Consider the following 50,732-nt stretch of genomic DNA (forward strand, 5'->3'; position numbering starts at 1 on the left):
ACAGGGCCGAGCCCACCAGCGCGCGGACGCGGCCGCTCTGGAACGTCGTGCGGCCCGGGGCGCGCTCGCCGCGGAAAAACGCGGGCAGCCGGTCGGCCACCGCCGACTTCGCCGCCTCGACCACCGAGCGCACAGGCGGCGCGGCCGGGACCGGGGCGGCCGGGGTGGCGCCGGTCGACGGAGCGGCGGGTGCCTGCGCAGGACGCGCACCGGTCGACGGAGCGGCGGGAGCCGGGGCGGACGCCGCGGGGTACACACCGCGCTGCACGCCGTCGTCCAACTGCTCCGGCGGCACCGTCCCCCCGAACTCCGTGCCCCCGGTCGGCGCGGGGCGCGGGGCGGGCTGGGGCGCGGGGGTGGGCCGGGGCGCGAGCCCGGTCGCCCCGCCCGCCCGGTACCCCACCGGGCCCGGGGTGAGGTCGACCGTCGAACCCGGCGCGGACAGCGGGTCGTCCGCGGGCAGGGCCTTGGTCGCCGGGCGGGGGATCGGGGCGAGCATGCGCGTGCGGTGCTCCTCGACGAACTCGCGCACCGGCTCGGGCAGCCACTCGGCGTGCTCGGGGTGGCCGAACTCCTCCAGCAGGTCGACCGGGGTCGGGCGCAGCTCGGGGCGCGGGTTGAGGCAGCGCGCGGCGATCACCCGCACCCGCTGCGGCACGCCGTCGAGGTCGGGCTGGCCGTGGACGATGCGGTAGAGGCTGTTGGCCAGGCTGGTGTCGCCGAACGGGACCCGGGCGGTGGCCGCGTGCACCAGCACCGAGCCGAGGGCGAACACGTCGCTGGGCGGGCCGACCTCGGTGCCCTCGATCTGCTCCGGGGACAGGTAGCCGGGGGTGCCCACGACCATGCCGGTGCCGGTGACCCCGCCGCGGTCGTGCACGGCCTTGGCGATGCCGAAGTCGATGACCCGGGGGCCGTCGGCGGCGAGCAGCACGTTCGACGGCTTGAGGTCGCGGTGCAGCAGCCCGGCGGCGTGGATGGCGGCCAGGGCCTCGGCCAGGCCCGCGGCCAGCCGCAGCAGCGCGGCCTCGGGCAGCGGCCCGTGCCGCTCGACGGCGTCGGCCAGGGTGGGGCCGGGGACGTACTCGGTGGCCAGCCAGGGCAGCGGGGCGTCGGGGTCGGCGTCGACCACGGCCGCGGTCCAGAACCCGCCGACCGCGCGGACGCTGGCGATCTCGTGCCGGAAGCGCTCGCGGAAGCCGGGGTCGCGGGCCAGCTCCGGGTGCACGACCTTGATCGCCACCCGCCGCCCGCCCGGGGACGTGGCCAGGAACACCGCGCCCATCGCGCCCTCGCCCAGCCGGGCGCGCACGGCGTAGCCGCCGATCCGCTCCGGGCCCCCGACCTCGCTCGTCCGCACTCGCGTCCCCTCCCGACCTCCCCCGCAGGTTACCCAGTCGCCGCGGCGCCGGGCCGCGGCCGTCCCGGACAAACTCGGACATACAGGGCAAATATTGCCACGATTCCACATCGGGACTGGACACCACAAGTGAGCCTTACCTAAATTCCTGGTGCTCGGCGTTCGCCGGGCCGCGGACGAGGACGGGTGGCGACGGCGGCATGGAGTACGTGTTCAGCAACGCGCTGATCGGGCTGCGCGAGGGGCTGGAGGCGGCCCTGGTCGTCAGCATCCTGGTCGCCTACCTGGTCAAGACCGACCGCCGGTCGGCGCTGCGCTGGGTGTGGCTGGGCGTGGCGAGCGCCGTGCTGCTGTCGGTGGCCTTCGGCGCCGTGGTGACCTACTCCAGCGCGCAGATGTCCTTCGAGCAGCAGGAGCTCTTCGGCGGCACGATGTCGCTGGTCGCGGTCGCGTTCGTGACCGGGATGGTGTTCTGGATGCGCAGCACCGCGCGCCGCATCTCCGGCGAGCTGCGCGGCAAGCTCGACCAGGCCATCGCCGTCGGCCCGCTGGCGATCGCGCTCGTGGCGTTCCTGTCGGTGGGCCGCGAGGGCCTGGAGACCGCGGTGTTCTTCTACGCCGCCACCGAGTCGGCCAGGGAGAACACCGGGCCGCTGGTCGGGTTCGTCATCGGCATCGCCGTGGCGGTCGTGCTCGGCTGGGCGATCTACCGCGGCGCGGTGCGCATCGACCTCACCCGGTTCTTCACCGTCACCGGGGTGCTGCTGGTGTTCGTCGCCGCGGGCGTGCTCGGCTACGGGCTGCACGACCTGCAGGAGGCCGCGTTCATCCCCGGCCTGGACACCCTGGCGTTCGACCTGTCCGGGCCGGTCCCCGAGGACTCCTGGTACGGCGCCCTGCTCAAGGGCGTCTTCAACTACTCGGCCCGCACCACCGTCGTGCAGGCCGTCGCGTGGCTGGCCTACGTCGCCATCACCCTCACCGCCTTCCTCTGGCCCGCCAAGCAGGCGCGGGCCGCCGTCCCCGCAGCGCAAGGAGCCGAGCAGTGACCCCCAGCACCACCCTCAGAGCCGCCCTGGTGGGCGCGGCCGCCCTCACCCTGGCGGCGTGCGGCAGCGGCGGCGGGGACACCGCCGCGGCGGGCGGGCCGATCGCCGTCGAGGCCAAGGACGACGCCTGCGGCGTGGCGCGCTCGGAGGCCGACGCGGGGCAGATCACCTTTGAGGTGTCGAACAAGGGCTCGCGGGTCACCGAGTTCTACCTCTACGCCGAGGGCGACCGGATCATGGGCGAGGTGGAGAACATCTCCCCCGGGCTCACCCGGCGGCTCATCGTCGAGGTGCCCGACGGCGGCACCTACCAGACCTCCTGCCGCCCGGGGATGACCGGCGACGGCATCCGCGCGGCCTTCACCGTCAAGGGCGGGGCGGCGCGGCAGGTCGACAACGACGCCAAGCTCGCCGAGGCGGTGTCGTCCTACAAGACCTACGTCGCCAACCAGGCCGACGCCCTCGACGCCAAGACCGGGGAGTTCGTCGCGGCGGTCAAGGCGGGCAAGGTCGACGAGGCCAAGGCCCTGTTCCCGGTCGCGCGCACCTACTGGGAGCGCATCGAGCCGGTCGCGGAGAGCTTCGGCGACCTCGACCCGCGCACCGACGCCCGCGAGGCCGACCTGGAGCCCGGGCAGCGGTGGACGGGGTTCCACCGCCTGGAGAAGGACCTGTGGGTCAGCGGCCTCCAGGCGGACTCCGGGCAGATCGCGGACACCCTGCGGGCGGACGTGTCGGAGATCGTCGCCAAGGCCAAGGCGGTCGAGTTCACCCCGCTCGACCTGGCCAACGGCGCCAAGGGCCTGCTCGACGAGGTGGCCACCGGCAAGATCACCGGCGAGGAGGACGCGTTCTCGCACACCGACCTGTGGGACTTCCAGGCCAACGTGGAGGGTTCGCAGGCCGCGATCGCCTCGCTGCGCCCGGTCATCACCGAGCGGGACCCGGCGCTGGCCACCACCCTGGACGAGAAGTTCGCCGCGGTCACCGACCTGCTCGCCGCCCAGCGCCAGGGCGAGGGCTTCAAGCTCTACACCGACCTGACCGACGCCGAGAAGAAGGCCTTCGCCGAGGCGGTCGACGCGCTCAGCGAGCCGATCTCCCGCGTGGCCGAGGTGGTGGCGCAGAAGTGAGCATCTCCCGGCGGCGGTTGTTCGGCATGGCGGGTGCGGGCGTGGTCGCCGCGGGCGTCGGCGCCGCCGCCGGGGTGGCCACGGCGGGCGGTGGCACCGACCCGGCGCCCACCCCGGCCCCGGTGGCCTTCCGCGGCGAGCACCAGGCGGGCATCACCACGCCCGCGCAGGACCGCATGCACTTCGTGGCCTTCGACGTGACCACCCGCAGCCGCGCGGAACTGGTGGCGCTGCTGCGCGACTGGACGGCGATGGCCGAGCGGATGACCCGCGGCGAGGAGGCGTTCCCCGACGGCGCGGTGGGCGGCATCGCCGACGCGGCTCCCAAGGACACCGGCGAGGCCCTGGACCTGCCCGCCGCCGGGCTCACCCTGACGATCGGCTTCGGCCCCGGCCTGTTCGACGACCGCTTCGGCCTGGCCGACCGGCGCCCCGAGGCCCTCATCGACCTGCCCCGCTTCCCCGGCGACGACCTCGACCCCCGCCGCACCGGCGGCGACCTGTGCGTCCAGGCCTGCGCCGACGACCCCCAGGTCGCCGTGCACGCCATCCGCAACCTGGCCAGGGCGGGCTTCGGCAAGGTGGCGGTGCGCTGGTCGCAGCTGGGCTTCGGCCGCACCTCCTCCACCTCCACCACCCAGGCCACCCCGCGCAACCTCTTCGGCTTCAAGGACGGCACCAACAACCTCAAGGCCGAGGACCCCGCCGGCCTGGCCGACCACGTCTGGGTCAGCGCCGCCGACGGTCCGCAGTGGATGGTCGGCGGCACCTACCTGGTGGCCCGCCGCATCCGCATGCACATCGAGACCTGGGACCGCGCCCCGCTGCGCGAGCAGGAGCAGATCATCGGCCGCACCAAGGGCACCGGCGCCCCCCTCGGCCAGCAGCAGGAGTTCGACCCGGTCGACCTGCACGTCAAGGGCGCGGGCGGCGTCCCCCTCATCGCCCAGGACGCCCACGTCCGCCTCGCCGCCGCCGAATCCCTGCGCGGCGCCAAGCTCCTGCGCCGCGGCTACAACTTCACCGACGGCACCGACGGCCTCGGCCACCTCGACGCGGGCCTGTTCTTCCTCTGCTTCAACCGGGACACCCGCACCGCCTTCGTCCCCATGCAACAGGCCCTGTCCTCCCGCGACGCCATGATGGAGTACATCGTCCACAACGGCTCCGCCCACTTCGCCGTCCCCCCGGGCGTCCAGGACGGCGAGCACTGGGGCCAGTCCCTCTTCGCCTAACCCGCGCACCCGATCACCCGCAGGTCCGTGCACCGCGTCTGCACGGTCCGCTGCGCACCGAGCAGCAAGGTGTCGAGCAGAGCCAAGTTGGCGCTGTCCTTGGTCACCTTGCCCGCATCGACGGCAGCCCGCGCCGCGTCGTGAACGCTCTCCCTGAGGTGCGGCTGGACGATGAGCACGTAGGTCTCATCCGAACGCACGCGCGTGGCGAGCCGGTCGATGAACTCGGCCGCCGTCGAGGCCGCCCCGTCGTGCCACGCGCGCGGCGGCCGCTTGCGGCTCGTCAGCTCCTCGATGAGCCGGTCGTCGTCGACGAACCCCAGGTTCTTCAGCGCCTGGCTGATGACCTGCTCGTAACGCGCCGCCGCCACCCCGCGCCCGGTCGACCTGGTGTGGGCTGGCTTCACGTGGATCACCCGGAGCGTGCCCTTGTCGTCCAAGTGCAGGAAGTCCGCCACCTCCCCGGCCCCGTCGTCGCACAGCAGCCAGCCCTGCCGGAAGTTCTCCACCACCCAGGCGAACAGCGAGCGGTCCCCGTCCTCCCCGATCGAGGCCTGGAGCCCGCCCCTGGTGATCTTGGGCTTCTCCGTCGCGACGTCGAACACGCCGAAGTCACGCCAGTCGAAGTTCCGGAACGGCACCGTCACCAGGGACTCGCGGTACACGGTGCCGTTGCGGTAAACGTGCCCGCTCTCGTAGTGGACCTCGAACAAGTCCCCGTCACCGAGGGCGGAGCGGATCTCGCGCAGGTCGGCGGGGTGGGTCTCCGCCACGATCCCCACGTCCAGCGCCAGCCCCCCTGGCCCGGGCCGGGGGGTGAGCAGCAGCGTCCCGCAGCACGCGCCGCCGAACCCCACGTCGACCTCGACCGCCGCCCCCTGCCGGGGCCGCACGTCGAGCACGACGTCCAGCAGCCGCTCCACCCGCTCGACCAGGGAGTCGTCGGTCCCCGGCTCCGTCTCCAGGACACCCGAGGCGGGCAGCAGCACCGCGTAGGCGTCGCGCACGCGGGTGAGGTCGCGCTCCCGCGTGGCCAGCATCGGGAACGGCTGACCGGGCTCTGACCCCGCCAGCGCCTTGCGCAGCAGGTCGAACACCTCGGCCACGATGCCGATGAGATCGACCATCGACGCCGCCCGGCGCCAGCTGATGCGCGACTCGTCGGGGGTCACGATGACGTTGTCGCGCAACCGCGCGTCCTCGTCCTCCGGCTGGAAGTCGAGCCGGGCCGAGCTGAGCGCCATCGAGCCGTCGTCGAGCGGGTTGAGCACCTGCTTGACGTCCTGCCCACCCAGCACCTTGCTGTCCGGCTTGGTCACGCGACGGGCCTGCACCCCCCGCATCCACACCATCCGCCCCCTGCCGTCGAACGTCGACAGCAGCACGTCGGGATCGACGAAGCGGAAGGGGGCCAACCCCTTGTCGATCCAGCGGCGCAACTGCGCGTCGGTGGGCACCTTGCCCACCAGCGCCACCAGGTCGTCCGCGGCCAGCGCCACGAGGAGCTGGTTCTCGACGTTCTGCCGGGGGCTGTCCGCGCCCGCCCACGGCGGGTCGCGGAACACTCCGCGGGCGGCGCAAAGGACCCACTCGACGCCGTGGGCGCGCAGCACCTCGGTCAGGGTTTCGTCACGACTCCCGTCCTCCTCGAAGAGGATCACCGCGTCGTTGGCGCCGCCGCAGTCGCGCAGGCACTCTCCCAAGAAGCTGTGCAGCCGCGCCAGCGCCACGTCGCGGTCTGGTCCGGTGATGCGCAGCAGGGTGCAGGTGACTTGGGGCATCAGCTCCAGCAGGGAGAACCCGGCTGACGCGCTGTCGGGGGAAGCGGTGGCCGTCATGCCGCCAAGCTAGGTTCGGGGACCTGTCAACCGCCAGATGTCGCAACGGACTGTCCAGCTATTGGCTTGCCGTTGACCGGTACTTGGCCAGTCGGGGGCCACTCCGGGGCTGGAGCACTGCCTGAGGCGTGACCAGCGGCCGCGGGGGCGGGGGGCCGGTTGATCAAACAGCCTAGGTGGTGCGGAAGGGGCTGGTGGTGATGTGGTCGACGAGGTCTTCCACGGAGGAGTAGATGGCCTGGGCGCCTGCCTCCTTCAGCTCCGCCTCCCCGAACCCGCCCGTCAGCAGCCCCACGGCGGGCAGGCCTGCCGAGCGGGAGGCCTGGCAGTCCCAGGTCGAGTCGCCGAGGGTGACGCCGGTGGGTTCGGAGACCTCGGTGAGGGCCGCCTTGATGAGGTCGGGGGCGGGTTTGGTGGCCTCGACGTCGTCGGAGGTGGTGCGGGGGAGGTGGGTGGCGTCGAGGAGGTGGAGGAAGTGGTCGACGTGCTGGGGTTGGCCGGAGGTGGCGAGGACGATGCTGTGGCCGCTGTCGGTGAGGACGTCGAAGAGGCGGTCGACGCCGGGGAAGGGGCGGACCTCGTCGATGAGGCGGTCGAACTCGGTGGTCCAGCGGGAGCGGACCTCGTCGCCGAAGGCGCGGTCGAAGTCGGTGCCCGCGACCTCGGGGACGAGGCGGTCGCCGCCCATGCCGATGCTGCGGTGCAGGCGCCAGACCGGGACGGTGCGGCCGACGGTGAGGAAGGCGCGGTACCAGGCGATGGCGTGGTGGTAGTTCGTGTCGACGAGGGTTCCGTCCACGTCCAGGACTGCTGCGGGCATGGGTGGGGTATGCCCGGTGCGGGAGGGGTGAAACCCCCCTCACAGGGGGTCGTGGCCCCAGTTCATCAGCGAGTAGCGCCACTTGCTGTGCTCGACGTCCCCGCTGGGGCGCTGGGCGAGGTGGCGGTGGACGTAACCGGTCACCTTGCGCATGTGCCGGTAGTCGTCGTCGCTGAGGTCGGCCACCTTGGTGCGCAGCAGCTCGACGATGCGGCGGCCGGAGCGGTGGCCGGTGGACTCGCCGCCGGAGGACTGGCCGACGGACTTGGACTCGTCGGTGGCCAACCACTCCTCCAGCGCCGCCGGGGTCATGGTGACCGCGTCGTCGAAGTCGGACCGGATCTCGCGCTGCTCGTCGGTGTCCATGCCGGACGGCTACCCCGCGCGCCCGCGCGGCACGCGTGCCGGTTCAGGTGAACATCTCCGGCGGCAGCGGGGAGGCCACCGGCTCGTCGTCGGTGATCGGGTCGCCCATCAGCTCGGCGCCGGGCACCACCCGCGCGGGGAACACCGCGCCTGCGGCGAGCCCGGCGACCTCCGCCACCGGCAGCTCGTCGCGGGAGGCGGCGACGACCACGTTGGCGAAGCGCCTGCCGCGCAGCACCGCGGGCTCGCCCACCACCACGACGTGCTCGAACACCGCGCCGAGGGTGCCGACGACCCGGCGGACGAAGGCCAGCCCCGGCCCGTCGGTGACGTTGGCCAGGCACACCCCGCCCGCCGCCAGCGCCTTGTCCACATCGGACACCGAGCCGAGGGTGACCATGCCCGCGGGGATGGTGGCCTGGTGGAACGCGTCGAGCACGACCACGTCCCACTCCCCCGCGGCCGCGGCCGCCAGCGCCGCCCGCCCGTCGCCCACCTCGACCGCCAGGCCGGGGACCGCGCGCAGGCCCAGCTGCGCCGACACCAGCTCGACCAGCAGGTCGTCGGCGTCGACGAGCAGCTGCCGGGAGCCGGGGCGGGTGGCGGCGGCGTAGCGGGCCAGCGACCCGGCGCCGCCGCCGACGTGCAGCACCGCCAGCGGCCCGGGGCGCAGGCAGTCGAGCACGTCGCCGATGCGGCGCATGTAGTCGAACTCCAGGTGGGCGGGCTCGTCGAGGTCGACGTAGGACTGCGCCACCCCGCCCACCGACAGCAGCCAGCCGCTGGGCCGGTCCGCGTCCTGGAGCAGTTCGGCCTCACCGAGGCGGACGCGGTGGCGGCCCGGTCGGGGCGCGGGTGGGGCGTTCACCTGCACAGCTCACCACACCGGCCCGCGCGCCGCGCACGACCTCGCGGCCGCACACCGGAGCAGGGCTCGCCGCAGCCGCGGGACCGCGCACCGGGTGGGTACGCGGGGCCCGGCGCCGTGGGGGAGGCAGCCGGGCCCCGCGTGGTCTGCGACCGGGTCAGCAGAGGACCTGGATCTTGCGCCCGATGCCGTTCTTGAACTTCTCCAGCGCCGCGGCGTAGTCGGCCAGCGGCACCCGGTCGGAGATGAACACCTCGGGGTCGAGCACGCCGGTGGCGAACAGGTCGGCGGCGCGCTCGTAGGAGTGCAGCACCGCCATCGAGCCGGTGATGGTGATCTCCTGGTTGTAGATCTTGTACGGCTCGATGGTCACCCTGGCGGAGTAGTCCGAGACGCCGAACTGCAGGAAGGTGCCGCCGGGGGCGACCCGGTCGATGCCGTCCTGGATGGCCTTGGCGTTGCCGGTGGCGTCGATGACCAGGTCCCAGCCGCGCGGGGCCTCGATCTCGTCGGCCGAGCGGGCGGTGTTGGTGACGCCGAGCTGCACGGCGGTCTTGAGCCGCTCGTCGTTGAGGTCGACCACGTCGATCGACGCCGCGCCGGTGAGCTTGGCCAGCTGGAGCATCATCAGGCCCATGGTGCCCGAGCCGTAGATCAGCACCCGGGTGGCCATCTTCGCGCGCAGCACGTCGTAGCCGCGCACCGCGCACGACAGCGGCTCGATCAGCGCCGCGTCCTCGGTGCGCACGTGGTCGGGGAGCACGACGCAGTTGGCGACCGGCGCCACGGCGTACTCCGCGGCCCCGCCCGGCTTGGACACCCCGATGGCGTTCCAGCGCTCGCAGAGGTTGTTGTGCCCGTTGCGGCACATCCGGCACTCGAAGCAGTACAGCGACGGGTCCACCGCGACCCGGTCGCCCACCTTGACCTCGGTGACGTCCTTGCCCACCTCGGCGACGACCCCCGCGAACTCGTGCCCGGGCACGATCGGCAGCGTCGGGGCGAACTCGCCCTGCAGGATGTGCAGGTCGGTGCCGCACAGGCCGCAGGCGGCGACGTCGACCACCACGTCCCGGGGGCCCGGGGTGGGGTCGGGCACCTCGGTGACCTCGACCGACCCGATCCCGGTGATGACAGCGGCCTTCATTTCACAGCTCCCAGCGACAGGCCCTGGACCAGCTTGTCCTGGGCGGCGAACCCGGCGATGAGCACGGGCAGGGACACGACCACCGCGGCGGCGCACAGCTTGGCCAGGAACAGGCCCTGGCTGGTGACGAACCCGGTCAGGTAGACCGGCGCGGTGCCCGCCACGACCCCGGTGAGCACCCGGGCGAACAGCAGCTCGTTCCAGCTGAAGATGAAGCAGATCAGCGCGGTGGCGGCGATGCCGGGCAGCGCGATCGGGGCCACCACCCGGCGCAGGGTGACCAGCAGCCCGGCGCCGTCGATGGCCGCGGCCTCCAGGATCTCCTTGGGCACCTCGGCCAGGAACGAGCGCATCAGCCACACCGCGATCGGCAGGTTCATCGAGGTGTAGAGCAGGGTCAGGAACGAGATGTTGTCGAGCATCCCGGAGTACTGGGCGACCAGGTAGATCGGCAGCATCGCGGCCACGACCGGCATCATCTTGGTGGACAGGAAGAAGAACAGGACATCGGTCCACTTCTCCACCGGCTTGATGCTCAGCGCGTAGGCGGCCGGGATGGCCAGCAGCAGCACCAGCACCGTCGAGCCCACGCTCGCGCTCAGCGAGTTGATCAGCGGCGGCCACGGCTCGGAGTCGAAGAACGTCGCGTAGGACTCGGTGGTCAGCGGCGCGAGCAGCGACGGCGGGTTGGTCGCGGCGTTGGGCTCGCTGTGGAAGGAGGTCAGCACCATCCACAGCACCGGGGCGAAGAACAGCAGCGCGCAGATCCAGGCGATCGCCCCCCACGGCCGCCACGCCTTCTTCGTCGAGTTGACCCGGACCTCCCGGCGCCCCGGGGCGTCGACCGTCGCGGTGCTCATCGGCCCTCCTCCGCCTTGAACAGCGACGACACCGTGCGCAGCGCGAACGTCGCGATGATGATCGACCCGATGACCACCACGACCCCGGCCGCGGAGGCCTGGCCGTAGTCGTGGGCCTGGTAGAAGGTGTTGTAGATCTCGTACGGCAGGTTGGCGGTGCCCTGCCCGCCGCCGGTGATGGTGAACACCGCGTCGAAGTTCTGCACGATGTAGATCGAGCCCAGCAGCGCGCCCAGTTCGAGGTACTGGCGCATGTGCGGGAAGGTCAGGTAGCGGAAGACCTGCCAGGCCGAGGCGCCGTCGAGGTTCGCGGCCTCGACCACGTCCATCGGCCGCGACTGCAGGCCCGCGAGCAGGATCAGCATCATGAACGGCGTCCACTGCCACACCAGCGAGACCACCACGGCGGTCAGCGGCATCTCGCTGATCCACTCCGGCTGCGGGGCGTCGGTGCCGAACAGCCAGTTCAGCGCGCCGTTGAGCAGGCCGTAGTCGGGGTTGAACAGCGCGTGCTTCCACAGCAGCGCGGCGGCGATCGGCACCACCAGGAACGGCGCGATGAGCATCGTGCGCACCAGGCCGCGGCCGACGAACTTCTGGTCGAGCAGCAGCGCCAGGCCCAGGCCCAGCAGCAGGCTGATCACCACGACCAGCACGGTCAGCCAGACGGTCGTGAGCACCGAGTCGCGCAGCTCGGCGTCGGTGAACACCGCCGCGTAGTTGTCGAACCCGGCGAAGCCGCGGTCGTCGGGGTAGTTGGTGTTCCAGCGCAGGGTGGAGATGATCAGCGTCGCCACGAACGGCAGCTGGGTGACGACGATGGTGAAGACCAGCGCGGGCAGCAGCGGCGCCCGGCGCGCCCAGCGGGCGGCCCGGCCCAGGCCGGGCCCGGGCTTCCCGGCGGTGCGCGGACCGCTGCGGGTGGGCGGTGGTGCGGTGTCGAGCGCCATGGTGGCCCCCTCTCCCGGGCCGTGTGGGACGCCCGGGGTTGGTGCGGGAGCGGGGGCCCGCCGGTGGGCGGGCCCCCGCCGCTGGCTACTTGTTGCGGTACTTCTCGGCGACCTTCTCCGCCAGGCCCTGGCTGGAGCTGAGCGCGTCGTCGACCGACGAGCCGCCCGCGATCGCGGCGCTGATCTTCTGCGAGACCTGGGTGCCCAGGTCGGTGAACTCGGGGATGCCGACGAACTGGATGCCCGGCGCCGGGCGCTTCTGCACGCCGGGGTCGTTGGGCTTGGCGCCCTTGATGGCCTCCTCGACCGACTTGGCGAACGAGCCGCCCTTGGCCAGGTACTCGGGGTTGGCGTAGGTGGAGGTGCGCTTGCCGTCGGGGACCTTGGCCCAGCCCTCGGTGGTGCCGACCAGCTCCTCGTAGCCCTTGCCCGAGGCCCAGGAGATGAACTTCCAGGCCGCGTCCTGCTTCTTCGACGCCTTCTGCACGCCGAAGGCCCAGGTGTAGAGCCACTGCGAGGCGTCGGTCTTGACCACCGGGGCCTGGGCGTAGGCGAGCTTGCCCTTGACCGGGGAGTTGTCGGCCTCCAGCTGGCCCGCCGCCGAGGTGGCGTCGTACCACATGGCGACCTTGCCCTGGGTCATGGCGTTGAGGCACTCGGCGAAACCGGCCTGCGCCGCGCCGGGCTCACCGTGCGCGCGGACGAGGTTGACGTAGAAGTTCGTGGCCTCCTTGAACTCCGGGGAGTTCAGCTGGGCCTGCCAGTCCTCGGTGAACCAGGTGCCGCCGAAGGTGTTGACCACGGTGGTCAGCGGGGCCATCAGCTCGCCCCAGCCGGGCAGGCCGCGCAGGCAGATGCCCTTCATGCCCGGCTGCGCGCCGTCGACCTGGGCGGCGATGTCGGCCACCTGCTGCCAAGTCGGCTTCTCCGGCATCTGCAGGCCCTTGGCCTCCAGCACGTCCTTGCGGTACATCAGCATCGACGCCTCGCCGTAGAACGGCTCGGCGTAGACCTTGCCGTCCTCGGCCTTGAGCGACTCCGCGATCGGCGGCAGGATGTCGGCCTGGTCGAAGCCCGCGTCCTTGGCGATGAAGTCGTCCAGCGGGGCCAGCCACTGGTTCTTGGCGTAGATCGGCGTCTCGTAGTTGGAGATGGTGGCCACGTCGTACTGGCCCGCCTGGGACGAGAAGTCCTGGCTGATCTTGTCGCGGACGTCGTTCTCCGGCAGCACCGTGAAGTTGACCGTGATGCCGGTCTGCTTGGTGAAGTTGTCCGCGGTCAGCTTCTGCAGGTCCACCATCTGCGGGTTGTTGACCATCAGGACGTTGATCGACTGGGCGTCGTCGGACGACCCGCCGCCCCCGGCGCCGCTGCACGCGGCCGCTGTGAGACCCGCCGCCGCCAGCGCGGCGGCGATCCGCAGGTGAGACCTCATCGTCTTCCCTTTCGCTCCGGCCGCGGACGGCCGTCCTACACCGCGACCACGCCCTGTCGGGGTGGCCCGGATGCCGTGTGGGGTTGTGCTCGTGCTGGTGCCGCGGCTACGTCCGCAGCACCCGGGGGCCGAGGGCGGCGTAGCGGTGCGCCTCGGCGGCGGGCAGCGCGGAGTCGGTCACGATCGTCTCGAAGTCGGGCACGGCGGCGAACCGGCTGAAGCTGGCGACGCCGAACTTGGTGTGCACGCCGACGAACACCCGCCTGCGCGCGACCTTGACCGCCTGCGCCTTCACCGCGCCGACGACCGGGTCCGGGGTGGTCAGCCCGTGCTCGCGGGAGATGCCGTTGGCCCCGATGAAGGCCAGGTCGATCACCATGTCCGCGAGCATCGCCACCGCCCAGTGCTCGACGGTGGCCAGCGTGCGCCCGCGCACCCGGCCGCCGAGCATGAGCACCGTGATCAGCGGTGAGGTGGACAGGCTGGCCGCGGTCGGCAGGCTGGCGGTGACCACCGTGAGCGGGCGGTCGGTCGGCAGCGCCTCGGCGACCAGCTGGGGGGTGAAGCCCTCGTCGATGAAGACCGTCTCGGCGTCGTCGACGCGCTCGGCGGCGGCCTGGGCGATCCGCCGCTTCTCCGCGACCTTGGACGAGGCCCGGGAGGCCAGGCCGGTCTCGAAGCCCGCGGACTCGACCGGGAGCGCGCCACCGTGGGTCCGGCGGACCAGGCCGTGCTCGTGCAGCAGCCGCAGGTCCCGGCGCACCGTCTCCGGCGCGACGGAGAACTCCGCCGCCATGTCCATCACGTCGACGCGCCCGTCCGTGCGCGCCCGCGCCAGGATCCGCCGCTTGCGCTCCTCCGCCTGCACCGCGACGCACCTCCCCGCACCGGGATGGACCACCGGGTGACCGCTCGGACACCTGGGCGCCCGATCGGGCACCCGTTATGAGTAGCACCGTCCCCACGCCCGAACAACCCGGGAAGCACCCGGTGGCGGACCCGAGTCATGCCCGTTTCACCCGGTGGACGAGGCGGTGGCCAGCGGTTTCGGCGCGAGTGACGGGTGCCACACGCCCGAACGGGGGCGCCCGGGTGCCCGTTCGCCCCGGACCGGGCCCACCTCGGGCGGGCCCGTTCGAGGCGGGTCAACCCCCCGGATCGACTGAACCTCAATTCCACATCAAGCCCGGTTGCGCCGCCGCCTCGGGGTCAGGTGCACGCAGAGTGATCACGAATGCGCCGGGGGTGTGCCCGCGCGTGTGAACCGCGCGCGCGGAGAGCACGCACCGGTGCCCGATCGCGCGCGGGGTGAGCGGAATGGGCGCTCGGGGTCGTTGATCTTGGCCAATTCCGCGCCCGGGACCAATGCACGTCTCGTTTCGACGGCGCTCGCACCGGGTAAGGGCGCCCGGCGGGTCGCGGGCATTAGCGCGGCGCGGGCGGGCCGGGGGCGAATCCCGACCGGGAAACCACGCCCGCGAAACCGCGACCACCGGGTTCGGCACCCGCCCCACAACGCCCGAACGGCCGCTCCGGGAGTCCCGGGCGGCCGTTCGGCGGGGCGCTGCGGTGGTCTCAGCCGGAGAACGCCGTCTTTTTCGAGCCCTTGCCCTTGGGCTTGGCCGCGTGGGCCTCCTCGAACGCCTCGACCACGGCCGAGGGGATGCGGCCGCGCTCGGAGATGTCGTGGCCGTTCTGCCGGGCCCAGTCGCGGATGGCCTTGGTCTGCTCCTTGGAGCGGCCCTCGCCCGCGCCCCTGGTCTGCGCCGGTGCGGCGCCGCGCTTGACGCGGCCACCGGTGCGCCGGGCCGCCTCGATGTACTCGGCCAGCTCCGAGCGCAGGCGGTTCGCGTTCTCCTCGTTCAGGTCGATCTCGTAGCGGACGCCGTCGAGGGCGAACTCGACGCTGGTGATGTCGTCGCCGGTGGAGCCGTCCAGGTCGTCGAACAGCTGGACAATAGTCTTCTGAGCCATGGGGGCACCTCAGGGTCAGCGCGGTTGTAGCGTGTGGACCGGAAGTTAGCAGCAAGAACCATTCCCCGGCAAAGCCGACCCACCGCAAAAGCCCGATCCGCATCCACCGGACCCGCGCCCCGGCGGATTTCACCCGACTCCGCGACCACCGACCGGGTAAGGGCGCGTCCCGGCGTTGTGCGCGTCACCCGGGTCGACAGGTCCTCGCTTTACCGGGGTTTCACCGAGTGGGTGCCGGGTGAATCGACCGGAGGATTACCGGCGTGCATTCGGCGGAAAGCACCGCGCCCGGGTCGCAGGTGGGCAGCGGGCGCCTGCGCGGGCGCTGACCCGCCGGACATGGGCAGGCCCCGGGGCCGGAGCCCCGGGGCCTGCGGTGCGCGGGTCGCGTCAGTCCTGGCGGATGTCCGCCAGGGTGTTCCAGAACAGCAGTTCGTAGCGCTGGAGGAGGCGGCCGTAGCCGAGCGAGCGCTCCTCGGTCCAGCCCGCGTCGATGGCCTCCTGGAGGGCCTGGACGTACTTGGCCTCCAGTTCCGGAACGGGGGTGGCGAAGAAGTCGAAGAAGGCGGTGGCGGTCTCGTCGAAGCCGTAGTGCTCCCGCAGGCCCCGGGAAACGGTCCCGCAGTACTTCCCCCACGCGGCGAAGTTGCCGAGGATCGCCAGGAGGGCGTCGCGGGGGTTGCCGTTGAGCGCGAGCCACGCGAGGTAGGACGGATATGCCTGGCACCCCGCCTGCGGCTCGTAGGGGGCGTCGACGTCGAGGCCCGCGGCCCTGGCGAAGTCGTGCAGGAGCGGCAGGGTGACCCCCTCCCCCGCCGACAGGGACGAGAAGACGTCGCGGGCGGTGGGGTCGACCGCCTGGGCGGCGAGGGTCAGGAAGCTGCGCCAGTCGCTCGGGACGATGCGCAGCTCCTCGGCGGCGAGCGCGCGCAGGGCGGCCAGGGGGGCCGTGCCGCTCGCCACCGCGGGCACGAAGCGGTTCTCGTGCTCCCCCGGCATCAGGTCCCGCTGCGCCCGCTCCAGCAGTTCGGCCGCCGATCGCGCCATGACCCCGTCTCCCCTCGTGACCCAGACCACCTGTGCGCCGCCCAGCGTAGATCATCAGGCGGCGGTACCCCACCACAGGACCCCGACCAGCGGTACTAGCCCATTGGTGGTCTGAACCAAAAAGATTGGTCTAGACCTTGACGGGGGCGGCGCGGACCCGCTTCAGTGACCTGGAGCGCTCACCAGACCACCTTCGGCGCCGCCACCCGGGGCGGCCGAGAGGACGGAGCGACCCGTGCCCAAGACACCCAGCACCCTGCGGACCCGCCTGCTCGCCACCGCCGCCGCGCTCGTCGCGGCCGCGGGGCTGGCCACCGCCGGGGCGGGCACCGCCGCGGCGGCCGCCTGCGCCGCGCCCTGGTCGGCGGGCTCGGTCTACGTGGGGGGCGGCACCGCCTCGCACGCGGGCCACAACTGGACCGCGAAGTGGTGGACGCAGGGCGAGACGCCCGGTTCGTCCGACGTGTGGTCCGACGCGGGGACCTGCGGGGGCGGCGAGCAGCCGCCGACCGACCCCGGGTCGTTCGTGGTGAGCGAGGCCCAGTTCAACCAGATGTTCCCGGGCCGCAGCTCCTTCTACACCTACCAGGGCCTGGTCAACGCCCTCGGCGCCTACCCCGGCTTCGCGGGCACCGGCGACGACACCACCAGGAAGCGCGAGGCCGCGGCGTTCCTCGCCAACGTCAACCACGAGACCGGCGGCCTGGTCTACGTCGTGGAGCAGAACCAGGCCAACTACCCGCACTACTGCGACACCACCCAGCCCTACGGCTGCCCCGCGGGCCAGGCCGCGTACTACGGCCGCGGTCCGATCCAAATTTCTTGGAACTTCAATTACCGCGCAGCGGGCGACGCGCTGGGCATCGACCTGCTGGGCAACCCCTACCTGGTCGAGCGGGACGCGGCCGTGGCCTGGAAGACCGGCCTCTGGTACTGAAACACCCAGAACGGCCCGGGCACGATGACCCCGCACAACGCCATGGTCACCGGGGCGGGCTTCGGCGAGACCATCCGCAGCATCAACGGCTCGCTGGAGTGCGGCGGCGGCAACCCCGGCCAGGTGCAGAGCCGGGTCGACGCCTACCAGCGCTTCACCGCGCTGCTCGGGACGACCCCGGGGAACAACCTGTACTGCTGACCCCGTGCCGCTGACGGTAATGCCGACAACGCGGCTCAGGCCGACAACGCGGCCGGGCGTGTGACGACCGGCGCATGACGTTTCCGTCACGGGGCCCGCGGCGACACCGCCGCGGGCCCCGTCCGCTCCCCCGACTCCGACCAGGACATTGTGCGAGTCCTTTGTGGAGTGATCGACTCCAGGAGCGGGTTTCGGGGGTTCGACCGCGGGGAACAATGCTGGTATCAAGGGAAGCACAGCCTTGGACCCCCCGGGAGGAGTCGATCATGGCGGTCTTCGACAGCGCGTGGCGCGGCTACCACCGGGGGCAGGTGGAGCGGGCGGTGGCCGAGCTGCGCGCCACCGCGACCGCCGCCGACACCGCGGCCCGCTCGATGGCCGCGGAGCTGGCGGCGCTGCGCGAGGAGAACCAGCTGCTGCGCGGTCGGCTGGCCCGCATCCGCCGGGCCCCGCTGTCGGCCGAGTCGCTGACCGAGCGGCTGGCCGGGATGGTCGAGGTCGCCCGCGAGGAGGCCGAGGACCTGCGCGCCAAGGCCGCCGCCGAGGCCGCCGACCTGCGCTCCCAGCTGGCCCGCGAGCGCGCCGAGACCACCGCCGAGCTGGCCGCGCTGCGCGCGCGGACCACCGAGGAGGTCACCGCCGAGCGGGAGCGGCTGACCGCCGAGCGCACCGCCGCCACCGCCGCGCTGTCCGCCGAGCGGGACCGGGTCACCGCCGAGCTGGCCGAGGCCAAGGCCGCGGCGGTGGCCGAGGTGCGGTCGCTGCGCCACGGCCTCGACCGCGAGCTGGCGGCCAAGCGCACCCGGGTGGAGGCCGAGCTGGGCAGGCTGCGCGAGCGCACCGAGGCCGAGCTGGCCGAGCACGTCGAGCGCACCAGGGCCGAGCTGGCCGACGAGCTGGCCCGCGAGCGCGCCGAACTGGCCGCTGAGCTGGCCGAACGCCGGGCCGCGGGCGAGCGCGAGGCGGCCGAGCGCACCACCGCGACCGAGCAGCACGCCGAGCGGGTGCTCACCGCGGCGCGCACGCAGCTGGCGCAGCTCGTGGCGCGCAAGCGGGAGGTCCACGAGCAGCTGTCGGCGAGCCTGGCGCTGATCCGCGAGGCGGGCCTGGACCTGGTGGCCGAGCCGGTGCCGACCCCCGTGGTCACCATCACCCAGGACTCCCCGCGCGGCCCGATCACCACCCGCCCCGCCGCGCCCGCGCGCGCCGAGGACGACGACCCGGACCGCACGATCCCCCGCATGCCGGTGCCCGTCGGCGTCTAGGGCTGGTCCGATCGACCCGCCACCCACCCCCTCGTCCCCGCCCGGCACCGTCCCCGGCCTGGCACCGTCCGCGTCCGGCACCGTTCCCGGCCTGGCACCGTCCCCGCCCGGCACCTTCGCTGGATTGGCACCGTCGGCACCCGGCGTCGTCCCCGGCCTCGCACCGTCGGCACCTGACACAGTCCCCGGCCTGGCACCGCTTCCGCTCGGTACCGTTCCCGGCTCGGTACCCGTGGGTCCTGTGCCGTGCCTGGGGCGACTCCGCCGAACGGGGGCGGGCAGGTGGGTGGTTCGAGCGGTGGTGGGCCGGGTACGCCCTCGACCTCCGGACACCAGGCGAGGAGGACGCACCACCATGACCGAGGCGCTCGACACCGAGGACCTGTGGGCCGAGTTCCACCGGGTCGTCAACATGACGTCCAGGGAGCTGTCGGACTGGCTGCGCACCAGCGCGGCCGGTGAGCGGACCGAGGAACTGCCCGACCACTCCGGCACACCCACCGGGCGGGAGGTGCTCCAGGTGCTCGGCAAGCGCCGGGGCGACCTGACCGACCGCGACGAGCAGGTCATGTGCAAGGTCGTGCAGCGCGTGCACGAGCAGCGCAGGGACGACCTGGAACCGGTTGCGGGCCAGGACCACTGGCGGCACCGGCTGATGGACATCGGGCACGACCCGCTCAAACCGGCCTGATCCCGCGCTCCAGGCTCCACCCACCCACCCACACCCGCTCCGGCGACCCCGCGCCACCCCGGGGTCGCCGGAGCGGGTGGTTCGTCGGATACTGACGGTTCTCGCACGGGTCCCACACCCGATGCGGCATGATCGTTGCCTGCCGACACCGCGCGGGGGCCGGGCGGGCCACCCGCGACACGACATCGTCCGGGGTGATGGAGACGGAGAACGGCGCGGGCGACCGGGTGGTACCCGGTCCTGAGCACGGCACCGACGGCGTGGGCGGTGCCTGGCTCGTGTACCTGCTGACGGGTCTCGCGCTGGTCGTCGCGTACTACTTCATCCCGGAGACCGCGGCCGCCGCGCCGCTGCGCGTGGTGCTCTACTGCGCGCTGAGCGGGTCGGCCGCGGTGGCGGCCTGCTGGGGCGCGGCGCGCACCCGCCCGGGCAACCGGCTGCCGTGGGTGCTCATCGGGGCCAGCCAGGTCGTCTACTTCACCGCCGACTCGGTGTTCTACATCGGGCACTACCTGGTCGGCGTCACCGCGTTCCCGAGCTGGCCGGACCTGTTCTACCTGGGCCACTACCCGTTCGCCGTGCTCGGCGTGCTGCTGCTCATCCGCCGCCGGGCCCCCGGTCGCGACCTGCCCGGCGTGCTCGACGCGGCCACCCTGGGCGTGGTCGCGGCGATGCTGTCGTGGGTGTACCTGATCGGCCCGCAGAGCCGCCGGGGCGCGCCGGTGCCCGCCGAGCTGGCCTCGGTCGCCTACCCGGTGATGGACCTGGCGCTGCTGACGGTGGCGCTCGGGCTGCTGCTGGGCTCGGGTGCCCGACCCAGGGCGTTCTTCCTGCTGGTGTCGTGGCTGGCGCTGATCCTGAGCGCGGACACGATCTACATCGCCCAGCAGGTGCGGGGGGTCTACGAGGCGGGCAACTTCCTCGACGCGATCTGGCTCTGCGGCAACCTCGCGCTCGGCGCCGCCGCCCTGCACCCCACCGTGGACCAGGTCAGCGACACCTCCCCGATGCGCGAGGGGCCGTTGAACCCGGTGCGCATCGCGGTGCTGTCCGGGGTGGCGCTGCTCGCCCCGCTGGTGCTGATGGTGCAGTACTACACCGGGGACGTGCGCGACGTGCCGGTGGTGGCCGGGGCGTGCGCCGCGCTGTTCCTGCTCACCATCACCCGGCTGGCCCTGCTGGTGTCCGACCAGCGCCGGTTGGCGATCACCGACGTGCTCACCGGACTGCACACCCGCCGGTTCTTCGAGGCGCAGCTGCCGCTGGAGATGGCCAGGGCGCGCCGCTCGGGCGGGTCGGTGGCGGTGCTCATCATCGACGTCGACCACTTCAAGTCGATCAACGACCGGTACGGGCACCCGGCGGGCGACCGGGTGCTGGTGGAGATCGCCGCCCGGCTGCGCTCGACGGTGCGCAGCGGCGAGGTGCTGGCCCGCCACGGCGGCGAGGAGTTCGCGCTCATCGTGCCCGGCGCCGACGCCGAGACCCTGCCCGCGCTGGCCGACCGGCTGCGCGAGCAGGTGGCCAGCGCGCCGGTGGTGGTCACCCCGCAGCGCTGGGTGGCGGTGACGGTGTCGATCGGCACCGCCCGCTTCCCCACCCACGGCACCAACCCGGCGGACCTGGTGGCCATCGCCGACCGCGCCCTCTACAGCGCCAAGGCCGCGGGCCGCGACCGGGTGGTGGTGGCCAGCGACACCACCACCGCCGCGGCGGTGGAGGCCGGGGAGCGGCCGGACCCGGCGGGCGCGGAGTACCTGCACCGGGTGGCCGACGCGGTCGACGACCTGCTCGACGACCACGGGCACAGCCGGGCGGTGGCCCGCTGGGCGCGGATGCTGGCCACCGAGTTCGGCTACGACGCCGACCTGGTGCGGCGGGCGGAGCTGGCCGGGCGGCTGCACGACGTGGGCAAGATCCTGCTGCCGCGCGCGGTGCTGGTGAAGCCGGGCGAGCTGGACGAGGCGGAGTGGGCGCTGGTGCGCATGCACCCCGAGCACGGCTTCCGGATGACCGCGCTGCTGCCGGGGCACCTGGGCGTGGCGCACGTCATCCGCCAGCACCACGAGCGCTGGGACGGCCGCGGCTACCCCGACCGGCTCGCGGGCCGCGACATCCGGGTGGAGGCGCGGATCGTGGCGGTGTGCGACTCCTGGGCGGCGATGCGCTCGCAGCGGCCGTACCAGCCCGCGATGCCGGTGGAGCAGGCCCGCGAGGAGGTGCACGCCGCGCGCGGCACCCAGTTCGACCCGGACGTCGCCGACGCCTTCCTGGAGCTGCACCAGCGCGGCGCCATCGCCGACGTGCACCTGGTGCACCGCGGCCCGAGCTGACCCCGGGCCGGGCGCCACCCGGAATCGGCGGCATATCGGGATATCCCCGCTATCTGGCGTTCGCCGTCACGCGCACCGACCCGGTCGGACACCGCGGGTGATGTGGTGCGCGGCGCACCTGTCCCGCGCACCCCGGACCGATTACCCTCGTTGGGGACAGCGAGGCCGGTGGCGGCGGGCGGAGCCGTCACGTCCTCAGTGGACGGGCGGCCGGGCACCCGGACGACGTGGTCCACACTGGACGAACAGTTCGAGGCCCACTCGGGTCGCGGCCGGGCCGGAGGACACGTGGCGCAAGTGGGAAACCAGCGCTCGATAGGGGTCGCGGGCGGCGACGCCGCGGCGGAGTACCCAGTACGATCGGGACACCATGGCTAAGGACGGGACCCGGGGTCAGACCAGGCAGCACAGCGGGGGCGGCGACCCGGCGCGCAGCCTGTCCCTGCTGTGGCGGGACCCGCGCACGCCCGCCAGGACCGGGCGGCGCGAGCTGAGCGTCGAGCGCATCGTCACCGCGGCCATCGAGGTCGCCGACCGCGAGGGCGTGGTGGCGCTGTCCATGCGCCGCGTGGCCGACGCGCTCGGCGTGGGCACCATGTCGCTCTACACCTACGTCCCCGGCAAGGCCGAGCTGGTCGACCTCATGCTCGACACCGTCTACGCCGAGACCGACAAGCCCGAGCAGGTCCCCGGCGGCTGGCGGGCGCGGCTGGAGCAGGTGGCCAGGGAGAACTGGGCGCTGTTCCACCGGCACCCGTGGATGCTCCAACTGGGCGTGAGCAGGCCGCCGCTGGGCCCGAACGTGCTCGCCAAGTACGACTACGAGCTGCACGCGTTCGCGGGCACCGGGTTGCGCGAGGTCGAGATGGACACGGTGCTGAACCTGGTCGTCGGGCACGCGGAGAACACCGCCCGGCGCTCGGTGGACGCCCGCGCCGCGCAGCGCGACCCCGGGGTGACCGACGAGCAGTGGTGGCAGTCGACCGGGCAGGCCGCGGGCTCGCTGGTGGACTTCTCCCGCTTCCCGCTGGCGGCCTCGGTGGCCGAGGCGGTCGGCGCCGCCTACGGCACCTCCTACGACGCCGCGCACAACTTCGACGCGGGCCTGGCGCGCATCCTCGACGGCGTCGCCGTCCTGGTCGCCCAGCGCCAGGCCGAGGGCAGCGGCGGCGCGTAACCCTCCACACCGGACGTTCCGCCGGGAGCGGACGCGTTCCGCCCTCGGCGCACACCCCTCGACCCCGCTCCCCCGCCCGGCCACGCTGGGGCCATGGGCGCACTGGGGTTCAGCGGGGACGTCGTCGAGCACTACCACCGGTACCGCCGCGGTTACCCACCAGCGCTGGTGGACGCGGCGGTGGCGGCGTTCGGCCTCACCCCCGACGACACCGGCGTCGACCTCGGGTGCGGCACCGGTCAGCTGACCGAGCCGCTGGCGGGCAGGCTTGGGGTCGTGGTGGGGGTCGACCCAGAGCCGGACATGCTCGCCGCCGCCCGCGGCCGCGGGCTGGCCAACGCGCTGTGGGTGCGCGGCAGCGACGCCGACGTGCCGCTGCTCGCCGCCGCGCTGCGCGCCCCGGGGGTGGTGACCATCGCCCAAGCGCTGCACTGGATGGACCACGACCGCCTCTTCCCGGCGCTGCGCGGCTGGCTGCGCCCCGGCGGCGGTGTGGTCGTGGTGTCCAACGGCACGCCGCTGTGGTTGCAGGACACCGACTGGTCGCGCGCGCTGCGCGGGTTCCTCTCCGCCTGGCTGGGCAGCCCGCTCGACGCCCGCTGCGGCACGGACGCGGCGACCCGCGGGCGCTACGCGGCGTCGCTGCGCCGCCACGGGTTCGCCGTGGCGCGCCAGGACTTCGACCACAAGGCGCCGCTGAGCACCGAGCAGGTCGTCGGCGGGGTGCTCTCGGCGCTGCCCGCCGATCGGCTGCCCCGGGACCGGGTGGGCTTCGCAGCGCGGGTCGCCGCGGTCGTCGGCGGTGGCCCGTTCACCGAACGCGTGCCGGTCCCGGCGCTGTTCGCCCGCGCGGGCTAACGTGGCGCGGTGACCACAGCACCGCGCTTGCGCGTCTTCACCGAGCCCCAGCAGGGCGCGGACTACACCGACCTGCTCGCCGTGGCCCGCCACGCCGAGGCGGCGGGCTACGACGCGTTCTTCCGCTCCGACCACTACCTGCCGATGGGCGGCGCGGACGGGCTGCCCGGGCCGACCGACGCGTGGATCACCCTGGCCGGGCTGGCCGTGCAGACCAGCTCGATCCGGCTCGGCACGCTGATGACCGCGATCACCTTCCGGCTGCCGGGGCCCACCGCGATCGCGGTGGCGCAGGTCGACCGGATGTCCGGCGGCCGGGTCGAGTTCGGCGTGGGCAGCGGGTGGTACGCCGACGAGCACACCGCCTACGGCATCCCGTTCCCGCCGGTGAAGGAGCGGTTCGAGCGCTACGCCGAGCACCTGGAGGTCATCACCGGGCTGTGGCGCACCCCCGCGGGCGAGACCTTCAGCCACCGCGGCGAGCACTACACCCTCACCGACTCCCCCGCGCTGCCCAAGCCCGCGCAGTCGCCCGCGCCCCCGGTGATCATCGGCGGGTTCGGCGCGAAGCAGACCCCGCGGCTGGCCGCGCGCTTCGCCGACGAGTTCAACCTCCCGTTCGCGGGCATCGACGCGTGCGTGGCGCAGTTCGCGCGGGTGGACGCGGCCAGCGCCGAGGCGGGGCGCCCGGCGCCGGAGCGGTCGGTGGCGCAGGTGGTGTGCGTGGGCCGCACCGAGCAGGAGTTCACCCGCCGGGCGGCGGCCATCGGCCGGGAACCGGCGGAGCTGCGCGAGAACGGCATCGCGGGCACGGTGGACGAGGCGGTCGACAAGATCGGCCGGTGGCAGGAGGCCACCGGGATCACCAAGCTCTACCTCCAGTTCCTCGACCTGTCCGACCTGGACCACCTCGACGTGGTGGCCGGGGAGGTCCGCCCGCGGCTGTGAGCGCGGCCCCAGGGTGGCCCACCGCCACCCGGGGTCAGTCCCCCGGGCGCCGGAACCGGACGGGCGGCCAGGGGTTCGCCGCGCGGGTCGCCCGGACCCTGGTCAGGAACCGCGCCACCTCCGGGTACTCCGGCTGCGCCAGCAGGAACAGCTGTTCGGCCTCGTCGAAGGCGCCGCGCTGCTCGGAGATCTGGCCCAGGTAGCCCGCGGCCCGCGCGCGCCCGGCCTCCACCGCCCGCAGCAGCAGCAACTGCGCGCTGAAGGTGTCCTCCCGGCGCAGCCGCACGCCCAGCTCCTCCACCGCGTCCGACCGTCCCAGCTGGAGCGCGAGGTCGCACCACTCGGCCAGCGCCACCCGGCCCTTGCGGTCGTTGGCGAAGTGGCCGTAGACCAGCAGGGCGTCCATCAGCCCGGTCTTGGCCGCCCGGCGCAGCCAGTGCTCGGCCTCGTCGTAGCGGCCGGGTCGGTTGAGCAGCATGCCCAGCAGGATCATCGCGTCCGAGCGCGGGCAGGAGAACTCCAGGTAGTCCCCGGCCACCACGCCCGGCCTGGTCGACCCGGCGGGCACCTCCAGGTCCTCTTCGGACAGCGGCAGCAGCGCCACCTCCAGCGGGGTGCGCTCGACCACCGTGCGCAGCCACCGGTCGGCCTCGGTGCGCTCGCCCTTCTCGATCAGCCGCCTGCCCAGGGCGACCATCGTCTCCGGGTTCCCGGCCTGCGCGCCCCGGCGCGCCCACAGCTCGACCGCCTCGTGGTCGCCGGTCTCGGTGTAGAGGGTCACCAGGTGGCCCGCGGCCTCGGCGTCGCCCGCCTCCACCGCGCGCACCAGCCACGGCACCGCCTCCGAGGCCCGCCGCGACAGCGGCACCCCCGAGCCGCCGCGGAACAGCATCGCCCCGGCCAGGCACCACACCGCCGGGTCGCCGGAGGAGTCCGCCCAGCGCACCAGCACGCGCCGCCCGATGTCCTCCTGCTTGGCCCGGTGCGCCGCGAGCGCCACCAGCGGCAGGTCCGCGGGCGGCAGGTGGCGCAGCAGCACCTGCCACACCGGCTCGGGCACCGGGTCCTCGGCGCCGTCGACGAGGTAGTCGAAGGCCTCGTAGGTGTCCTCGGGCCTGCTCAGCAGGCAGGCGCCCGCGCCGTCGACCGGCTCGGTGGCCCAGGCCAGGCCCGCCTCGAAGATCGCGGGCCCGGTGAGCACGGCGGGGTCGAGGTAGTGGGCGTAGAGCTCGGCCAGGGTGCGGCGGGTGACCGCGGTGGCGCAGCCCGCGCGGCGGACGTCGACGGCGGCGGCCACGACGGCCGCGCCCACCTGGGCCACGGCGGCCGCGGGGTCCTCGGGGTCGTCCCCGGGGGCGTCGGCCTCCAGGCCCGCGCGCCAGCGGGCGGCGATGGCCCGCCCGGCGCACAGCCGCTCGGGCAGCGCCCCGTCCTCGGCGTTGTCCAGCGCGTCGGCCACCCTCGGGTCGTCGCGCAGCGCCTCGGCCCTGACCAGCTCGGCGTCGGTGAAGGCGCGGCGCAGCGCGACGGTGGCGGCGCGGCCGAGCACGTCGGCGGCGCGGCGGGCCAGCTCGGCCTCGGCCGGGGAGCCCGCGGCGGTGAGGGTGAGCCGGGCGCGCGAGCGCAGGGTGGCCAGCAGCAGCACGTCGGGGCGCCCCGGCGGGCACAGCCGGGCCAGCAGCGCGGTGTCCAGGCCGCCGGGCACCAGGAACCGCTCCAGGTCGTCGAGCCAGACCACCACCTCGGCGGGGGCGGGCTCGGCGTCGGCCCAGGCGCGCAGCTCGGCGGCGTCGCGGGGCTGGACCAGGGTGCGCTCGGGCAGCACCCGGCGGGCCGACTCGGCCGCCGAGCGGGTCTTGCCCGAGGCGGAGTCGCCCTCCACCACCACCAGGCCGCCGTCGAGCAGCAGGGTGTCCAGCTCGGGGTCGGTGTCGCGGGTGACGTAGGGCGGCGGGCCCGCCGGGGTCCCGGCCCTGGGCGCCGCGGGGTGCGCGCCGAGCAGCTCCGGTCCGACGTCCCGCACCCGCGGCCCGCGACCGCGCCTGCCGAGGCGCCACTTGCCCCGCATCCCGCCCTCCTCACCCGCCTCGTCGCACCACCGACCGGCCAGACCAGCACCGACGGCGCCGCCCGACCGCGGTGACCGGTCCCGCCCGGCACCGGTCGACCGCCCCGCCGCGCCGCCCCACACCATCGTGCGAGCACGCGGCGGCGCGGGCCACCCCTACGGGGATATACCTCCGCACCCCGGGGTGAATCGTTATTCACCTGCCGTGCCCGCGCCGATCCGGTGGGCCGGATCGTACGCACCGGGGCGCCGGGGGCGCGCCCGGCGGTACGGTGATCGTCGCACCACCGCCGACCGGGGAGGGACCAGCCGATGATCGATGCACACACCCCGGACGCCGAGCACCCCGGGACCGGGGGCGTCGCGGGCGCCGACCCCGCCGCGGGCGACCCCCGGGTGCTGTCGGTGACCCTGCCCGCCGAGGCCGGGCAGCTGCCGGGCCTGCGCCGCCGCCTCGGCGGCTGGCTCACCGGCCGCGGCGTGCCCGACGACCTGCGCGACGACGTCGTGCTGGCCTGCGACGAGGCGGTGGCCAACGCCGTCGAGCACGGCTACCGCGGCGCGGTGGGCATGGTCGGGATGACCGCCAGCGTGCTCCCCGACTCGGTGACCCTGGTGGTGGTCGACCACGGCGAGTGGCGCCGGGCCGCCCCGGGCGAGCACCGGGGCTGGGGGCTGCCGATGATCGAGGGCCTGGCCGACCGGGTGGACCTGGTGCACGCCAACGGCCGCACCACGCTGACCGCCCACTTCACCCGCCGCCCCGCCGGGGGCTGAGCCCGCCCGGAGGACGCGCGCGCGACCTGTCCGGGTGATCCGGTTTGACCTCGACGCGGACTTGGGTAGAAAGCAGTCATGTTCCCCGCGGAGAGCCTGCGTGACTGGGTCGGCTACAACGTCGTCGACCCCGATGGCAAGACCATCGGCACCCTGGAGGCGGTCTACGTCGACACGATCACCGACGAGCCGAGCTTCCTGACCGTCAAGGTCGGCTTCATCGGCAAGCACCGCCTCAACTTCGCCCCCGCCCTCGGCGCCACGGTCGCCCCCAAGCACATCCGCGTCCAGTACGCCAAGGACCTCGTGCGCTCCTCGCCCGCCATCGACACCGACGGCGAGCTGCTGGCGACCGACGAGCCCGCGATCTTCGAGCACTTCGGCCTCGACTACGGCACCGGCGCCGAGCGCCGCCTCGCCCGCCGCTGACCACCCCCGCCCCGCCCGGACCCGGGCGGGGCGGCTCCACTAAGGACGACCCCGGTCGGCCAGGAAGCGCGCCAGGTACTCCGGCAGCGGCACCGACCGGCCCGCGGCGTCGACCTCGACCTCCACCGGCGCGGGGTAGGGCTCCCACCCGGTGATGAACGCGCGCACCAGCACCCCGTCGAGCCGCAGGGCCGCGCTGTCGCCGCGGGGCACCGGCGCGAACACCGGCCGCACGGTCGCCTGCGCCATGCTGATCACGACCCCGTTGCCCAGCAGCCACCCGCGCACCTCGCTGGGCGCGCTCAGCGCGCGGAAGCGGACGCGGGTGCCCTCCGGGGTCTCGCGCACCTCCGCGCGCGGGACCTTCTCCAGCTGCTCCACCGGGAGCGGGGCGGGCAGGACACCGGCGGCGAAGGCGGCGGCGGGGAAGTCCCGCACGGCGTGCTCCAGGGCGGTGAGGGCCTCGGGTTCGACGAGCTTGCGGCGCTCGGTGTCGCGGGCCAGCCACCGGGTCCAGCCCAGCGGGTCCAGCAGCGGGCTGCGGTCGGTCACGGCGCGATCCTAGGTCGCCGGGGGTGCGGTGCGCCCGTTCGAGGCCCAATCGGGACACTCCGGGGGTGTTCGGGCACGCGGCGCGCACCACCGGTCACCGGGGCCGCCCCGGTCGGCGGCACCGGGTCACCCGGGCAGCAGGGCGTCCAGGGCGCGGCGCAGGGTGTCGGGGTCGGTGCCCGCCGGGTCGACGAGGCGCTCGGTGGCGTAGGAGTCGACGACGGCGACCAGGGTGGTGGCCACCACGTCGGCGGGCAGCGGCAGGTCGAGGCCGCGGGCGGCGCAGTAGCGCGTGAGCGCCTCGGCGATGGCGCCGCGGCTGCGCCTGCGGGGTTCGAGGACGCCCGCGCGCAGGCGCTCGTCGCGGGTGGCGTGGGCCAGCAGCTCCAGGGCCAGGCGGCTGTCGCGGGTGTGGTGCTCCACCCGGTCGACGACCAGGGCGGTGAGCGCGGCGCGGACGGCGCCCGGGGGGTGGGCGGGGTCGAACACGGCCGCGCCGGACACCGCCAGGCGGGCGGCCGCGTCCGCCACGACGGCGGCGACCAGGTCGGGCTTGCCCGCGAAGTTCGAGTACACCGCGCCGCGGGTGAACCCGGCGGCGGCGGCCACGTCCTCCACGCGCGCGGCGGCGATGCCCTTCTCGGCGAACACCTCCGCGGCGGCCTCGACCACCCGCTGCCGAACCCGCGCCCGCGTCTCCCGTGGCATGGCGCGACCGTACCGCGTGCGGCGGGGCCGCCGGGCCGGCTTGTTGACCTTCGCCGGGTTCCCGCCTACGGTGCCCGATACACCCGCGTATCCACAGAGGCCGGCGCGGGCAGTGGCGTTGCGGGAGGTGAGCGGTCGCGTGGACCCCGGCACCCTGGCCAGGCACCCCGCGGTCGAGGTCCTGCCCGATCCGGGCGACCGGCTCACGGCGCTGCGCGCCCTGCACGCGGCCGCCACCGAGCAGGTGCGCTCGATCGAGCGGTGCGACCCCACCCGGCCGCCGGGCCCCGGTGCCGCGCCCGGCCTGCGGGAGATGCGCGCGGAGTCGCGCGCGGAGCGGATCGCCGCGGGGGTGCGCTACCGCACGATCCACCCGGCCTACACCCCGGAGGCGACCGCCCCGGTGGCGGGCGAGGCCGTGCGCACGCTGGCCGACCCGCCGCTGGACCTGGTGGTGGCCGACGACGCGCGCGCACTGGTGTCCGCGGGCGGCGGCAGCGTGCTGGTGGGCCGCTCGGCGCTGCTCGACGGGCTGATCGAGGTCTTCGAGAAGCTGTGGGTGCTGGCGGTGCCGATGACGGTGAGCGCGGCGGGCGGCGGCGACCTGTCCGAGCGCGACCGGCAGGTCATCACGCTGATGGCGGCGGGCGCCACCGACGACGCCATCGCCCGGCGGCTGGGCCTGTCCCGCCGCACGGTGGTGCGCCGGGTCGCCGCACTGCACGAGCGCCTGGGGGCCACGACGCGCTTCCAGGCCGGTGTGCAGGCCGCGCAGCGCGGCTGGCTCTGACCCCCGCCCGCGAGGGCCGCGCGGAGTGTCGCCCCGGTGCGGTTGGATCGGTCCCATGAGCGACACCGACCGCGCCACCGCGCCCCTCGACCACGCCGCGCTCTTCGCCGAGTACAACCGCAGGCTCGTCGCCGCCGTCGAGCGCGCCGACCCCGCGGCCCCCGTTCCCACCTGTCCCGAGTGGACCACCTTCCAGCTCGCCAAGCACGTCGGCCGCGGCGACCGCTGGGCGGCCACCATGGTCCGGGACAGGGCCACCGAGGTGCTGGAGCCGCGCGACGTGCCCGGGGGCCGCCCGCCCGAGGGCGGGCTGGTGGAGTGGCTGGGCGGCGGGCCTGCGCTGCTGGCCGAGGCCACGGCGGCCACCGGCGCCGACCACCCGGTGTGGACGTTCACCGGCCCGCGGCCCGCCGCGTGGTGGACCCGGCGCAGGCTGCACGAGTGCGTCGTGCACTACGCCGACGCCGCCCTCGCGCTGGGCGAGGAGCCCGAGATCGCCCCCGAGGTGGCCGAGGACGCGGTGTCGGAGTGGCTGGAGCTGCTCGCGGCGCGCGGGGCCGACCTGGCGCCGATGACCCTGCACCTGCACGACGGGGCGGGCCCGGAGTGGTTCGTGCGCGGCGGGCCCGCGCTGACCTGGGAGCGGGCGCACGCCAAGGGCGACGTGGCGCTGCGCGGGTCGAGCGCGGACCTGCTGCTGGTGCTGCTGCGGCGCAAGCCCGTCGAGGCCGTCGACCTGGTGGGCGACCGGGCGGCCTGGGACCGCTGGGTCGCGGCCACCCCGTTCTGACCGGCGCGGAAGGGGTACGTCCCCGTCATGGAGAGGGTTCAGTCGTGAAGGCGGTCGAGTCGTGAAGGCGATCGTGGTGGGCGCGGGCATCTCCGGGGTGTCCTGCGCGAGGGCGCTGGCCGAGGCCGGTGTGGACGTGCGCGTGCTCGAACGGGGGCGCGTGGTGGGCGGGCGGATGGCCACCAAGCGGTACGGGGGCCGCCCCGCCGACATCGGCGCGGGCTACTTCACCGCCCGCGGCCCGGGGTTCACCCCGGTGGTGGCGTCGTGGGTGGAGCGCGGGCTGGCCGCGGAGTGGACCGACACGCTGGCGACCTTCGGCGCCGACGGGGTGTCGGAGTCCACCGGGCAGCTGCGCTACTCGGCCCCGGCGGGCCTGCGCTCGCTGGTGGCCGACCTCGCCGCGGGCCTGCGGGTGGAGACCGGGCACCCGGTGGCCCGGGTGCGCCCGGGGTCGGTCGACGGCGAGGAGGCCGACGTGGTGGTGCTGGCGATGCCCGGCCCGCAGGCGGCCCGCCTGCTCGCCGAGGGCACCCGCGCGCACGAGGTCGCGGCGGGGCAGCGGTGGTCGCCGACGCTGGTGGCCACCCTCGTCCACGACGAGCGCCGCTGGGACTTCCCCGGGGCCTTCGTCAACGACCACCCGGTGCTCCAGACCCTGTTCGACGACGGCACCAGGCGCGGCGACGGGCACCCGGTGCTGGTGGCCCACTCCACCGCCGACCACGCCCGGGAGCACCTGGCGGACCCGAAGCCCGACGACCTGGCGCGGGCGGTGTCGGAGCTGCTGGGCATCCCCGCCCCGCGCGAGGCGCACGTGCACCGCTGGACCTACGCCATCCCGGAGAACCCGCACTCCGGGCCGCCGTTCTTCGAGGACGGGATCGGCCTGGCGGGCGACGCCTGGGGCTCGCCGCGGGTGGAGACGGCGTGGCAGTCCGGGGTGGACCTGGCGGGGCGGGTGCTCGGGAGGTGACGCCGTGGACACCGGGGAGACGACGCACGAGAAGCTGACCCGCAACCTCAACGAGCTGCTGCAGGAGCTGCGGGTGGCCCAGGCGGGCGTGCAGATCCTGTTCGGCTTCCTGCTCTCGATCACCTTCACCGACTTCTACCACGAGGGCACCGGCCCCCTGGAGCGCACGACGCACCTGGTGGCGGTGTTCTTCGCGGTGGGCGCGGTGGTCTGCCTGACGGCGCCCGCCGCCTGGCACCGGGTGCTGTTCCGCCAGGGCAAGCGCGCGGAGATCATGCGGATGGCCACCCGCAGCACCATCGCCGGGCTGGCCTGCCTGGCGGGCGCGGTGACCGCGTCGCTGGCGCTGCTGGCCGAGGTCGTCATCGGTCCGTGGGCGGGCCTGGTGGCGGGGGCGGTGTGCCTGGTGGCCTCGGGCCTGCTGTGGTTCGCGCTGCCGCTGGCCCGCCGCGACGACGGCGGCAGCGACGACGAGGACTGAGCGCCCCGTCCCACCGGAGCGCGCGTCCACCTGCGCGTCGCCCCGGCCCGCTACCCTCGGTCGCGGTTTGACACCCGAGCTAACCTACTCGGAAGTAGATAAGGGGGGTGCCGATGCCCGGGCAGGCGGGGACGGGGCCGCTGGCCGCGGGGCGGGCGGGCGCCGGGGGCGCGGGGGTGCCGGGGAGTTCGGCGGCCCCCTTCGGCTCGCGGCTGCTGGGGCCGGAGGGCCAGCACGGCACGGTGCTGCGCATCCGGGTGCAGGGCCTGCTGACCACCACCCTGGTCACCACCAACGTCATCGGCGCGGTCATCGTCGTGGTGCTGTCCGGGTTCGTCATCCCCGGCCCCCCGACCGAGGGCCCGATGCTGCTGGCGCTGGCCATCGCCGTGCCCGCCTACGTCCTCGGCGCGCTGCTGGTCGGCGGGATCTGGGGCACCGGGCGGGCGCTGCGGGCGCTGCGCTGGGCCATCGAGCAGCGCGAGCCGACCGCCGCGGACCGGCGGGCCACCCTGCGCGTGCCGCTCAACCTCACGCTGATGCAGGCGTTCCTGTGGGGCGCGGCGACCGTGCTGTTCACCGTGCTGGCGATCGTGCTGCAACCGGAGCTGGTGTTCGCCGTCGGCTTCACCGTGGCCATGGCCGGGATGGTCGTGTGCGCCAACGCCTACCTGCTCAGCGAGTTCGCGCTGCGCCCGGTGTCGGCGCGCGCGCTGCAGGACGACCCGCCGGGGCAGGTGGTCGGCGCGGGCGTGCAGGTGCGGATGCTGCTGTTCTGGGCGCTGGGCACCGGCGTGCCGGTCGCGGGCGTGGTGATGGTGGCGCTGTTCGCCATGGCCCGCCAGAACGTCACCAGCGACCAGCTGGCGATCACCGTGGTGGTGCTCGGCGGCATCGTGCTGGTGTTCGGGCTGCTGGTGATGGTGTTCAACGCGCGCGCCACCGTCGCGCCCATCGAGTCGGTGCGCGACGCGCTGGCCCGGGTGCAGCGCGGCGAACTGGACACCGAGATCCCCGTCTACGACGGCACCGAGCTGGGCCTGCTGCAGGCCGGGTTCAACCGGATGTCGGCGGGCCTGCGCGAGCGCGAGCGCATCCGCGACCTGTTCGGCCGCCACGTCGGGCAGAAGGTGGCCGAGGTCGCCGTGGCCGCCGGGGTGGAGCAGCTGGGCGGGGAGGTGCACGAGGTCGCGGTGGTCTTCGTCGACATCGTGGGGTCGACGACGCTGGCCGCCACCCGGCCGCCGACCGAGGTCGTCGAGCTGCTCAACCGGTTCTTCGCCGTGGTGGTCGACGAGGTCGACGCGCACGGCGGGCTGGTCAACAAGTTCGTCGGCGACGCCGCCCTGGCGATCTTCGGCGCCCCGGTGGACCTCGACGACGACGCGGGCCAGGCGCTGGCCACCGCCCGGGCCATCGCCGCCCGGCTGCCGGTGGAGGTGCCCGAGTGCGCGGCGGGCATCGGGGTGGCCGCGGGCGCGGCGGTCGCGGGCAACATCGGCGACGCCCGCCGGTTCGAGTACACCGTGATCGGGGACCCGGTGAACGAGGCGGCCCGGCTCACCGAGCTGGCCAAGTCGGTGCCCGGCAGGCTCGTGGCGTCGCGGTGCGCGGTGGAGCGGGCGGGCGAGCGGGAGGCGGCCCGCTGGACCGCCGCCGACACGGTGACCCTGCGCGGGCGCACCGAGGAGACCACCGTGATGGTGCCGGTGGGGTCGGACGCACCCGCCGAATAGCGGTCCGGCGCGGGTGCAGCGGGAGCGGTTTCGCTCCGCCGGTGACGAAGGCGGTGTCCGCGGGTGACAAAGCGCTCCGCCACCGGTTTTCCATGTGACCGTCCGGTTGGTTTTCCCTTGCCGCAACGACTATCGCGTGGTTAGTCTCCAACCACGCGCTGACCGGGTCGGGCCGGTCGCGCGGCGGGATCACCTCCACCCACCCCTGCACGCCTTTTCGGCACCCGTGCGTATTCAGCGAGGAGTAGCGCATGTCCCGGAACACCCGTTTGAGCAGGATCACCGCCGCCGCCGTCGGCGCCGCGGGCGTCGTGGCCCTGGTCGCCGCCCCGGTGGCGCAGGCCGAGCCGGTGCAGGCCGCCGGTGTCGTCACCAAGGCCGTCACCTTCAGCTGCGCCTACCCGCTGATCGGCAACCGCGACGTCCCCGCGACCGTCACCGCCACCTTCCCCAGCACGGTCGCCGCGGGCACGCCGATCAACACCACCGACTTCTCGGTGGCCGTCTCGCTCGACGACACCACCGTGCAGGCGCTCCAGCTGGTCGGCGCGGCCACCGTCGAGGGCACCTCGGAGGCGGGCGTCGACCTGTCGATCAACGGCACCGAGCTGGGCGTGACGCTGCCCGGCCTGGACATCCCGGTCACCGCCGTGACCGGCGCGGCGCCCATCGCGCTGAACATCACCGGCCTGGTGCCCTCGCTGACGGTGAAGTCCGCGGGCCAGGTCGACATCGCCATCGGCAACGCCTTCACCGGCAAGATCACCCCGAAGACCGCCACCGGCGAGCTGACCGGCCTGGGCACCTTCGACCTGAACTGCTCGGCGCTGGCGGGCCAGGACCTGTCCCTGGTCTCCATCCCCGTCACCTGATCGACCCCCGCGCGCGACGACGGCCCCCGACCACGTGGTCGGGGGCCGTCGTCGCGCGCGGGTCAGGTGGGGTTCGGCGGTTCCGGTGACGGGGGCACGGCCGGGTCGGTGCCCGGGTCCGGCGACGGCGGCACCGGCGCGGGCGGCACCGGGTCCGGCACCGACGGGCCGGGGCTCGGCGGGCTCGGGATCGGGTTCGGCGCAGGCGGCGTGGGCTCGGGGGGCGTGGTCGGCTGTGACATGGGTCTCGGGTACCCGGCCGCTGCCACGGGTGAAACGCCCCGCTCCGGCCCGCGCGGTGGACAAGGCCCGCTCGCCCGTCGTCGTGCGGTCCCGCCCGGGTGGCACTTAGCCTGCCTCCCGGGCGGTGAGCGGCTGGGCGATGTCCTCCAGCGACGCCTGCTCGGTGCGCACGCCCAGCACCAGCTCGGCCACCCCGCCCAGCGCCATCACCCCGGCGCTGACCAGGAACGCGACCACCACGTTGCCCGCCACCCCGCTCTCGATGAGGCTGCCGAACAGCAGCGGGCCGACGATGCCGCCCAGGCCGGTGCCCACGGCGTAGAAGAAGGCGATCGCCAGCGCCCGGGTCTCCATCGGGAACACCTCGCTGACGGTCAGGTACGCCGCGCTCGCCCCCGCCGAGGCCAGGAAGAACACCGCGCACAGCAGCGCCAGGAACGTCCACTGGTTGAGCGCGCCCGCGCCGAACAGCAGCGCCAGCGGCACCGTGAGCGCCGCCGAGCCCAGGTAGGAGATCGAGATCATCGGGATCCGCCCGACGGTGTCGAACAGCTTGCCCAGCAGCAGCGGGCCGAAGAAGTTGCCCAGCGCGTAGATCGCCAGGAACACCGGCGCCACCGCGGCCTCGACCCCGTAGAAGGTGCTCATCAGGGTGCCCAGGTCGAAGGTGATCCCGTTGTAGAGGAACGCCTGCCCGACGAACAGCGCCAACCCGAGCACCGCGCGCTTGGGGTAGAGCTTGAACGCGGTCTCGGCGATCATCCGCAGCGGGATCGTCTTGCGCTGCCGGATCTTCAGCGTCCCGCGCGCCTCCGGCAGCTCCTCACCGGTGCTGTCGCGCACCTGCCGCTCGATGTCCGCGGTGACCTGCTCGGCCTCCTCCGCGCGGCCGTGGATGAACAGCCACCGCGGGCTCTCCGGCACGTGCCTGCGCACCAGCAGGATCGCCAGCGCCAGCACCGCGCCGATGCCGAAGGCCAACCGCCACCCCAGGTCGGCGGGCAGCGCGCTGAGCAGGAACACCGCCGCGCCCGCGCCCAGCGCCGACCCGAGCCAGTAGGACCCGCTGATGAGCAGGTCGACCCGGCCGCGCACGCGGGCGGGGATCAGCTCGTCGATGGCGGAGTGGATCGCGCTGTACTCCCCGCCGATGCCCGCGCCGGTGATGAACCGGGTGAGGAAGAACAGCCACGGCGTGAACGCGAACGCCGTGGCGACGGTGGCCACGATGTAGATCACCAGGGTGAGGATGAACAGCTTCTTGCGGCCGAAGCGGTCGGTGAGCTGGCCGAACAGCAGCGCGCCCAGGCACGCGCCGAGGATGTAGAGAGCGGCGGCGATGCCGACGTCGCCCGCGGTCAGCGCGATGCCGCTGCCCGGTTCGGTGAGCCGGGCGGCGACCGCGCCGACCATGGTCACCTCCAGGCCGTCGAGCAGCCAGACGGTGCCCAGGCCCACGACCACCCGCCAGTGGAAGCCCGCCCAGGGCAACCTGTCCAGCCGCGCCGGGACGTCGGTCTCGATCGTCCCCCTCGTCACCTCAGCCGCCATGCCGACTGTTGTTCCCCCGACCGCGCCCGCGTAATCCCGCTCTTCGGCCGCGGTCGGCGGGCGATCGGTACAGTCCGCGCGTGCCTTCGGTCGTCGCCCTCGCCACGTACCCGGTCAAGGGGTGCGCCCCCACCGCGCTGGACCGCACCTGGGTCGGGCAGGCGGGCCTGGCGCACGACCGGTCGTGGATGGTCACCGACACCGACGGCACCTTCCGCAGCCAGCGCCGCGACCCGCGCCTGGCGCTGATCGAGCCGTCGGTGGGCGACGGGGTGCTGGTGCTCGCGGCGCCCGGGGTCGAACCGGTGGTGGTGCCGGTCGACGACGAGTCGCCCACCCGCCCGGTGGAGCTGTTCGGCGAGCCGTTCACGGCCGTCGACCAGGGCGAGGTGGCGGCGCGGTGGCTCAGCGACGTGCTGGGCGCGCCGAGCCGCCTGGTGCGGGTGCCGCCGGACCACCACCGCCGCGCGGGCGGCCTCACCCCGGGCACGTCGGGCTGGGCCGACAGCAGCGCCGTCCACCTGCTCGGCACGGCCTCGCTGGCCGACCTCGGCGCCCACCTGCCCGCACCGCTGCCCGCCACCCGCTTCCGCGCCAACGTCCTGCTCGACGGCCTGCCCCCGTACGCCGAGGACGACCTGCGCCAGGTGCGCCTCGGCGCGGTGGGCCTGGGCTTCACCAAGCTCGCGGTGCGCTGCGCGGTGACGCTGGTCGACCAGGCGGCGGGCGCGCGGGCGGGCCGGGAGCCGCTGCGCACCCTGGCCACCTACCGCCGGGGCCCGGACGGGGTGGTGTTCGGCGCGAAGTTCGCCGTCACCGAGCCGGGGTGGCTGGCGGTGGGCGACCAACTCACCGGTGCCGACCAACTCACTGGTGCACCGTCACCGTCCGACCGTTGAGCGGCTGGGTCGGCCGGGCGTTGCCCACCGGGAACAGCTGCTGGAACCGGCTGATCGACGCGGCCGTCACGTGCTGCTCGGGCATGAGGAACCACAGCACCCCCTCGGTGTAGGGAGCCGTGGTCAGCGACCCGGTGTAGCGCGCGGTGGGGTGGACGGTGGGCAGCAGGGCGGCCAGGTCGACGTCGTCGATGTGCTGCGCGGCACCGCACTCCGGGGTGAGCCGGGCCAGCACCCCGTCCACCGCCGAGGGCGTGCCCACCCGCAGCGGCACCCCGATGACGAGCGTCTCCCCGTCAGCCGCCTTATGCACCAGGTGCATCTCCAGCGGGTCGTGCCGCCCCTCGAAGGTGTGCTCGGACGGCGTGTGGAAGTGGAACTGCGCCAAGTCGTAGCGCTTGCCCCGGTACGTCACGTACCCGGCCCCCGCCACCGGCGTCGCCTGCTCGGTCTCCTCACCGCCCCGCGCCGCGCAGTCCCCGTCCCTCTGCACGTACGCCACGTCCGCCGCGCTGTGGTGGTAGGAGATCCCCAGCGCGGGCGCGGTCGGGTCGAACCGCAGCACCGAGGGCGTGATGTCCACCGGGCTCTGCGCGGGCGGCGCCGACCCGGCGGTGGGCGCCCCCACCACCACCCCCACGGCGACGACCACCGGTGCGATGACGGCCAACGCGGCACGACGGACCACGACCAACCCCACTTCCAGCGCCCCGCCCGCAGTCCTGGGCAGGTGGTGCAGACCATCCTTCGCCCACCCCCGACCGGGACCAACCCCCGAAGTCCGGCACCCCGGAACAACCGGACGAACCACCGGGTGACCTCAACCACCACCCCCGCCGATCGGGCTAGTCTGGCCCCATGGACGACAACGACCTGCACACCCGCATCTCCGCCCTCGTCGACGAGGAGCACAAGCTGCGCCACGGCGCCGCGGGCCCGGAGGAGGCCAAGCGGTTGCAGGAGCTGGAGGTCGCGCTGGACCAGTGCTGGGACCTGCTCCGCCAGCGCCGCGCCCGGCGGTCCGCGGGGGAGGACCCGGAGGGGGCGCAGGTGCGGCCCGCGGGTGAGGTGGAGGGCTACCGGCAGTAGGCGGTTTCCTGGTGTGACTTCTTCTTGGGTGTGGCTTCGCCTCGCCTGCGGCATCGGCTCGTGATCTCGGGAATTGCTTTGCGGGCTCGATGCGGTGGACCTGTTCGGGCGGGGCCCCTACGGCGATCATGAGCTGAGAGAGCGGGAAAAGCTGGGGCCACAAGAGCCCCGCTCAACCCGGACAGGGTAGCTCATGATCGCCTACCCCACCCAAACAAGTCCACCGCATCGAGCACCCCCGTAGCCGGGCCGCCGGATCCGTAGGTGGTTGCGCTGTTCCTACCAGTGGGGACAGTTTGCCTTTGTTGGCTTTGTCTTTGGTGCCAGGGCAATCACCCCATCGAGCCAGCGAAGCAATCCGCGTTCTTCCCTCCGGGGCGAAGCCCCGGACTCGCGCAACCGCAGCGCCTTCCGGGGCGGCGCCCCGGCCTCACACCACTTCAGACGCCAACCGCACCGCGTCCAGGCTGATCCGCTTCATCGCGGCCTCGTGCAGCTCCGGATCGGGGTCGGCCTGGGCGGTGTCGGACTCCACGATCACGACGTTGACGCCGTTGCGCGAGGCCGCGAAACCGCCGCGGCTCAAGCGGTCCAGGCCCGGGGCGCGGACGAAGCCCTCGCGCACGAGGTCGCGCACGCTGCCGGTGCCCTCGGTGCGGACGAGGTCCACCAGCGATTCCGCCGTCTTCTCCCCGCGCATCCGGAGCACGGCGACGGAGGTGTACACGACGCGCTGGTCGGGGAGGCGGGTGGCGAACATCGCGCGGGTCAGCTGCAAGCACGGTGTCGCGGTGAGGAATTCCTGGGTGCGGCCGTAGGCGTGGGACGCGCAGTCGCTGTCGCGGATGGCTTCCTTGGTCTCCGGCAGGCGGATGAAGTCGTACTCCCCCGCCGGGCGCGCCGGGGCGACCTGGTCGACGGGGGCGGGCGCCGGGTCATCCCCTGGCAGGACGAGCCACGTCCCGCCGCCGAGCACGGCGGCCGCCGCGACGCCGATGACGGCCCAGCGGCGCCACCGCGAGCGGGGGCGGTCCGGTTCGCCTCCCGCGGCGAGCGGTACCGCGACGGGCACGGGCCGGGCGGCGCGGCGCAGGGACTCGGGGAGTTCGGCGGGCAGCGCGCTCAGGATGAGGGGTTGTCCGGGGGAGGTGTCCTCCGGCCTCGGGGGGAACTGCGGGAGCGCGGTGCCCGCCGATCTCGGCGGGATCCCGCTGAGCGCTGTCCGTTCCGGAGTGTTGAGGTCCGACACGGGGGGCAGCGTAGCGGGTCGTGTCCTGGTCGTTACCTGTCAGGCCTGGCGGAGGGAGCCGGGGACCAGGCGCAGGATGGTGCCGTAGCGGTTCCAGGCGTTGATGGTGGCGATGGTGACCACCAGCGCGGCCAGTTCCTCCTCGTCGAAGTGGGCCCGCGCCTCGGCCCAGACGTCGTCGGCGACGCCCTCGGGGCCGAGCTTGGTGGCGGCCTCGGTGAGGGCGAGGGCGGCGCGCTCGGCGGGGGTGAACCAGGGGGCCTCGCGCCAGGTGACCACGGAGAACAGGCGCTCGTCGGTCTCGCCGTCGGCGCGCAGGTCGTGGGCGTGCATGTCGACGCAGAAGGCGCAGCCGTTGAGCTGGCTGGCGCGCAGCTTGACCAGCTCGCGCGTGGTCTTGGGCAGCGCGCTGCCCGCCAGGAAGCGCTCCAGGCCGTACATGTGCTGGTAGGCCTGCTTGGCGGCACCGGAGGCGATGTCCATGCGGGGTTCCACTGTGCTAGTTCCCTTCCAGGTGGGTGGCCCGCACGCGGGCCAGCTTCTCGGGGTTGACGACGATGTCGACGGCGGCGACCCGGCCGTCGACGACGGTCAGCGACACCACGCCCTGCGGCCTGCCACCGCGCAGGCGCAGGAAGCCGGGCATGCCGTTGACCAGCACGGGGTGGACGCGGTCGGTGCCCTTGGCCTGCACGCCGAGCAGGAACCGGGCGACCTTGTCCGCCCCGCGCACGGGGTTGCGGGCGGCGGTGACCACCCCGCCGCCGTCGCTGCGCAGCACGACGGCGGGGTCGAGCAGCGCGAGCAGGGCGCCGAGGTCGCGGCCCTCGCAGGCGGTGGCGAACGCGGTGGCCACGGCGCGCTGCTTGGCCGGGTCGCGCTCGAACCGGGGCGAGCGGTCGGCCACGTGCTTGCGGGCGCGCGAGGCCAGCTGCCGCACGGCGGCGGGCGTGCGGCCCACCACCTCGGCGACCTCGGTGAACGGCAGGCCGAAGACCTCGTGCAGCACGAACGCGGTGCGCTCGGCCGGGGACAGGGTCTCCAGCACGACCAGCAGCGCCATGCCGACCGACTCGTCGAGGGTCACCCGGTCCGCGGGGTCGTTCTCCGGGGCGACGACGGGTTCGGGCAGCCACGGCCCGACGTAGCGCTCCCGGCGGTGGCGGGCGGAGCGGACCACGTCGAGGGCGAGCCGGGAGGTGGCCACGACCAGCCACCCGGTGACGTCCTCGACCGGGCCCGCCGCGCCCGCCAGGCGCAGCCAGGCCTCCTGCACCACGTCCTCGGCGGCGCCCCGGTCGCCCAGGATGCCGTAGGCGATGGCCAGCAGGCGCTCCCGCGCCGCGGCGAACTGCGTCTCGTGCTCCACGTCCACCAGGACGGGGTAGCACGCCGGGGTGTGACACGGGTGGGCGAGGTCACCCGCCGAGCCGGGCGCGCATGGCCTGCGCCCGGGGGTCCTCCAACCGCTCGAACCCGGTCAGCGCCTGCTCGAAGCAGTCCCTGGCCAGCTCGTCCTGCCCGGCGGCCAGCAGCGCGTCGCCCAGGGCCGCGTTGGCCAGGGCCTCCTCGCGCGGGCTGCCGGAGTCGCGGGCGTAGCGGCGGGAGTCCAGCAGCGCCTGCACGGCCCGGTCGGGCTTGTCCATGCGCAGGTGCAGCGCCCCCATGCCGAGCAGGCTGGTGCTCGCCCCGATGAGGTCCCCGACCGAGAGCCGGGTGGCCAGCGCCTCCTCGTGGCAGGCCAGCGCCCGGGTGAGTTCACCCAGGCGGGTGTAGGCCTCCCCGAGGTTGGCCAGCGGGATGGCGCGCGCGGGCGAGCGCTCGGGGTCGCGGGCCAGGGTCTCCGACAGCAGCCTGGCCGCCTCCTCGGTGCGGCCCAGCCCCAGCAGCGACGCCGCCCGGACGTTGCCCAGCATCAGCTCGAAGCGGGGGTCGCCCTCCCCGAGCCGGTCGATGGCCGCGCACTGCTCCAGGCACTCGGCGAACCGCTCGGTCTGCAGGTAGGCGCCCGCGAGGTTGTAGCGGGCGCGGCGCTGCACGTCGTCGTCGCCCAGGCGCACCGCGCCGCTGATGGCGATGCCCAGCGCCTCGATCCACTCCCGCCAGTGGCCGCGGATGTAGTAGTAGCCGACCATCGTGTTGGCCAGCTCGCAGGCGTGCCGGGGCAGGTCGATGCGGTCCGCGAGGCGGATGAGCTCCAGGGAGTTGGCCAGTTCGGCGTCGCCCCAGTCGCGGGCGGCGGTGTAGTCGGCGAACTCCAGCGGCCGCACCGGTCCCGCGGGCGGGGGCGGGGTGCGGGTGCCGCGGAACGGGGAGAGCCGCACGTCGGCGGCGATGGCCGTGGCCAGGTACCAGTCCAGCAGCCGCACGGCCAGCTCGCGCGCGCCCGCGGGGCCCACCTCGGCGGCCAGCCGCTCGACGGCGTAGAGGCGCAGCAGGTCGTGCACGCGGTAGCGGCCGGGGCCGTGCCGCTCCAGCAGGTGGTCGTCGGCCAGGGCGCGCAGCCCGCGCTCGACCTGGGCCACCGGCCGCCCGGACACCGCCGCCAGCGGGGGCGCGGTGAGGTCGGGGCCGGGGAAGGCGCCCGCCACCCGGAACAGCTCGGCCAGCTCGGGGGTGAGCACCGCGTAGGACCACGACATGACCACCCGCACCGCCTCGGCGGCGTCCGAGGTGGACAGCAGGTCCAGCCGCTCCTCCCGGGGGGTCAGCTCGGCCAGCAGGTCGGCCAGGGTCTCCCCGGCGCGCAGCGCGGCCTGCTCGGCGAAGATCCGCAGGGCCAGCGGCAGCAGCCCGCACACCCGGGTCAGCGCGGCCGCGGCGGCGGGTTCGGCGGCCACCCGGTCGGCGCCGACGACCCCGGCCAGCAGCTCCAGCGCGCCAGCCTCGTCGAGCGCGCCCAGCGCCAGCGGCACGGCGCCGTCGCGCACGACCAGCTCGGCGAGGGTGTTGCGGGAGGTGACCACGACGAACGGCTCCGGCGAGCCGGGCAGCATCGGGCGCACCTGCTCGGCGCTGGCGGCGTTGTCCAGCAGCACGAGCAGCCGCTTGCCCGCCACCCTGGTGCGGTAGGCGGCCTCCAGCTCGCGCAGGGTGCTGGGCAGCTCCTCGCCGTCGCCCAGGCTGCGCAGCAGCGCGCCCAGCGCCTCGGCGGCGGGCAGCGGCTCGGCCTCCGGGGCGAAGCCGCGCAGGTCGACGTAGAGGGTGCCGTCGGGGAAGTCGGCGGCCACCTGATGTCCGAAGTGGACGGCGAGGGCGGTCTTGCCGACGCCGCCGGTGCCGTGCAGCACCACCGTGCGCGGGGCGCGGCCGGTGGCGCGCAGCCGCGCGCGCAGCCGCTCGGTCTCGGCCTCGCGGCCGACGAAGGAGTGCACGTCGTGCGGCAGCTGCGCGGGCACGGCGGGCCGGGGCGGGGCCACCACCGGCGCGGGCACCTCGGCGTCGAGCGGGACGCCGCGGCGCAGCCGGTCGACGACCGCGGCCAGCTCGGGGTCGGCGGCGGTGGGCGCGGACGCGGCCTCGGCCAGCGCCTCCGCGCGCCTGCCGTCGGCGTCGAGCGCCCGCAGCAGCAGCGTGGTGAGCGGCGGGCGGCCCGGCGCCACCCGCGACACCGCGCGCACCCGGTCCACCACGGCCGCGGCCGGGCCCCGCTCCAGGGCGGGCAGCGCCCACGCCTCGGCGGCCGAGACGCACCAGTCGAGCAGCAGGGTGCGCTGGTCGGCGGCGAAGGGGCCGGGCACGTGCGCGAGCGGTTCCCCGCGCCAGAGCCCCAGCGCGGCGTCGTAGGCGGCCAACCCGGCCTCGACGTCGCCTGCGGCCAGCAGGTCGCGGCCGCGGGCGCGCAGCCGCTCGAAGCGGCGCACGTCCACCGACTCGTCGGGCAGCAGCAGCTCGTAGCCGGTGCCCACGGTGAGCAGGTGGCGGGGGGCGGTGGGCTCGGGTTCGAGCAGCCTGCGCAGCGCGGCGACGTAGGTCTGCACGTTGCGGGTGGCGCTGCTGGGCGGGTCGTCGCCCCACAGCGACCACAGCAGCTCCTCGCGGTCGACCGGGCCGCGGCGCAGCGCGAGCGCGGCCAGCAGCGCCCGGCGCATCGGCGGGCCTGCGGACCCGGGGCCGGTGCCCGCGTCGACGCGCACGTCGCCCAGCAGCGACACCGCGGGCGCGCCGCCGAGCGCGGTCACCGCGACGGACCCGGGCGCGCCGGGGCCGACCGGGCCCGCGGCGGGCTCCGGTCGCGTGGTCGATCCGGTCGGGGCGGCCACCGGTCCCGGGCTCAGAACGCCCCGGAGCGGGCGGCGAACGCGACCGCGTGCGCGCGGTGGTTGAGCTTGTTGCGGCTCATCAGCCCGGACAGCACGTTCTTCACCGTGCGCTCGGAGAAGGCCAGCCGGGTGGCGATCTCGGCGGTGTCGCAGCCCTCGGCCACCAGCGCCAGCACGTCGGCCTCGCGCTCGGTGAGCCCGGACATGGTCAGCCCGTGCGGGGCCAGCACCTCCCGGCGCATCCGCTCCAGCTGCGCCAGCATCAGGCCCTGCAGGTGGGCGGGGAAGGACGCGGTGCCGTCGCCCGCGGCCAGCACCGAGCGCACCAGCCGGACGCCGGAGACCTCGCGCAGCGGCAGCACGGCGACCACGCCCGCGGCGATGGCGCGCAGCAGGTCGCCCGGGGCCAGCTCGTCGGTGACGAGCACGCAGTGCGGGCGGGCGCCGTCGGGCACCGCCTCCAGCTCGGCCAGGTGCTCGGGCAGGACGCGGTTCTCCACCAGCACGACCACGTCGGCCTGCCCGGCCTGCGGCTGCGGCAGCACGCGCAGGTCGCGGCGGCTGCCCAGGTAGGCCAGCGCCCCGGCCCGCAGCAGCGGGTCGCTGGAGCGGACGACGATCCGGTGCACCCTCACGAGTCCTCCTCACGGTTCCCGCGCGCCGCGACCAGGGGACCCCGCGGTGGCGGGGCTCCTCCACCCTGGACTACGCGCACGGGCGCCTCCTGGTTCAACGGTCCTCAGATCAACCCGGCCCGCACCGCGTAGGCCACCGCGTGCGCGCGGTTGCGCAGGCCCAGCCGGTCGGTGAGGGCGTAGATGATGTTCTTGACGGTGCGGTCGGAGTAGCACAGCCGGGCGGCGATGTCGCCGATGTCCCAGCCGTCGGCCATCATCCGCAGCACCGTGACCTCGCGCTCGCTGAGCACCTCGGACGGGTCCTGGGCGCCCGCGCGCACCTCGGCGGCCACCCGCACCTGCCTGGCCAGCTCCGCGCGGCCGTCGGCGTCGGGCACCCCGTCGAGCGCGACGGCGCCCGCGACCCGGGCGCCGAGGGTGCCCACGGCGGCGGAGGTGCGCGGCAGCACCGAGACCACGCGGTGCTCGACGAGCACGGCGATGTCCGGGAAGGAGTCCGCGACGAGCACGGCGGGCACCGGGGGCAGCCCCTCGCGCAACCGGGCCAGCACCTCGCCGGTGGCGGTCCCGGTGGCCAGCACCGCGACCTCGGCGACGGTCCGGTCCTCCTCGGACCCCAGCACCCGCAGGTCCCTGCGGTCCTTGAGGTACCCGGCCAACCCGGCCCGGGTCAGCGGATCGCTCGCGCTGAGCGCCACCCGCTTCGGCACCACGCGTTCACCTCCCGGTCACCGCGGACCCACTCCTGGTGTGGACCACCCTCCCCCGCACGGCTCCACACTCTGTCCAGGTTCACCACGGCCCGTGTGGCGGGTCAGGACACCCGCGCCTCGACGAGCCCGGCCCCGGCCGCGTCGGCGGCCTCGCGGTGGTCCGACCGGCGCAACGCCTCCGCCGCTCGGCGCAGTCCCCCTGCCGCCGCACCATCGGAACCGACGGCCCCGTGGGCACGGGCGAGCAGCACGCCCGCCGCGGCCGCGCCCGCCGCCTCGCCCGAACGCTCCCACTGCGACACCGACTCCGCGGCTGCCTCGACCGCGAGCTGACCGCGACCGGCGGCCAGCGCCGCGTCGGCCAGCTGCGCGAGCACCCACGCCCGCACCGGCCCCTCGGCGCGCAACCGCAGGGCGGAGCGGAACAGCAGCACCGCGTCGTTGTGCGCGCCGGTCTCCCGCGCGCACACCGCGGCGCCCACGCAGGCCAGCAGCCGCTCGGGGCTGTCCGGGCGGTCCAGCTCGGCGCGGAAGCGCCCGCAGGCCCCGGCGTGGTCGCCCGCGGCGAACCGGCGCAGCGCCTCGGCCAGGTCGCCGGAGTCCGAAGTGGAGGGCAGCACGGGGTCGGCGCCGAACGCCTCGGCGCAGCGGGCCAGGTGCCAGGACAGGCGGTGGCGCCCCAGGCCCGCGGCGAGGACGGACGCGCGCACCAGCACCGGACGCGACCGCCGCGACCACGCCAGCAGCTCGGCGTGGTCGGCGGTCGCGGCGGGGGCGGTGAACGCCCCCGCGCCCGACGGCTCGGCGCCCCCGGTGTGGCCGCCCGGTTCCAGCAGCGGCAGCCGCAGCGGGCGCAGCGGGTCCAGCGCGCGGTCGACGGCGTCGGCGGCGTGGGCGTACCAGCGCACCGCGCGCAGGGCCGCCGCTTCGACCTCGGCGGGGTCCAGCGCGGCGGCGCGCTCGGCGGCGTAGTGCCACACCAGGTCGGGCACGCGGTAGCGGCGGGTGCCCACGCGGTCGAGGAAACCCAGCCGCAGCAACGGGTCCAGCGCGGCCCCGGCGACCACGCCGGGGCGCAGCACCGGCACCAGGTCGGTGTCGAACTCCCGCCCGGGGTGGGCGACGAGCACGTCGAGCAGACCGGCGGCGTCGGGTGGCAGCGCCGCGGCGGACCGGTCGTAGGACGGCCGCAGCGAGCCGCCGCCGAACTCGAAGGAATCCAACGGGCGCCGGGCCGTGCGCAGTTCGGCCACCAGCTCGGCGGCGGTCTCGCCGACGGCCAGCCTGGCCGCCATCACCCGCAGCGCCAGCGGGACCCGCCCGCACAGCTCGGCCAGCGCGGCCAGGTCGGCCTCGTCGGCGCCGGTGCCGGGCAGGTCGGCGGTGAGCACGGCCAGCGCGGCCTCGGGGCGCAGCTCGCGCAGCGCGCTGGGGTGGCCGGGGACCGGCGCCGCCGAGCGCTCGCGGGTGGTCGCGATGGTCACCGACGAACCGCCCGCGGTGAGCGCGGACAGGTGCGCCGGGAGGGCGTCGTCGAGCACGACCAGCACCCGCCTGCCCGCGATCAGCTCGCGGTAGCGGCGGATCCGGTCACCGGTGTCGTCCGGCATGTCCTCTTCGGACACGCCGAGCACCCGCAGGTGGTAGTCCAGCGCCTCGTCCAGCGACACCGGGTCGGCGCCGCCCGCGCGCAGGTCGAGGAAGAGCTGCCCGTCGGGGAAGCGCGGGGCCATCCGGTGCGCGATCTCCACCGCCAGCGCGGTCTTGCCGATGCCGGGCAGCCCGGACAGCACCACGGGCACGCCCTGCTCGACGCGCGCGGACAGCTCCACGACCTCGCGCTCGCGGCCGGCGAACGCCCAGAACCGCTGCGGCAGCTGGGCGGGCACCACGCGGGGCGCGGGGCGGGTGGCCGGGCGCGGCTCGGCCTCGCCCCGGTCGAGGATGCGCTGGTAGAGCGCGGTGGCCTCCGGGCCGGGCCGGGTGCCCAGCTCCGCGCGCAGCCTGCGGCGCAGCCCGGTCAGCTCGTCGAGCGCGTCGGCCGGGCGCCCGCAGCGCAGCAGCGCCTCGGCCAGCAGCGTGACCACCCGCTCCCGCAGCGGGTGCTCGCGGACCAGGCGCACGCAGTCGGGCACGACCTCGGCGGCGCGACCGGTGCCCAGCAGGGCCTGGAAGCGCGCCTCGTCCACCGCGGGGCGCAGGTGCAGCAGGCGCTCCCGCTCGGCGTCGCAGAGCGGGCCGCCGGTGCCCGCGAACGGCTCACCCCGCCACAGCGCGAGGGCGTCGTCCAACTCGGCCAGGCCGCCGGTGAGGTCGCCACCGGCCACCCGCTCGCGGCCCCGCCGGGCCAGCTCCTCGAAGGCCAGCACGTCGACCTGCTCGGGCGCGAGCGCCAGCCGGTAGCCGTCGCGGTGTCCGACCAGGACCGACGGCTTGGCGCGGTCCGCGGGCTCCAGCAGCGCGCGCAGGTCGCAGACGTAGGTGTGCAGGTTGCCCGCCGCGCTGGCGGGCGCGCGGTCGCCCCAGACGGCCGCGACCAGTTCGGACACCCGGACCACCCGGTCCGCGCGCAGCGCGAGCGCGGCGAGCACGGCCCGCCTGCGCGGCCGCGCCACCGGGTGCTCGGTCCCGGCCAGCACGACCGCGGCGGGGCCGAGCAACCGGACCACCGGCGCGGAAGGGGACATGAGCCCGATAATCGCACGACCGGGTGGGTTGAACACCAGAAGACCAGGCCTATTTGAAAGCGGTGGCCACTCGGGCGCACCGGCGCGGTGAAACGGGCACGCCCCGCGGCCCTTGATCGACACGAGCTGCGCGTTCTGCCGCGGACCCGGGCAGGAACCGGGCAGCCCGGGTGCCCGGGTGCCGGAGGCGGGCCGGCGGGTATGCGACCGGAGCTTGGTAGGTTGGCCCACCACCAGAGCGGGGGTGACATGCCAGCCGGGACCGAGATCCGCGTGGACCTGCTCGGGCCGCTGCGGCTGCGCGTCGGCGCGGCCGAGGTCGCTGCCGGGCCCCCGCGCCAGCGCGCGCTGCTCGGCTTCCTCGCCGCCAGCGTGGGCCGCACCGTCTCCCGCGACGACCTGGTGGACGCGGTGTGGGGCGAGGCGCCGCCCGCCTCGGCCCCGCGCAACGCCCAGACCTACGTCTCCGGCCTGCGCCGCCTGCTGCGCGAGCACGCCGCGCCCGCGGTGCTCGTCACCGCGGGCACCGGGTACCGGTTGGAGCTGCCGGACTCCGCCGTGGACACCCGCCGGGCGCAGCTGCTGCTCGACGACGCCGCCGCGCTGGTGCGCGCGGGCCGCGGCGGCGAGTCGGTGGGCACGTGGCGCTCGGCGCTGCGGCTGTGGCAGGGCACGCCGTTCGCCGACGTGGCCGCCCCCTACGTCGCCGCCGAGCGCGGGCGGTTGACCGCGCTGCGGCTGACCGGCGTGGAGGGCCTGGCCTCGGCGCTGCTCGCGGCGGGGCGGGCCGAGGAGGCCGCCGCGGTGCTGGCCGAGGCCACCGCGGAGCACCCGCTGCACGAGCGGCTGATCGAGCTGACGATGCGCGCCTTCCAGCAGCTCGGCCGCACCGGCGACGCGCTCGCCCTCTACACCAGGACCAGCACCGCGCTGGCCGACCGGCTCGGCCTCGACCTCACCCCGGGTCTGCGCGCCCTGCACGCCGAGCTGCTGGCCGATCGGGGCCGCGCCACCCCCGCCGAGCGCCACCCGGGGCTGCCCAAGCGCGGCGGTTTCCGCGGCCGGGCCGCCGAGCTGGCCGGGCTGACCGCCCGCCTCGACGCGCACCGGGACGCGGGCCGCCCGCTGATCTTCGCCGTGGACGGGCCGCCGGGGGTGGGCAAGACGGCGTTCGCCGTGGAGCTCGCGCACCGGGTGCGCGACCGCTTCCCCGACGGCGCGCACTTCCTGAACCTGCGCGGCCACCGCCCCGACCGCGACCCGATGACCCCCGAGCAGGCGCTGCGCCAGCTGCTCGGCGCGCTCGGGGTGGACGCGGGCGACCGGGCCCAGGACGAGCAGGCCGCCGCCTACCGCAGCGCGCTCGCGGGCAAGCGGGCGCTGGTCGTGCTCGACGACGCCATCCGGGTCGAGCAGGTGCGCCCGCTGCTGCCCGGCACCGGGGGCTCGCTGGTGCTGGTGACGAGCCGGATCCGGCTGGCCGGGCTGGCCGCCCGCGACGGCGCCGTGCGGGTGCCGCTGTCGCCGCTGCCCGACGAGGACGCCCGCCACCTGCTCGCCGACGTGCTCGACGCCGACCCGGCCGTGCTGGCGGAACTGGCCGCGCTGTGCGGCAACCTGCCGCTGGCGCTGACCCTGACCGCCGCCCGCGCCCAGGCCGACCCGGCGGGCCTGGTCGCGGAGCTGCGCACCCACCGCGAGCGGCTGCTCGGCGACGAGGACGGCCTGCGCGCGGTGTTCTCCTGGTCGTTGGCCGGGTTGAGCGCGCGGGCCCGCGAGCTGTTCGCCCTGCTGGGCCTGCACCCGGGCGGGGCGGTGACCCCGCCGGTGGCGGGCGCGCTGCTCGACGTGCCGGTCCCGGTGGCCCGCAAGCTGCTCGACGAGCTGGCCACCGCGTCGCTGCTGGACTGGGGCCGCAAGCGCACCTACCGCGCGCACGACCTCGTCCGGCTCTACTCCACCGACCTGGCGACGGGGTTGCCGCCGGGGGCGCGCGCGGCGGCCGAGGACCGCCTGTTCCGCTTCGCCCTGCACACCGCCCGCGCCGCGCACCGGCGGGCCTTCCCGCTGCGCGGCCTGCCCGGCGAGCGCTTCCCCGCGGCCCTGGAGCACGCCCCGGTGCCGCCGCTGGCCTTCGCCGACGAGCGCGAGGCGCTGGCCTGGTACGAGGCGGAGCGGGAGAGCCTGGCCGACCTGGTCCGCCGCGCCGCCGCCCGCGGCCGCGACGACGTCGCCGCCTGGCTGCCGCTGGTGCTGGCCGACTTCCTGCGCGGCACCCGGGAGGCCCCGCAGATCTTCCGGCTCTCCGCCGCGGCCGCCCGCCGCGCCGCCGACCACCGCGCGCACGCCCTGGCCACCCTCTACCTGGGCGACTCGATGTTCCCCGACGGCGCCTCCCGCCGCGCCGCGGTGTCCCTGCAGGAGGCGTTCACCCTGGCCTCCACCGGCCCCGGCCACGACCGCGCCGAGACCGCCTACGTGCTGGGCCTGGCCGCGCCCCCCGGCTCACTGCGCTCGGTGCGCCTGCTGACCTCCGCCGCCAAGATCTACGCCGAGCGCGACGACCGGGAGGGCCGCGCGTCGGCCCTGCTCGCCCTGGGCTCCACGCAGGCCAAGCGCGGCAACGTCGCCGCGGCCATCGACTCCCTGCGCGCCGCCCTCACCCTCGTCGACGGCGACCGCGCCGAGATGACCCGCCGCCAGCTCGACACCATGAACTCCACCCAGCCC

At 74.9% G+C, this 50,732-nt stretch carries 45 protein-coding genes and 1 pseudogene (1 of these 46 only partly in view); 21 read left to right on the forward strand and 25 right to left on the reverse strand.

All coding sequences use genetic code 11. The annotated features are described in order from the left end of the window. On the reverse strand, nucleotides 1-1,360 hold the 5' portion of the coding sequence (locus BJP25_RS35660; RefSeq protein WP_075976036.1) for a serine/threonine-protein kinase. Its footprint begins 434 nt before the window's first position; the window shows 1,360 of its 1,794 coding nt (coding positions 1-1,360); the start codon lies at nucleotides 1,358-1,360; its stop codon lies off the left edge, out of view. Between the two features lie 200 nt (nucleotides 1,361-1,560). On the opposite strand from BJP25_RS35660, the gene efeU reads away from it, so the two are divergent. Genes efeU through efeB form a run of 3 tightly spaced genes read left to right on the forward strand, consistent with a single transcriptional unit; the run spans nucleotide 1,561 to nucleotide 4,777 of the window. Continuing rightward, nucleotides 1,561-2,409 carry an iron uptake transporter permease EfeU gene (gene efeU, locus BJP25_RS17590; RefSeq protein ID WP_075976037.1) on the forward strand — a complete coding sequence of 283 codons (849 nt, stop codon included), beginning with the start codon at nucleotides 1,561-1,563 and terminating at the stop codon, nucleotides 2,407-2,409. Next, on the forward strand, nucleotides 2,406-3,542 hold the full coding sequence (efeO, locus tag BJP25_RS17595; protein WP_075976038.1) for an iron uptake system protein EfeO: 1,137 nt from the start codon (nucleotides 2,406-2,408) through the stop codon (nucleotides 3,540-3,542). The genes efeU and efeO overlap by 4 nt, the downstream gene beginning before the upstream one ends. Further along, nucleotides 3,539-4,777, forward strand: coding sequence for an iron uptake transporter deferrochelatase/peroxidase subunit (gene efeB, locus BJP25_RS17600; RefSeq protein ID WP_075976039.1), 1,239 nt, complete (start codon nucleotides 3,539-3,541; stop codon nucleotides 4,775-4,777). Before efeO ends, efeB begins: the two co-directional genes overlap by 4 nt. Here the strand turns inward: efeB and BJP25_RS17605 are convergent. The 11 genes from BJP25_RS17605 to BJP25_RS17655 all read right to left on the reverse strand — a co-directional run bounded on the left by BJP25_RS17605 (nucleotide 4,774) and on the right by BJP25_RS17655 (nucleotide 16,082). After that, entirely contained in the window at nucleotides 4,774-6,615 is a 1,842-nt protein-coding gene (locus BJP25_RS17605; RefSeq protein WP_075976040.1) for a hypothetical protein, read from the reverse strand. The genes efeB and BJP25_RS17605 overlap by 4 nt on opposite strands. Nucleotides 6,616-6,787: 172 nt before the next feature. Beyond that, nucleotides 6,788-7,435 (reverse strand): HAD family hydrolase, encoded by a 648-nt coding sequence (locus BJP25_RS17610; RefSeq protein WP_075976041.1) that lies wholly within the window; start codon nucleotides 7,433-7,435, stop codon nucleotides 6,788-6,790. Between the two features lie 39 nt (nucleotides 7,436-7,474). Continuing rightward, the gene (locus tag BJP25_RS17615) at nucleotides 7,475-7,801 is read right to left on the reverse strand and encodes a DUF3140 domain-containing protein (protein ID WP_075976042.1); all 327 of its coding nucleotides are present in this window, start codon (nucleotides 7,799-7,801) and stop codon (nucleotides 7,475-7,477) included. A gap of 43 nt (nucleotides 7,802-7,844) precedes the next feature. Then, nucleotides 7,845-8,669 carry a spermidine synthase gene (locus BJP25_RS17620; protein WP_075976193.1) on the reverse strand — a complete coding sequence of 275 codons (825 nt, stop codon included), beginning with the start codon at nucleotides 8,667-8,669 and terminating at the stop codon, nucleotides 7,845-7,847. A 157-nt stretch (nucleotides 8,670-8,826) separates the two neighbouring features. Then, complete coding sequence (locus BJP25_RS17625; protein WP_075976043.1) at nucleotides 8,827-9,816, reverse strand: zinc-dependent alcohol dehydrogenase family protein; 990 nt, start codon at nucleotides 9,814-9,816, stop codon at nucleotides 8,827-8,829. Next, entirely contained in the window at nucleotides 9,813-10,676 is an 864-nt protein-coding gene (locus BJP25_RS17630) for a carbohydrate ABC transporter permease (RefSeq protein ID WP_084794126.1), read from the reverse strand. Before BJP25_RS17630 ends, BJP25_RS17625 begins: the two co-directional genes overlap by 4 nt. After that, nucleotides 10,673-11,626: a carbohydrate ABC transporter permease gene (locus BJP25_RS17635; protein ID WP_075976044.1), complete on the reverse strand. Its 954-nt coding sequence runs from the start codon at nucleotides 11,624-11,626 to the stop codon at nucleotides 10,673-10,675. The genes BJP25_RS17630 and BJP25_RS17635 overlap by 4 nt, the downstream gene beginning before the upstream one ends. Nucleotides 11,627-11,711: 85 nt before the next feature. Beyond that, on the reverse strand, nucleotides 11,712-13,061 hold the full coding sequence (locus tag BJP25_RS17640) for an ABC transporter substrate-binding protein (RefSeq protein WP_075976045.1): 1,350 nt from the start codon (nucleotides 13,059-13,061) through the stop codon (nucleotides 11,712-11,714). A 106-nt stretch (nucleotides 13,062-13,167) separates the two neighbouring features. Then, nucleotides 13,168-13,929, reverse strand: coding sequence for a DeoR/GlpR family DNA-binding transcription regulator (locus tag BJP25_RS17645; protein WP_075976046.1), 762 nt, complete (start codon nucleotides 13,927-13,929; stop codon nucleotides 13,168-13,170). Between the two features lie 707 nt (nucleotides 13,930-14,636). Beyond that, nucleotides 14,637-15,035 (reverse strand): histone-like nucleoid-structuring protein Lsr2, encoded by a 399-nt coding sequence (locus BJP25_RS17650; RefSeq protein ID WP_075976047.1) that lies wholly within the window; start codon nucleotides 15,033-15,035, stop codon nucleotides 14,637-14,639. 390 nt (nucleotides 15,036-15,425) lie between these two features. Then, nucleotides 15,426-16,082 carry a thiaminase II/PqqC family protein gene (locus BJP25_RS17655; protein WP_075976048.1) on the reverse strand — a complete coding sequence of 219 codons (657 nt, stop codon included), beginning with the start codon at nucleotides 16,080-16,082 and terminating at the stop codon, nucleotides 15,426-15,428. Nucleotides 16,083-16,389: 307 nt separating this feature from the next. Here BJP25_RS17655 and BJP25_RS17660 point away from each other — a divergent pair. From BJP25_RS17660 to BJP25_RS17690, 7 genes and pseudogenes are all read left to right on the forward strand, one after another. Further along, nucleotides 16,390-17,220 (forward strand): annotated as a pseudogene (locus tag BJP25_RS17660) (glycoside hydrolase family 19 protein). A 266-nt stretch (nucleotides 17,221-17,486) separates the two neighbouring features. Next, complete coding sequence (locus tag BJP25_RS17665; protein ID WP_075976049.1) at nucleotides 17,487-18,485, forward strand: coiled-coil domain-containing protein; 999 nt, start codon at nucleotides 17,487-17,489, stop codon at nucleotides 18,483-18,485. Between the two features lie 355 nt (nucleotides 18,486-18,840). Further along, nucleotides 18,841-19,176, forward strand: coding sequence for a DUF3140 domain-containing protein (locus BJP25_RS17670; RefSeq protein ID WP_075976050.1), 336 nt, complete (start codon nucleotides 18,841-18,843; stop codon nucleotides 19,174-19,176). Nucleotides 19,177-19,373: 197 nt separating this feature from the next. Further along, entirely contained in the window at nucleotides 19,374-21,509 is a 2,136-nt protein-coding gene (locus BJP25_RS17675) for a bifunctional diguanylate cyclase/phosphohydrolase (protein ID WP_084794127.1), read from the forward strand. Nucleotides 21,510-21,879: 370 nt separating this feature from the next. Next, a complete protein-coding gene (locus BJP25_RS17680; protein WP_075976051.1) occupies nucleotides 21,880-22,686 on the forward strand; it encodes a TetR/AcrR family transcriptional regulator in 807 nt (268 codons plus the stop codon). A 93-nt stretch (nucleotides 22,687-22,779) separates the two neighbouring features. Continuing rightward, nucleotides 22,780-23,544, forward strand: a complete 765-nt coding sequence (locus tag BJP25_RS17685) for a class I SAM-dependent methyltransferase (RefSeq protein WP_075976052.1) — start codon at nucleotides 22,780-22,782, stop codon at nucleotides 23,542-23,544. 9 nt (nucleotides 23,545-23,553) lie between these two features. Next, nucleotides 23,554-24,492, forward strand: coding sequence for an LLM class F420-dependent oxidoreductase (locus BJP25_RS17690; protein WP_075976053.1), 939 nt, complete (start codon nucleotides 23,554-23,556; stop codon nucleotides 24,490-24,492). Nucleotides 24,493-24,526: 34 nt separating this feature from the next. On the opposite strand, the gene BJP25_RS17695 is transcribed toward BJP25_RS17690, so the two are convergent. Further along, complete coding sequence (locus BJP25_RS17695; protein WP_075976054.1) at nucleotides 24,527-26,560, reverse strand: sel1 repeat family protein; 2,034 nt, start codon at nucleotides 26,558-26,560, stop codon at nucleotides 24,527-24,529. Between the two features lie 312 nt (nucleotides 26,561-26,872). On the opposite strand from BJP25_RS17695, the gene BJP25_RS17700 reads away from it, so the two are divergent. Together BJP25_RS17700 and BJP25_RS17705 are read left to right on the forward strand one after the other, a co-directional pair. Then, nucleotides 26,873-27,337 carry an ATP-binding protein gene (locus BJP25_RS17700; protein ID WP_075976055.1) on the forward strand — a complete coding sequence of 155 codons (465 nt, stop codon included), beginning with the start codon at nucleotides 26,873-26,875 and terminating at the stop codon, nucleotides 27,335-27,337. A 78-nt stretch (nucleotides 27,338-27,415) separates the two neighbouring features. Then, the gene (locus tag BJP25_RS17705; protein WP_075976056.1) at nucleotides 27,416-27,766 is read left to right on the forward strand and encodes a PRC-barrel domain-containing protein; all 351 of its coding nucleotides are present in this window, start codon (nucleotides 27,416-27,418) and stop codon (nucleotides 27,764-27,766) included. Between the two features lie 39 nt (nucleotides 27,767-27,805). Here the strand turns inward: BJP25_RS17705 and BJP25_RS17710 are convergent, their stop codons facing one another. Then, a complete protein-coding gene (locus BJP25_RS17710) occupies nucleotides 27,806-28,318 on the reverse strand; it encodes a hypothetical protein (RefSeq protein ID WP_075976057.1) in 513 nt (170 codons plus the stop codon). 126 nt (nucleotides 28,319-28,444) lie between these two features. Continuing rightward, nucleotides 28,445-29,026, reverse strand: a complete 582-nt coding sequence (locus BJP25_RS17715; RefSeq protein ID WP_075976058.1) for a TetR/AcrR family transcriptional regulator — start codon at nucleotides 29,024-29,026, stop codon at nucleotides 28,445-28,447. A 139-nt stretch (nucleotides 29,027-29,165) separates the two neighbouring features. On the opposite strand from BJP25_RS17715, the gene BJP25_RS17720 reads away from it, so the two are divergent. The 6 genes from BJP25_RS17720 (at nucleotide 29,166) to BJP25_RS17745 (ending at nucleotide 34,671) form a co-directional block, all read left to right on the forward strand. Beyond that, the gene (locus BJP25_RS17720) at nucleotides 29,166-29,816 is read left to right on the forward strand and encodes a helix-turn-helix transcriptional regulator (protein ID WP_075976059.1); all 651 of its coding nucleotides are present in this window, start codon (nucleotides 29,166-29,168) and stop codon (nucleotides 29,814-29,816) included. A gap of 55 nt (nucleotides 29,817-29,871) precedes the next feature. Continuing rightward, nucleotides 29,872-30,606 carry a maleylpyruvate isomerase family mycothiol-dependent enzyme gene (locus BJP25_RS17725; protein ID WP_075976060.1) on the forward strand — a complete coding sequence of 245 codons (735 nt, stop codon included), beginning with the start codon at nucleotides 29,872-29,874 and terminating at the stop codon, nucleotides 30,604-30,606. 61 nt (nucleotides 30,607-30,667) lie between these two features. Further along, complete coding sequence (locus BJP25_RS17730; RefSeq protein WP_075976061.1) at nucleotides 30,668-31,582, forward strand: NAD(P)/FAD-dependent oxidoreductase; 915 nt, start codon at nucleotides 30,668-30,670, stop codon at nucleotides 31,580-31,582. Nucleotides 31,583-31,586: 4 nt separating this feature from the next. Beyond that, entirely contained in the window at nucleotides 31,587-32,063 is a 477-nt protein-coding gene (locus tag BJP25_RS17735; RefSeq protein WP_075976062.1) for a DUF6328 family protein, read from the forward strand. Between the two features lie 113 nt (nucleotides 32,064-32,176). Beyond that, a complete protein-coding gene (locus tag BJP25_RS17740) occupies nucleotides 32,177-33,799 on the forward strand; it encodes an adenylate/guanylate cyclase domain-containing protein (protein WP_084794128.1) in 1,623 nt (540 codons plus the stop codon). A 251-nt stretch (nucleotides 33,800-34,050) separates the two neighbouring features. After that, nucleotides 34,051-34,671: a DUF6801 domain-containing protein gene (locus BJP25_RS17745; RefSeq protein WP_075976063.1), complete on the forward strand. Its 621-nt coding sequence runs from the start codon at nucleotides 34,051-34,053 to the stop codon at nucleotides 34,669-34,671. A gap of 62 nt (nucleotides 34,672-34,733) precedes the next feature. On the opposite strand, the gene BJP25_RS33490 is transcribed toward BJP25_RS17745, so the two are convergent. Beyond that, a complete protein-coding gene (locus BJP25_RS33490; RefSeq protein WP_143219155.1) occupies nucleotides 34,734-34,913 on the reverse strand; it encodes a hypothetical protein in 180 nt (59 codons plus the stop codon). Between the two features lie 106 nt (nucleotides 34,914-35,019). Then, the gene (locus tag BJP25_RS17750; protein ID WP_075976064.1) at nucleotides 35,020-36,465 is read right to left on the reverse strand and encodes an MFS transporter; all 1,446 of its coding nucleotides are present in this window, start codon (nucleotides 36,463-36,465) and stop codon (nucleotides 35,020-35,022) included. 80 nt (nucleotides 36,466-36,545) lie between these two features. Here BJP25_RS17750 and BJP25_RS17755 point away from each other — a divergent pair, with 80 nt between their 5' ends. Continuing rightward, nucleotides 36,546-37,364: an MOSC domain-containing protein gene (locus BJP25_RS17755; RefSeq protein WP_075976065.1), complete on the forward strand. Its 819-nt coding sequence runs from the start codon at nucleotides 36,546-36,548 to the stop codon at nucleotides 37,362-37,364. Here BJP25_RS17755 and BJP25_RS17760 read toward each other — a convergent pair. Beyond that, complete coding sequence (locus BJP25_RS17760; RefSeq protein ID WP_158075675.1) at nucleotides 37,333-38,052, reverse strand: carbonic anhydrase family protein; 720 nt, start codon at nucleotides 38,050-38,052, stop codon at nucleotides 37,333-37,335. The two genes, BJP25_RS17755 and BJP25_RS17760, sit on opposite strands and share 32 nt — an antisense overlap. Before the next feature lie 170 nt (nucleotides 38,053-38,222). On the opposite strand from BJP25_RS17760, the gene BJP25_RS17765 reads away from it, so the two are divergent. Then, on the forward strand, nucleotides 38,223-38,453 hold the full coding sequence (locus tag BJP25_RS17765) for a DUF2630 family protein (protein WP_075976067.1): 231 nt from the start codon (nucleotides 38,223-38,225) through the stop codon (nucleotides 38,451-38,453). A gap of 430 nt (nucleotides 38,454-38,883) precedes the next feature. Here BJP25_RS17765 and BJP25_RS17770 read toward each other — a convergent pair whose 3' ends face one another. The 7 genes from BJP25_RS17770 to BJP25_RS17800 form a co-directional block, all read right to left on the reverse strand. Next, nucleotides 38,884-39,702 (reverse strand): hypothetical protein, encoded by an 819-nt coding sequence (locus tag BJP25_RS17770; RefSeq protein WP_075976068.1) that lies wholly within the window; start codon nucleotides 39,700-39,702, stop codon nucleotides 38,884-38,886. Between the two features lie 39 nt (nucleotides 39,703-39,741). Beyond that, nucleotides 39,742-40,185 carry a carboxymuconolactone decarboxylase family protein gene (locus tag BJP25_RS17775; RefSeq protein WP_075976069.1) on the reverse strand — a complete coding sequence of 148 codons (444 nt, stop codon included), beginning with the start codon at nucleotides 40,183-40,185 and terminating at the stop codon, nucleotides 39,742-39,744. 16 nt (nucleotides 40,186-40,201) lie between these two features. After that, nucleotides 40,202-41,077: an RNA polymerase sigma factor SigJ gene (gene sigJ / locus BJP25_RS17780; protein WP_233158131.1), complete on the reverse strand. Its 876-nt coding sequence runs from the start codon at nucleotides 41,075-41,077 to the stop codon at nucleotides 40,202-40,204. A gap of 43 nt (nucleotides 41,078-41,120) precedes the next feature. Continuing rightward, the gene (locus BJP25_RS17785; protein WP_075976071.1) at nucleotides 41,121-43,964 is read right to left on the reverse strand and encodes an AfsR/SARP family transcriptional regulator; all 2,844 of its coding nucleotides are present in this window, start codon (nucleotides 43,962-43,964) and stop codon (nucleotides 41,121-41,123) included. Nucleotides 43,965-43,975: 11 nt separating this feature from the next. Continuing rightward, on the reverse strand, nucleotides 43,976-44,599 hold the full coding sequence (locus BJP25_RS17790) for a helix-turn-helix transcriptional regulator (protein ID WP_075976072.1): 624 nt from the start codon (nucleotides 44,597-44,599) through the stop codon (nucleotides 43,976-43,978). Between the two features lie 104 nt (nucleotides 44,600-44,703). Further along, a complete protein-coding gene (locus BJP25_RS17795; protein ID WP_075976073.1) occupies nucleotides 44,704-45,315 on the reverse strand; it encodes a helix-turn-helix transcriptional regulator in 612 nt (203 codons plus the stop codon). Between the two features lie 101 nt (nucleotides 45,316-45,416). Further along, nucleotides 45,417-48,002 (reverse strand): AfsR/SARP family transcriptional regulator, encoded by a 2,586-nt coding sequence (locus BJP25_RS17800; protein WP_075976074.1) that lies wholly within the window; start codon nucleotides 48,000-48,002, stop codon nucleotides 45,417-45,419. Nucleotides 48,003-48,251: 249 nt separating this feature from the next. Between BJP25_RS17800 and BJP25_RS17805 the strand changes: the two genes are divergently transcribed. Further along, the coding region (locus tag BJP25_RS17805) for an AfsR/SARP family transcriptional regulator (RefSeq protein ID WP_075976075.1) at nucleotides 48,252-50,732 on the forward strand (2,481 nt) is incomplete at its 3' end.

This window comes from Actinokineospora bangkokensis, assembly GCF_001940455.1.
Taxonomy (GTDB): domain Bacteria; phylum Actinomycetota; class Actinomycetes; order Mycobacteriales; family Pseudonocardiaceae; genus Actinokineospora; species Actinokineospora bangkokensis.

What these genes read in the sequence shown, in the direction of transcription:
- efeU (WP_075976037.1), top strand. Translation starts at nt 1,561, where the DNA reads ATGGAGTACGTGTTCAGCAACGCGCTGATCGGGCTGCGCGAGGGGCTG.
- BJP25_RS17605 (WP_075976040.1), bottom strand. Translation starts at nt 6,615, where the DNA reads ATGACGGCCACCGCTTCCCCCGACAGCGCGTCAGCCGGGTTCTCCCTG.
- BJP25_RS17610 (WP_075976041.1), bottom strand. Translation starts at nt 7,435, where the DNA reads ATGCCCGCAGCAGTCCTGGACGTGGACGGAACCCTCGTCGACACGAAC.
- BJP25_RS17615 (WP_075976042.1), bottom strand. Translation starts at nt 7,801, where the DNA reads ATGGACACCGACGAGCAGCGCGAGATCCGGTCCGACTTCGACGACGCG.
- BJP25_RS17625 (WP_075976043.1), bottom strand. Translation starts at nt 9,816, where the DNA reads ATGAAGGCCGCTGTCATCACCGGGATCGGGTCGGTCGAGGTCACCGAG.
- BJP25_RS17630 (WP_084794126.1), bottom strand. Translation starts at nt 10,676, where the DNA reads ATGAGCACCGCGACGGTCGACGCCCCGGGGCGCCGGGAGGTCCGGGTC.
- BJP25_RS17635 (WP_075976044.1), bottom strand. Translation starts at nt 11,626, where the DNA reads ATGGCGCTCGACACCGCACCACCGCCCACCCGCAGCGGTCCGCGCACC.
- BJP25_RS17640 (WP_075976045.1), bottom strand. Translation starts at nt 13,061, where the DNA reads ATGAGGTCTCACCTGCGGATCGCCGCCGCGCTGGCGGCGGCGGGTCTC.
- BJP25_RS17650 (WP_075976047.1), bottom strand. Translation starts at nt 15,035, where the DNA reads ATGGCTCAGAAGACTATTGTCCAGCTGTTCGACGACCTGGACGGCTCC.
- BJP25_RS17655 (WP_075976048.1), bottom strand. Translation starts at nt 16,082, where the DNA reads ATGGCGCGATCGGCGGCCGAACTGCTGGAGCGGGCGCAGCGGGACCTG.
- BJP25_RS17665 (WP_075976049.1), top strand. Translation starts at nt 17,487, where the DNA reads ATGGCGGTCTTCGACAGCGCGTGGCGCGGCTACCACCGGGGGCAGGTG.
- BJP25_RS17670 (WP_075976050.1), top strand. Translation starts at nt 18,841, where the DNA reads ATGACCGAGGCGCTCGACACCGAGGACCTGTGGGCCGAGTTCCACCGG.
- BJP25_RS17675 (WP_084794127.1), top strand. Translation starts at nt 19,374, where the DNA reads ATGGAGACGGAGAACGGCGCGGGCGACCGGGTGGTACCCGGTCCTGAG.
- BJP25_RS17680 (WP_075976051.1), top strand. Translation starts at nt 21,880, where the DNA reads ATGGCTAAGGACGGGACCCGGGGTCAGACCAGGCAGCACAGCGGGGGC.
- BJP25_RS17685 (WP_075976052.1), top strand. Translation starts at nt 22,780, where the DNA reads ATGGGCGCACTGGGGTTCAGCGGGGACGTCGTCGAGCACTACCACCGG.
- BJP25_RS17695 (WP_075976054.1), bottom strand. Translation starts at nt 26,560, where the DNA reads ATGCGGGGCAAGTGGCGCCTCGGCAGGCGCGGTCGCGGGCCGCGGGTG.
- BJP25_RS17700 (WP_075976055.1), top strand. Translation starts at nt 26,873, where the DNA reads ATGATCGATGCACACACCCCGGACGCCGAGCACCCCGGGACCGGGGGC.
- BJP25_RS17705 (WP_075976056.1), top strand. Translation starts at nt 27,416, where the DNA reads ATGTTCCCCGCGGAGAGCCTGCGTGACTGGGTCGGCTACAACGTCGTC.
- BJP25_RS17715 (WP_075976058.1), bottom strand. Translation starts at nt 29,026, where the DNA reads ATGCCACGGGAGACGCGGGCGCGGGTTCGGCAGCGGGTGGTCGAGGCC.
- BJP25_RS17725 (WP_075976060.1), top strand. Translation starts at nt 29,872, where the DNA reads ATGAGCGACACCGACCGCGCCACCGCGCCCCTCGACCACGCCGCGCTC.
- BJP25_RS17740 (WP_084794128.1), top strand. Translation starts at nt 32,177, where the DNA reads ATGCCCGGGCAGGCGGGGACGGGGCCGCTGGCCGCGGGGCGGGCGGGC.
- BJP25_RS17745 (WP_075976063.1), top strand. Translation starts at nt 34,051, where the DNA reads ATGTCCCGGAACACCCGTTTGAGCAGGATCACCGCCGCCGCCGTCGGC.
- BJP25_RS33490 (WP_143219155.1), bottom strand. Translation starts at nt 34,913, where the DNA reads ATGTCACAGCCGACCACGCCCCCCGAGCCCACGCCGCCTGCGCCGAAC.
- BJP25_RS17750 (WP_075976064.1), bottom strand. Translation starts at nt 36,465, where the DNA reads ATGGCGGCTGAGGTGACGAGGGGGACGATCGAGACCGACGTCCCGGCG.
- BJP25_RS17765 (WP_075976067.1), top strand. Translation starts at nt 38,223, where the DNA reads ATGGACGACAACGACCTGCACACCCGCATCTCCGCCCTCGTCGACGAG.
- BJP25_RS17775 (WP_075976069.1), bottom strand. Translation starts at nt 40,185, where the DNA reads ATGGACATCGCCTCCGGTGCCGCCAAGCAGGCCTACCAGCACATGTAC.
- BJP25_RS17800 (WP_075976074.1), bottom strand. Translation starts at nt 48,002, where the DNA reads ATGTCCCCTTCCGCGCCGGTGGTCCGGTTGCTCGGCCCCGCCGCGGTC.